Source organism: Streptomyces sp. NBC_00483 (assembly GCF_036013745.1).
Taxonomy (GTDB): domain Bacteria; phylum Actinomycetota; class Actinomycetes; order Streptomycetales; family Streptomycetaceae; genus Streptomyces.
The window spans coordinates 1,882,161-1,939,831 of the sequence record NZ_CP107880.1; the positions used below are offsets into that span (position 1 = coordinate 1,882,161).

Consider the following 57,671-nt stretch of genomic DNA (forward strand, 5'->3'; position numbering starts at 1 on the left):
AGGTGGCCCGGGAGGGCAGATAGCGTTCGGGCACGGCGTAGCCGCCCTGACGGGCCGCGTCCAGCGCCATCCGTCGGCGGCGTTGCGTGCCAGGGGTCATGACGCGGCGCAGGGCGTTGGAACGTCCCGTCCAGAGTCGGTGCACGGCGAGGCTCAACTCCCGTACGAGGAGCGCCGTTACGACGACTCCGCCGATGAACAGGCAGCCGATCACCGCCCCCTTGGTGCTCGTGGCGGTGTCGCCGAGCGCGTCCAGGCGTCGTACGAGGATGTCGACGTCGAGTGCGTGGGCCGCGCCGGAGGGTGTCATCGCCCAGGCGACGAGCACGGCCGCCGCGAACGGCACGCCGGGCAGGATCAGGAAGGCGAACCAGCGATCGGCGATGCGTTTGCCCAGCTCCGTGAGGATGCCGTCCATCAGCCACCGTCCTGCGGAGGCATGAGCGCCCCGTCGATGTGGCAACGCGGCTCGGAGGCGTCCGCGTTGCGCCCCCGGGCGGGGCAGCGGCCGCTCGGGCAGCGGAACCACTCGACGACGGGCCGCTCCTGCCAGGAGTCCGCGGCCGGGAGCCCCGAGGAACGGTGGCCGTCGCGCCGGAGGTCGAGCGCGCGGAGCGCTTCGGCGGCGGACTTGCCCGCGCGGACCTCGGCGACCTCCCGGTCCAGCGCGGCCCGCCACGCGAACCGGTCGGCCTTCTCCCGCAGTTCGGGCAGGTGGGCGCAGAGCCATGCGAGGGCGGCCTGGTCCGTGTCGACGGCGCCTGTCGCCTCGGCGGAGCCTGTCGCGTCGACGGCGCCTGTCCCGTCGGCGGCGCCTGTCCCGTCGGCGGCGGCGCGGGCGGCCGTGTTGTCCGGCCTGCGGTGCCAGGGCCAGCGGTCGCGGATGGGCATGGGTGGCGCTCCTCTAGGGTCCGATGTGCAGCAGGGAGGACCAGACGTCCACGTTGCGTGGGGCGGCCTGGCGCAGGGTCTGTGCCGCGTTGTGCACGGCCTGGGCGGCGAGCCTGCTGTCGGGCGGGCCGTGCTCGGCGAGCGTCCGGTACACCTCGCGCGCGGCGTCGAGCGCCCTGTCGCTGTCGACCTCCCACAGGGTGCCCACCACGTGCGTGTACGACTGCAGGTGGAGGAGGGCTGCGAGGTGGATCGCCTCGTCGTACGCGCGCGGGTCAGGGGCGGCGGTGCTGCACGCCGACAGATAGCAGAACTCGGCGCTGGGAAGACCGAGGTCGGCCAGTTGGTCGAGGGAGACCACGCCGTCGGCCACGGCCAGTCCCGCGGCGTCGGCGTGGCAGGCGAAGTGCGCCCAGCGGGCGTCGCACAGCCGCGTGAGGACGTCGTCGACGTGTGCGGGGTCGAGCGGCACCGCGTCGGGGAAGTGGCGCAGGAACTCGGCGGATTCCTGGGCCACTTGCGGCAGATCGGGCCGGTCGGGGGTCTGCGGTGCGGCGACGACGAGCCGGCCGCGGGCCGTCACGGTGCGCTCGGCGGACCGCAGCAGCGCGCCGATGGTGGGGGTGTAGGAGGAGACGACCTCGTCGAGCAGGGCGGGGCCATCGGGATCGCCGGGACCGCCGGGACCGCCGGGACCGCCGGGACCGCCGGGACCGCCGGGGCCACCGTGCTGTCCGGCCGCGTGGATCGGCAGGGCGGTGAAGGGGCCGGTGGGGCACCACCAGATCCGCCGGTCGGCCTTGAGGTGGGGCGTCAGGGCCGCCAGTACGGGCACGGCGAGGTCGTCCCACAGTCGCGGCGCGATGACGTTGAGCATGGCCTGGTGGCGGCCGTCCGGATCGGCGGACTGCCGGGCCCACTCGACGAGTTCGTCGTGGTCGAGCCGGTCGAGCGGCACGAGGAGGGGTTCGTCCCGGTCGGCCAGTAGGATGATGGCGTCGCAGCGCAGCGGGCCGGCGTTGAGCACCACGACGGGGCCGCGCTCTGCGGCTCTCGCCAGCTCCCGATAGCCGGCCCGCTCCGACTCCCTTAGTTGAGCGGCGAGTTGCTCCCATTCTCTGCCCAGACGGATACGCCGCTCCACGTCGGCGCCCGTCCGGTCGTCGGGGCGCCCGCCCGCCTCGTCGCCGGGCATGTCGAGCTCGGCACGGATCTCGGCGAGGCGGCGCGCCAGGTCGGGATCCGCGGCGCGGGCCGCCTCAACTCCCGTACGCAGCCGGGCCAGTTGGCCCCACATGACGGCTCGGCCGTGCTCCAGGACCTCGACCGCGTACGCCACCCGGCCCTCGGCGATCGCGGCCGCGGCGGCGGCCGTCGACACCCCCTGCCAGCGGCTGAGCAGCCACCGCTGGTCGTCGCGGCGCAGCCCGATCCAGGCCATCTGCGGCAGGAGTTCGGCCGCCGCCCCGTATCCCTCGACCGACAGCGGTCCTCCGGAGCCGAGTTCACCGAGGCCGACGGCGGCGGCCAGCCGGGTCTGCAACGGCGACGAGGAGTCGCCGACCGCCTCGCGCAGGCACTGCGCGGCCGCGTCGCGCTCGCCCGATACGTCCAGCGCGCGGGCCCTGACCGTCAGGCACACGGCGTGCAGCGGGTGGCCGGGGCCACGCTCCGCCACCAGACGGTCCGCCAACTCCCGCGCCTCGTCGAGGTCTTGGCGGTCGCCGTCCCGGTCGAACCGTTCGAGCAGCGCCTCGACCGTGCCCGGGTCGGGGTCCCCGCTCCGCCCCTCCCCCACGGCCGCCGCCAGCGCCGCCGGGTCGGCCGTGGCGCGATATCTGATCAGCTCCAGCTCGACGAGGCGGGCCCGCGCCCTGGCCGGATCCCGGTCGGACACCTGCCTGACCAGGGCGAGGGCCCGTTCGAGGTCGGCCCGGTCCGCACGCAGCTCGTAGCGGTCCTTGAGTGCCCAGGCCAGTGTCAGGAAGACGACGGGCCAGTCGGTCAACGTGAGCCAGAACCAGCGGTGCGGCTTTGCGGCGAGAGGGTCGAGGACGTCGATCGCCCGGTCCAGGTTGACCGCGGCCCCGGTCCACTCGTAGCGGAGGATGAAGGCCCGAGCCACGTTCACCTCCGCCGCGGGCCGCCCCACCATGAACAGGACCCGGTCCATCACGTGCCGCGGCGAAGCCTCCAGAGCCGCCGGGCCGTCGCGCAGCAGATCGTCCAGCACGGTGTCGCTGCCCTGGTCCGCCAGCAGGTCGATGAACGCCTCCGCGCGCACAAGACCTGCCAGGGAATCGAAGTCGCGCACGGTGTCCGTCCGGAACACCTCGGCCCGCCGCGCCACGTCGCGCAGGGCGTCCTGCCGCCCGGCACCGGGCCCCGAGGACGCGTTCTTGGCCCGGAACAGGCGGAGTAGCAGCACCATCGTCCCGATGCCCCGAACAACGAGCCACGGCACGTACACCAGCATGGCGACCGCCAGCACGGACCCCATGGTGGCACCGAGGAAGACCGCGGTCGGCGGATCCCGGAGGACAGCGGCGATGACATCGCCCTGAGCGAGATAGGGCACGCCGAGCAGTACCGCCCACAGCCCCAGGACGGCCAGCACGTTCAGCGGCCGCCGCACGGCCTCGCGCCATGCGTACCCCACCAACTGCCGTTGCTCGAAAGCCCAGTTGACCGCGAGCACGAGGACCGCCAGGCAGCCCACTCCCAGGAGCAGGAACACGTAGGGCATCAGCGGTGAGTCGGGCGCGTACCGATGCAGCTGCCCCGTGTCCAGGTAGAGCCAGCCGCCTCGGGCCGGATCGAAGAGGGCGTTGCGCTCGGCGTCGTAGACGGACGTGTCGTGCGGCCCGGACCGGAACAGCCGGTGCCGCGCCACGCGCTGTCCCCACACCCCACCCAGCACTGCGGCACCCGCAGCCAAAACCCCCACGGCGATCAGCCGCTTCCCCCTTGCCACGGGAGGGATGATACGGCGCGGGCAAGGGATCCGTTGGCACAGTTGAAACAACAGGTCAGGGACAAATGAAACAACCGGTCGGGAACAAATCGGTCACCCCGGGAACAGCCGACCCGTCCCGCGCGGTTGCATCTGCCGAGGGCGCGGCACGACTGCCGCCGCGCCCTCCTACCAGACGTGTTTTCGCAGGAGGCCCCTTTCATGTCCGACCGACCCTTGACGCTCATGGCCGTGCACGCCCACCCCGACGACGAGGCCACCAGCACCGGAGGGGTCCTCGCGCGATATGCGGCGGAAGGCATCCGCACGGTGCTCGTGACCTGTACCGACGGCGGTTGCGGTGACGGGCCGGGGGGCGTCAAGCCCGGCGAACCCGGGCACGATCCGGTGGCCGTCGCCAAGATGCGCCGCCAGGAGCTCGAGACGAGCTGCGAGGTCCTGAAGATCAGCGACCTGGAGACGCTGGACTACGCCGACTCCGGGATGATCGGCTGGCCGAGCAATGACGCGCCCGGATCCTTCTGGCAGACCCCCGTGGAGGAGGGCGCCGCCCGTCTCGCGGAGCTCATGCGCCACTACCGCCCCGATGTGGTCGTCACCTACGACGAGAACGGTTTCTACGGCCACCCCGACCACATTCAGGCCCACCGCATCACGATGGCGGCGGTGGAGATGACCGACCTGACACCGAAGGTGTACTGGACGACGATGCCCCACTCGGGCATGCAGCGGTTCGGCGAGATCATGCGCGAGTTCAATGAGGACATGCCGGAGCCGGACCCGGCCGAGGCCGCCGCACTGGCCGACATCGGCCTTCCCGACGACGAGATCACGACGTGGGTCGACACCACCGCGTTCAGCGACCAGAAGTTCGACTCCCTGGCCGCGCACGCCAGCCAGGGCGAGAACATCTTCTTCCTCAAGATGGGCAAGGAGCGGTTCGGCGAGCTGATGGGCCTGGAGACCTTCGTCCGCGTCAAGGACACGACCGGGGCGGCCCTGCCCGAGAAGGACCTCTTCGCCGGACTGCGCTGATCCACCCGTCCGGGCGGAGCCCGAAGGCGCCGCCCGGACCGTTGTCCTCAGCTCCCGGACGGCTCCGCCACCTGCGAGCCCCCGGGCACCTCCGCCCCGTCGCGGGTCCCCGCCGCGTACAGATCGCGGCGGAAGGACTCCCGGATCGTATAGACCGCGATGAAGGTCAGGACGGAGAGCAGGAGGATGTACGCGGAGACCGACCAGGAGGAGCCCGTCGCGGCCAGCATCGCGGTCATCAGGAAAGGGGCGAGGCCGCCGGCGAGCACCGAGGCGGTCTGGTAGCCGAGGGACGCGCCGGAGTAGCGCACCTCCGCGGGGAACATCTCGGCGTACAGCGCGGCCTGCGGCCCGTACATGGTGGCGTGGATCGTGAAGCCGATCAGCAGGGACAGGAAGGTCAGCGGCGCCGATCCCGTGTCGATCAGCCAGAACAGGGGGAAGGCGAAGAGGCCCATGAGCGCCGCGCCCGTGAGGTAGAGCTTGCGGCGGGACCAGCGGTCCGAGAGCGCCCCGAAGAGCGGGATCGTGACGATCTGCGTGGCGCCGGCGCCGAGGACGCAGAGCAACGTGGTGGTGCGGGAGAGCCCGGCGTGGGTGGTGCCGTAGTCGAGCATGCCGCTGATCAGGATGTAGAACGTGGCGTTCACGACGAAGAAGGCGCCGGACGCCTGGAGGATGGCCCGCCAGTGGTGCCGTACGGCCTGGCGCAGTGGGGACTTTTGGGCCCCGGCGGTGTGCTCGGCCTGCGCCGACCGGTCGCGCATGGCCCGGAAGACCGGCGAGTCCTCGATCTTCAGCTGAACGTAGAGGCCGACGGCGACCAGGGCGAGGCCGGTGACGAAGGGGATCCGCCAGCCCCAGCTGGTGAACGCCGAGTCGGACAGGGTCGCGGTGAGCAGCAGGAAGACGGCGTTGCCCGCGACCGCGCCGATGATGGCGCCGGTCTGGACGAGGCTGCCGTAGAAGCCGCGCCGTTCCACGGGTGCGTGCTCGGTGAGGAGCAGCGCGGCGCCGCCCCACTGGGCGCCGACGCCGAGTCCCTGGATCAGGCGGAGGAACACGAGCAGGACGGGTGCCCAGGTGCCGACGGTGGCGTACGTGGGGAGCACACCGACGCCGAACGTCGCGACGCCCATCACCACGAGCGCCCCCACCAGCGGCGGTTTGCGCCCGAACCGGTCGCCGAGGTGGCCTGCGACGATCCCGCCGAGCGGCCGCGCGACGAAGCCCACGGCGAAGGTCGCGAAGGAGGCCAGGGTTCCGGCGATGTCGCTGAAGGAGGGGAAGAAGAGATCGCCGAGGACGAGCGCCGCGGCGGTGGCGTAGATGAGGAAGTCGAACCACTCCAGCGCCGTGGAGAGCACGGCCGCCCCCGCGAGTCGGCGCATTCCGTTGCTGGTCACCGCTGTTCGCCTCCTGTCAGGAGCTGCTGAGCCTGTTCGCGGAGCGCGGCGGCCCGGATCTTGGTGCCGTTCGTGCCCGAGGTGGTGGGCATGCGGTCCAGTACGTGCACGGCCGCCGGGACCTTGAAGCGGGCCAGGCCCTGCGCACACCATTCCCGGAGCCCCTCGGGCCCGGTGGGTGTGTCGAGGACGACGAAGGCGACTGCCTGCGGGGCGCCGTCCTCGCCGCGCGCGCCGACGACCTTCGCGGTCCGTACGGCGGTGTGTGCGGCAAGACGCTGCTCGATCTCCGCCGGGTCGACGAGGAAGCCGCGCAGCCGCAGCACGTCGCCCATCCGGCACACGTACTCGACGGCCCCGTCCTCCGCGAGCGTCGCCAGGTCCCCGGTGCGGAACCATCCGTCGGCGGTGAAGGCGCGCTCGGCGGCCTCCGGGTCACCCAGGTAGGCATCGACCACGTTGGGGCCGCGCAGCTGCAACTCGCCCTGGGCGCCGGGCCGTACGGGGTCGTCCGTCTCCGGGTCGACGACCCGTACGGCGATGTCCGGTGACACCGGACGGCCGCCGCCGAGCCAGCGGCGCGGCGCGGGTTCGCCGGGCGGCCAGCACAGGGCGAGGGCGAACACCTCCGAGGAGCCGTACACACCGGAGGTGTGAGTCCCGAACTCCTTCTGCGCCCAGGCCGCGATGTCACGGGTGCGGCCGAGGAAGTCGGCCATGCCGAGCCAGCGCAGGGTGGAGAGGTCCCGCGGTGCGCGCCGCCAGGCGTCGACGAGCCGGGAGACCATGTCGTCGCCGCCCACGAGATGGGTCACCCCGTGCCGGGCGAGACCAGCGAGGGCCGTGTCCTCCTGGAAGACCGGTTCGAGCAGGCAGGCGGCGCCTCCTGCGATCGCGGCCATGGCGGTGGTGAAGCCGAAGGTGCCGGAGAGCGGGAGGATGCAGCCGACGACGTCGCCGTCGTCGATGCCGAGGGCTCGGGCGTCGGCCTCCGCGTGGGCGACGACGGCGGACTCGCGGTGCGCGGCGAGTTTGGGTCGGCCCGTGGAGCCGGAGGTGGTGAAGGCGACGGTGAGTTCGTCTCCGGTGGGCGGGGGCACGGCAGTGGTGTGTCCGGTGTGCGCGGGGGTGCCTTCGGTGTGCGCGGGCGCCGCAGTGGTGTCTTCGGCGGTACGGGGTGTCCAGGCGCCGGCGCCCATGTCGTACGCGGAGGGGTCGGCCGGCGGGTCGGTGTCAGGGCCCGGGACGACGGCGACCACGGGGGTGGGCGCGGTGGTGCGGGGCAGGGCGCGGCGGAGGATGCCGGCCAGGTCGAGGCCGTGGAAGTCGTGTGCGAGGGCGAGGACCTTGGGCCGGGCCCGGTCGAGTACGTGCACCAACTCGTCGACGTTGTAACGGGTGTTGACCCCGATGACGTGCGCTCCGAGGCCGGCGGCGGCGAACTGCCAGGCCAGTGCGGACGACCAGTTCGGCAGCCAGACCGCCACGCAGTCGCCCCGGCCGACACCGACGTCGGCGAGTTCCGTACGGAGCCGGGCGGCGCGCACCTGGAACTCCCGGCGGGTGACGGCCGCCCGCTCGCCGCCGGCCCCCGCGTCGATGGCGAATACGGCGTCGGGGTCGCGGTCCACGAGTCCGGACAGGAGGTCGGTGAGGGTGGTCATCGGAGTCCTTTCACCGTGCGGGTGGGCAAGACGGTGTTCCCGTGGTCGAAGAGTCCGGCAGGGCGCGGCGCGGCCGGGGCGCAGTGCGGGGCGGGGCTCAGCCGGCCGCGGCGCGGTCCCGGGACAGCTGCCGCAGCCAGCCGTCGAGGAGGCCGGCGAAGCCGTCGACCTCCTCCATCGGGTAGTGGCCGACGCCCGGCAGCAGCGCGTACTGTCCGTGCGGAAGCGCCTCGGCCGTCCGCCGCACCTGTTCGAGGTCGAGCCACAAGTCATCCTGGCCCGCGACCAGTTGGACCGGGCAGGTCGCGGATTCCAGTGCGTCCCGTACGTCGTGCGTGCCCCAGCCGATCAGGTCGGCACTGGAGACGGCGGGATCCTCGCGACGGTGCATGGTGGCGATGAGTTCGGCCGTGGCGGGCGGCACGGCGGAGCCGACGACGGCGAGGGTGCCGAGGTAGGTCCGGTCGGAGCGGCTGGGCGCGGCCAGATCCTGCAGTTCGCGGCGGAGCCCTGCCACGTTGACGCGTCCGGGACCGGCCTCGGCGGCCAGGGCGACGGCCCCCGCCAGCTCGTCCCCCGCCCGTACCGCCAGCTCGAGGGCGATCTTGCCGCCGATGGAACAGCCGACGACGTACGGGCGCTCCAACTCGAGGGCGCTGATGAGCCATTGACACCATTGCGCGTACTGGGTCAGGTCCTCGACCGGGCCGCTCCGGGCGGGCTCGGAGCGGCCGTGGCCGGGCAGATCCGGGACGATCACGCGGTAGCCGAGTGCGGCGAGCTCCTCGGTGGTGCGGCGCCACTGCACACCACTCTGCCCGGCGGTGTGCAGGCAGAGCACCGGGGCGCCCTCCCGAGGCAGCTCGGTGCCTGACGGGTCGACGCCTGACTGCTCGCCACCTGCCTTTTCGAGGTACGCCTGCTCGACGTAGCCGAACGCTCCGTCGATCTCCAGGTAGCGGGCTTCGTGCCGGATGCGGGTCATGCGCGCGCCTCCTCGGCCAGCGTCCGTGCCGCGTCCGTGATGAGGTGCAGGACCTTGGTCAGGCGCAGGTACTCATAGGCGTCGCCGGTGGCGTGGAACTGCCCGCGCATCATGCGCGCGACGAGGTCGTTGCGTTCCCCGGTGAGCAGTTCGGCCCAGGTCAGCTCGTCGGCGGCGAGGGTGAAGGTCGGCCCGTGCGGGGTGCGGCGGGCGACGTCGATGATGCGGCCGAGGTAGACGCGCAGCTGCACCTCGTTGTCTCCCGCCCTGAGACCGATGGCGCCGTCCCATGTGGCGGTCGCGGCGGCGAACTGGTCGTCCTGGGACAGGAGTTCCGCGACAGCGCTCCCCCACTCAACGGTTCCGGGTGCGAGGGATGCCGGGTCGGGACCGGTTCCGCGGGCGTGCACCAGGACGGCGCTGGTGCCCTCCTGGACGCGTTCGCCCCGCTGATTCTCGAGGACCACGTGCCGGTGGACCACGCCCTGGTGAGGGTCGGACGTGCGGCGACAGCGCGTGATGGTGAGGGTGCACTGGAGGGTGTCGCCGACGTACGAGGGCTTCAGGTAGCGCCAGTTGGTGTCGAGCAGGGCGATGACGGACTCCCCTGCGAGGCCCATGTCGTGGAGGAATCCCAGGAAGGCCGCGATACCGAACGGCCCGTGCAGTATCGGCCGTTCGAAGCGTGTCCGTGCCGCCCACTCGGGGTCGGTGTGCAACGGGTGTCTGTCGCCGCTGAGTTCGGTGAACGCCGCGAGGTCGTCGGCGGTGATCCGGCGTGCGGTACTGGTCCAGCGCTGCCCGGGGCGGAAGTCCTCGAAGTACAGGGACTGCGTTCGGACCGCCGATTGCGATGCCGCCATGCGACTCCTTAAGAACGAACGTTCATGCGTAGACAAGCAGCGCACAAGTCCGGCCGTCAATAGGCGTGTTGAGATACGCATTGCGATGCGTGTTGCGATGTATCGAGCCGCGTTGACCATGACCCGAGAGCCCCGTAGCCTCCCCGCATGAACGATCGTTCTCCCGTACTGGACCTGATCAGCGACTCCGGACGGGGCAATGAGGCGGCCATCCTCCGCGCCGCCCTGCAGCTGTACGCGGAGCGCGGCTTCAACGGCGCCTCGATGCGGGACATCGCCCGCGCCGCGGGCACCAGCCTGTCCAACCTCTACAACTACTTCCCCTCCAAGGCCCGCCTTCTCACGGAGCTCCTGAACCGCGCCAACGCGGTGCTGTCCGCGCAGGTGACATCGGCGGTGGACACCGCGGGCAAGGATGTGGCCGGCCAACTGGGCGCGGCCGTACGCGCCTACGTGAGTTTCGTGGCGGACTACCAGACCGCCATGCTCATCGCGCTGAGCGAGGTGCGCCACCTGGAGGGCGAGGAGCGCGCCCAGGTGGTCGCCGAACGCGACCGCAACCAGGAGATCTTCGAGGAGCTGGTCGCCGCGGGCGCCGCGTCGGGCGTCTTCACCACCCCGTACCCGCAGGACGCGGCGCGCAGCATCCTCGCGATGTGCTCCACCATCGCCACGTGGTACCGCCCGGAGGGACGGCTGACCAAGCAGGACCTGTGCGACCAGCACGCCCGCTACGCCTTGGCGCTCCTGGAGAGCGGGGCCGACGGCCGCTGAATCGCCGTACGGAGCTGAACCGCGGTACGAAGCTGAACCGAGTCACGGAGCTGAACCGCGGTACGAGTCAGAGCCAGTCGCCGTCGGTCACGGAGCCGAGGCCGACTCCGGACAGGCGGCGGTGCAGGGCGACGGCCTGGCCCTCGGTCAGTGACGCGACGTGGTCGGCGGCGGCGCGCAGCGGGTCGCCGTGGAGGGCGAGTTCTTCGGCGCGGTCGGTGGGCAGCAGGTGCGGGGATTCGTGGGTCCAGCGCAGGAGTTGGGAGACGATGCGGCGTTTGCCGTGCTGCTGGGTGGCCAGGGCCGGGCGGTCGATGACGTAGCACCAGACCAGTTCCTTGAGCAGCTCGCAGGCTGTCCGGCGCTCGGTGGGGACGACGAGGCGGGCGCCGTACCGGATCGCTGCCGCGCCGCCGACCTGCAGGTCGATGTCGCGGGTGAAGTGGTCGATCAGCTTGGCGGTACGGGCGTTGAGGGCGACGTCGTCCTCGTGGCGGCCCCCGTACGGCTTCGCGATCGACAGCGCCTTTGCGATGTCGGCCAGGATGTGGACCGCCTCGTCGCGGTCGAAGCCGGCGCCCTCGCGGTGGCGCTTGGCCGCCACGTAATCCAGGAAGCGCTGCGTCTCGCGCTCGGTGTCACCGCCTGCGGCCCCGGGCGCCGGGAACAGCGAGGCCAGCGGGATCAGCCCCGCGCGGTAGAAGTCCTCCACGTCGTGGCAGGCGTAGGTGACATCGTCGGCCCAGTCCATCACCTGCTCCTCGACCGGCACCGCGTCGTCGTCACGGCCCGCCCGCACCCACCGGAACGCCTCCCGGTCGATCGCGTAGACGCCCCATTTGCCGTGCCGCGCGGGGTCGACGTCGCGCGCGGCACGCTCCCACGGGTACTTCGTGGCCGCGTCCAGGCAGGCCCGGGACAGGTGCAGGCCGCGATGGCCCGCGTACTTGTGCGCGGCGAGGAAGGTGAGGATGTGGAGGGTCTGGGCGTTGCCCTCGAAGCTGTCGAGGACGCCGTGCCCGGCGTGCAGCTCGTCCATCGTCGCGCGCAACGCGGTCTCTCCGGCGTGACCGAACGGCGGGTGCCCGATGTCGTGCGCCATGCAGGCCGCCTCGACCAGGGCCGGGTTCGGACCGCCGTAGCGCCGCTCCAGACGTTCGGCCATGCGCCGCCCCAGCTGCGCGACCTTCATCGAGTGGGTGAGCCGCGTGTGGTACGCCCCGAGTTCGCTGCTGGCGACGACCTGGCTCTTGCCCGCGAGCGCCCGCCACTGCGTCGAGTACAGGATGCGGTCCACATCGTGCTCGAACCCCGACCGCTGTCCGTCGTCCGCGACGCGTCGACGGAGGGAGTGCTGCTCCAGGTCATCATCGGTGTAGTGGGCAGGTCGCATGGCGCGATGGTACTGGCCGACCGGGAACGCGTCCTGGCGTTCGGTCGACGCCAGGACGCGTTCCCGGCCGACACCAGGACGCGTTCCGACCCGTTCAGGCCTGGGTCTCGGTGGCCCGGCCGCCACCGAAGACCGCGGGGAGCGGGCCTGCGGCGCAGGGTGTAGTTGGTGTTGGCGTAGCTCCAGTCCGCCCCCGGCTCGAACCGGGCGGGCTTGGACAGCTGAGCCTGGACGAGTCCGTCAGGACCGCATACGACGCGACGTGTTGCGCAACCGCGTGCTGCTACTGGAGGGCGAACGCGACACGGCCGTCGCCGGGTTGCGGGAGCTGGCCGCGAAAGCCCAACACAGCGGCGACATGGGCCTGGCCGCTGAGATCTGACGCCCGGTCGCGGAGACGCCCGCGGGCTAGGCCCTTCTGACGGTTCGACAGGCGTGAGCCCCACGCGGCGTTCGGCGCGGCGAGCACGGTGCCGCTGCCGGACACGGACCGGACCTGGCCGCCGCCCCTTTCCGCGACGGCGGACAATGAGCCCTCCAGGACACTTCGAAAATCGAGGCCGCACCTCAGGAGGGGAAGCGTGACCGAGACCAGCAACACCCGATCCGCCGACAGTGAATCGCCAAAGGCGCCACGGAGCCGGCTGCAGCGCCTGATGCGTTACATCCCCATGATCGCCCCCGTCCTGCTGTGGGCCGTGCCGTGCTGGGTTCTCCTGCACGCCGGTCAGCACTGGCCGCTCCCCGTCGCCCTGATCGGCACCGCGCTGTTCGCCGTCGGCCTGATCGGGATGCCGCTCGCGATGGTGCGCGGCCACGGCCGGCGCCAGCAGGACCGGGCGGCGATCGTCGGTGACACGCTGCTGGGCAGCGTCTGGGTCCTGTTCACGTGGTCCGTTCTGCTCGGCGTTCTGCTGCGGCTCGCCCTGACCGTGGCCGGCGTCGGTGACGGAGAGGGCCGGGCGCGCATCGTCACCTGGGCCGTCCTCGGCGTATCCGCCGTACTGCTCGTCTGGGGGTACGCCGAGGCCCGACGCGTGCCACGTGTGCGCACGCTCGACGTGCAACTCCCGCGCCTGGGAGCCGGGTTGGACGGCACCCGGGTCGTCCTCATCACCGACACCCACTACGGTCCGCTCGACCGTGCCCGCTGGTCGACCCGGCTCTGCGAGACGGTGAACACCCTGGAGGCCGACCTGGTCTGCCACACCGGCGACATCGCGGACGGCACGGCCGAACGCCGTCGCGCCCAGGCGACACCCTTGGGCACCGTTGAGGCGACTCGCGCCCGCGTCTACGTCACCGGCAACCACGAGTACTACAGCGAGGCCCAGGGCTGGGTCGACCTCATGGACGAGCTGGGCTGGGAGCCGCTGCGCAACCGCCATCTGCTCCTCGAACGCGGCGGTGACACCCTCGTGGTCGCCGGCGTCGACGACGTCACGGCCGAGTCCTCCGGACTGGCGGGTCACCGCGCCCACCTCGCGGGAGCCCTCGACGGGGCCGACCCCGACCTTCCGGTGCTACTCCTCGCCCATCAGCCCAAGTTCGTCGACCGCGCGGCGGCCCAGGGCATCGACCTCCAGCTCTCCGGCCACACCCACGGCGGCCAGATCTGGCCCTTCCACCACCTGGTCCGGCTCGACCAACCGGCCCTCGCCGGCCTCAGCCACCACGGCACCCGCACCCTCCTCTACACCAGCCGCGGCGCGGGCTTCTGGGGCCCACCCTTCCGCGTCTTCGCCCCCAGCGAGATCACCCTGCTCGTACTCCGCTCGCCGGAGCGGTCCGCTTCGGCGTAGGCGTGAACGGGTCGAGATGTCCACTCGGAGCGGCACAGGAGACGAAGAGGCACGAGTCCGGAGTCGCCGCGGCGACGGCCTGATCCGAGGGTACGAACGGGAGCAGGCTCATCGCCCCTCCAGGTACGCCGCCAGGTGATGCAGGCGAGTGTGGTAATCGGGATGCGATGACAGAAGCTTCCCTGAGACGCTCGGCCTGCAACGGCGTGCCGTGGGCCCGGTGCCAATCGCTGCCGCGCTGCCACACCCGGACAACGCGGAAGCCGTCACACGTCCGCTTTCCCGTTCTGCCGCCTGCATCATGTGCAACACCTCGGCGAGCATCGGCCCGAACCCGGCCGCTGCCGCATGACGATCCGCTCGCAGCTCGACTCGGCGCGCCACGGCGGCTAGCAGATACGGAGAAGCGACCAGCGGCAGGACGACAAACCAGTAGGACAGTGCGGCGACCAGCACGATGCCGCCCGTTGCTATGAGCAGCACTGCCGCCCAAAAGCCCATCCGCCCACGGCCAATGACGGCGACGAGGCGGACAAGCCCCCATACGGCGGACCACGCGAGCCGAGCCGGAACCGCGTACCACTGCCCCAGTAACGACGTCCATGCGTGACCACGAACGTGGTGACCCAGTTCATGGGCGAGGATCGCGGCCAATTGGCCACCGGACAGTCTCTCCAGAGCAAACCGAGTGACGCCCACGATGTGGCCCGCCGCGGCAAGCGCGTTGAGACGATCGCTGTCCTCGATCCACAACTCGTAGACGCGGCCCTCGACGCCCGTCCGGGCTGTAGCCTCCCGCCACAGCGGTTTCAGCCGGGCCAGTTCCTGCCGGGTGGGGTGACGGAGGTTCAGCAGATGCCGAGCCAGCACTCTCTCGGTGGGCCGGTGAAACGCCATGGCGCCCGAAACGAGCCACAGCAGAGTCCCCAGCCAATCCACGGCAGGGAGCAGGGCATGGGAGAGCACCCCTACGATGACCAGGCTTACGAGGAACGAGGGCAGATGCAAAAGCAGTTGCCCCCAGGCCGTGGCATCAATGCCCCGCTGTCGCTTCGCGAGGTGCACCCGCCCACGCCGACCGAGTTCCTCGTGCGGCGGGCGCCTCCCGGCGCTCGGATCGGACCAGTATTCCGATTCGCCGATGAGGTGGCCCTCGTCAGGCCCTGTCGCGCTACCCGGGTATTGCGACAGGGGTGGAACGGCCTCGCCCCGACAGTGCGGAAGCGGAATCGCCACAGCATCCGGGGAAGCCGAGGGCTCAGCACTGGGAGCGTGGCCGGGGCGGGCGGGATCTGGAGGAGTGATCATGGGATCTTCCTGTGTAAACGTACGGCCGGAACGTGACGGCGCCGTGAGAAATCGGTCGGCGAAGGACCTTCAGCCAACGAGCCGCACGATGGGCAACAGCAGCATTCCCACGCAATAGGCACCCAGGCCGACGCGGATCCACCGGTGTTTGGCGCCGACGATGCGGCTGTTCTGAGCCAGTGCCTCGAGCACTCCCTCGGTCGGATGCGCCTCGGTGACATCGAGTGCCTCCGCGAGCCGACAGTCGTCCGTGGCCCGGCGGATGTCTCCGAAGTACGTCAACGGCCGTCCAGGAGCCCACTGGACGTTGCCGTAACGGGGCACAACGGCGAGGAGCAGACACACCAGTGCGCCGGCCAAGGCCGCCAAGGCCACCCACAACAACGCGCTCCCCGCGACGGAGAGCCGTAATGGAAACCGTCCTCGGGCCGCGAGCAGACCAACGAGCAAGCTCACCGTCATGCTCATGACTCCCAGAAGTAGGGACGCCTTGCTGTCCGCACGGGCCGCCTCGGACCGCAGCTCCGTGAGTAGACGGGCCCCCGCAATCGGAGCTTCCGTCCCACCGCAGGTCATCGCTCCTCCTCGGAGCTGTCGGCGGCCGCCCTGTCCTTCTCCTTGTGGAAACGCACCAGGGTGTCATCGGCCCCGACCCAGGACAGGGCATCCGCTGCGGCAGGAGCAGGAGCTGCAACAGTGACGTTGCGGGCGAGGAATCCCTCCATGATCTCCACGGCCTGCTTGCTGAGACCCGCCCGCTGGTAGTCCTCCAGGTTCCCTTCCTTCAACACCTGCAGGGCGACCTCGGACTGGCTCCGGATCAGGTCCGCCTGGTCCTTGCGCAGGTTCTCCAGGACCAGCCGCGAATCCTCTGGGTGCTCCGCCAGGTGCAGGGCCCACATCGCCACGCCACCGCGCTGGAGGTACTGCTCGTAATAGCGGATCTTCGCTGCCTCCAGCTCCCTCACCTTCTCCTGCTGGCGGCCGTGCAGCATGACCAATTCATGGTCGTGCCGCGCCTGCTCGGTATTTCGCTCCGCCCTGGTCCGGTCCTCCTGCAATGCCAAGTCGTGTGACAGACCCAGCTGTTCGTCGGCGTACCGGAGTCGGCGAACCTCCTGCTGATGGATGATCGCGGCGTCGTCCAGCCTCAGCCGAAGGGCCCACGACGTGCGCAACCCGACTTCGCTTCCCAGCTCGCCCGCGTCGGCGATCACCTGGCACGCGGCGTGCTCGGCACCCGCACTCTCCTCGATGGGGAAGCGCCTGCTCACCGGACGTATCAGCCGCTCTATGCTGCGCTTCAAAAGAGCAGGCACATTCCGCTCGCCGCTGGCCACGAACTGTTCCGGCTGGGAGACCTGCCAGGTCAGGTCCACCTCTGCGGTGAAATCGAAGGCATCATTGTCGCTGGGCATCGGCAGCGAAGCGATGCAAGTGTGCACCCCCATATCTACTTCGTAGACCGCGGTGTACCGCCTGACGGCGAACAGCGAGCGCGCTGGCCGGCGGGGCGGCAGGTAGACCTTAAAGTCCCCCTTGTCCGTGGTGAAGACCAGCGCATTGTCGATCCGGCTGTAACCCCTGCGGTGGTCAAAACGGGACAGCTGACGCACGGTCAGTACGGGGTCGGCCAGGTCACTGTGCCGGTCTGCGCCCTGGTCCCAGTCGGTCTCGCGGCGGAGGTCTGCCATGGCTCGATTCTCCTCACTCAGTGGTGATACGGAACTTCACGGCCCTCAGCCGCAGGTGCGGCGGCAGCGCCACGCAGCACGGCCATCAGACGGCCGGCTACCGCAGGCGGGCCGTCTCCGCGTCGCGCGCACAATGTCCCGAGCATGTAGTCGAGACGCTTACCGTCCTCGGGTGACACGGCGAGCCTGGGAAGTAGCAACGTCAGTTGTCGCTCTACCTGCGGATCGCCGTCCGCCTCGAGAACCCAGCCGGCGAGGCCCTTCAACGCATCGGTGGTGTAACGCAGATCGGCCAGAGCGGTCTGCCACAGCAGGATCAGCTTCTCTGCATCTTCCACGCCCGACGTGGCAGCCTCCGCGTACCACCGCAACAGCAGCCGGCTGTCAGCGCGCGTGCCTGCAAGGACGAACGCATGCAGTGCCAGCCTCCGGCCGGAAGGCTCGTCCTGGAGCAACTCGAGCAGCCGCCCCAATACCCGGCGGCGGACCGGCACCGATTCGTCGCTCAGCAACAGCGCGGTGGACTCGGCGATGTGCTGCGCCTCTTTTTCATCGCCCCCGGTGCGGGCCGCTTCCGCCAACGCTTCCAGCGCTTCGTCGGGCATGTGGGGGCCCACGAGGGCATACGCGCGGATAGCCGTCCAGCGAGTCCGTGGTTCGGCCTCGCCATCGCACCAGGAGCGCAGGATCTGCGGGATGTTCGGGGCACCGACGGCGTACGCCGTGGCCAGAGCATTGGCGGCGACGAGGCAGTCTCGGTAGAGCTTCGACTTTGCCCAGCCTTCGATGAGCAGGGCCATCGCCGACGGCAGGTCGGTCTCGGCCAGCACGGCAGCGGTGACTGCCGCACGGGTGCGCACCAGCGGGCGTCCGTCCTTTGCGAGCTTGCGGAGCCACGCGAGCAGAGCCGGCCGCGCGGAGGGGTGGCTCGTCCACACTTCACGGAGGACCTCTCCGGCGGCTCTGCGTTCCTCGAAGCGTGCCATGCGCTGGAGCACAGGGCCCCACTCGGTGTGTTCCTCCTGCCAGTACTCGACGGCTCGGGCCAGACGAAGCCGCTTGGTTATGGACGTCCCGAAGATGCCGACACGGGGCTCCTTCCCGGCATCTTCGGTCCTCTGGAATTGCCCCCACAGGGAATCGCTGAGCTCCGCGGTCAGGGCGTAGGCGGCTTCGTCGAACGCCGCGAGGGAGATGAGGAACGCCTTGTCCCGAAGTGTGGTCTCGTCGGTTCCGAACCATTCTTGGACCTGATCTCGGACCAATATCGGGCCGACGTCCACCAACTCCTCGTAGGTGATCCTGCCATCCGCGTGCGCGGCCAATGCCTCCGCGAACGACGCCGCCTCCCGCAGTTGATGGTCGTCCCTGCCAAGGAACTCCCGGGAGATCGGCAGGCTCAGCAGGCCGTTCTCCTTCCGCGGGTCCTGTACTCGGGCGTGCAGGTGTGACCGGAGCACGGCCTGGGGCGATGACGGCTGCCATTCGACGACGGCTACACCCCGCAGGGTTGCGAACAGGTCGACAGTGATGACCATGTAGGCATCCTTCTTGCGCAGGGTGTCCTGCACCGCCCATAGGTCGATGTCGCGCAGCGGGTTGTCCCTGTCCGTCACCAGATCGCTGATGAGGTAGCCGAGCGAATCGCCATTCATCTCGTCCGTCAGCGCCGTCGGCCGGGTGTTGGGGTCGATGGCGCGTACACGCGAGGCGTCAATGGACCGCAGCAGCATCAAAGCGGCGCTGCGACGACCCGTGAAGGGCGCGCCGGACAGTACGAGAACCCGCTCCTCGCGCAGCCGGTCACGAAGGGGGTGAACGAGCGTCTCGTATCCGGCGAACACCTCGGCCAGGTGGTCGAGTTCGGCAGCCGGGATGTTGCCGGAGGCATGGGTGGCGGCACCGAAGCGGTAGTGGTGCTCCACCTTGGTTCCGAGGACGACGTCGCCCACGACGCTGCCACCGGTGACACCGGTCTGAGCACCGCCGACCAGGCTGCCGCCGACGGAGGCCGGTACGTGTTCGTACAACTCTCGACGGGCGGCCCAAGGGTCTTGGGGGCGATCTTCCTCCGCGTCGGCGTGCTCGCCGTTCCCCGGTTCCTGCCTGTCGGCTGCCGGGTCGGTGTCGTCCTGGGACGATTCCGCAGACTTGTCGCCGGGCTGCTCGCTCATGGCTGCTCGCTCCCGTTCTCGCACTGGACACTGCCCAAGATCACGTCACCGATGACCCGACCGCCACTGACTCCGGTCTGATCACCCATGACCTGGCTGCCGCCGAACGACACGGTCCCGCCGTTGAATGTGACGTCCGCCCCACTCTTCGCGGGCGCGACACCAGGCGCCTCTCCGACTGCGACGTCCTGCGCATCCGAGCCCTCGCTCCCAGCGGAGGGAGACTCCGGGGCGGGGGTGGTCGTGCCGTACGGGAGCGGACCATGCAGCCACAGCTCGAGTCGGTCCTTCTTCACGGCCACGGGAGCGTGATGGAACTCCTCCGGGCGCAGTCCGCGATGTCCGTGACGGACCACGCCTTCGTAGACCGAGGGCGACACCCCCAGCACACAGTCCGCGTCCCGCTGTGCGAGGGCCTTACGCAGGACCTCGGAGTCGAGCAGACGGCAGGACTGATTGAGGTCGTGCCCGACGAGCCCACCGACAGTGCCACGCTTCGGGTCCAAGGCGACTTCTCCCGAGGCCAGGACCATCCGTAGCCGCATCTGCGCACTGCTCGATGCCAGGCGGTTGTACAGGTGCAACGCATCTGGAGTGGTCGTCAGCAGGACCCGAAGCAGCGCAGTTTTCGGGATGTCGGAACTGATCAGAACGATTAGGCCGTCCCCGCGGTCCTCGCGGTACTGCATGTTCCGCTCGACCCCCGCCTCGGCGAGGGTGTCCTCAACTGCGTTGTGCAGTTCCCGGCGCAGGTAAGCCTGCGCCACATTGTCCCGTCGGCTGAAGTCCTCTATGTCGAACAGCAGAATGGTGCGGTTGACGGGTTCTCTCAGGGCCAGGCTCATACGTGCCTCTCGGACGGTCGGGCTCGGTCCGAAGCACTATCCCGCGAGGGTCTGACATTGAAGAAGGAACACCTGCACACAGCCTCTGTAACCGATGGCACACAACTCGGTCCGGCTGCATGTTTTTTGACTACCCGCCACCCGCGATCCGGCGCAGCAGGTCCGGCCGGATGATCACCATCCCCCTTCGGCTGGTGCGGACGATGTCGCGCTCTCGCAACTCCTTCAGAAGCCTCGCCACCGCCTCTCGCGAAGAGCCGACCGCACCTGCCAGCTCATGTTGGCTGAGGCCGGTGGTCAAGCGCACACCCTCCGCATCCTCCACCCCGTGTGTGCGCGACAGCTCCAAGAGCAGGAGTGACAACCGCTCACGAATCCCAAGGGCTCCTTGATCCACACGCCGCCGGTCACTGGCGCGTGTTCTGTCCCCGATGAGGCTGAGCAGTTGGAGAGCAGTTTCCGGGTACTCCGCAAGATGGCCCAGGAACCTGTCGCGCTCGATCGCGACGGCCTCGACCTTGCCGATCGCAGTGACCATCGCTGAGCGTGGGCGGCCACTGACTGCGGATGCCTCACCGCCGACGTCGCCCGGCCCTCTCAGGGCGAGTAGGGCTTCGTAGCCGTTGGCCGCGGAGCGGGTGACCTTGGTCCAGCCGGCAAGGATGATCATCACGTGGGTGGACGGTTCGTTCTGATGCACCAGAACGGACCGTGGGCCGTACTCGATGGGTTGACCCAGTTCCAGCAGCGCGACGCGTACCGGGTGTTCCAGCCGGGCCAGGAACGGAACTTGGTCGTCGAGCCTGTTGGATCGCAGCGGCGCCGGCGGTTGGGACGGCGCGGGAGCGTCCGCCGATCCATGCTGCCCGGGCCTGGCCGTACCGTTAGTCTCCACCCGTACTCCCCCAGGCCAGGCAGCTCCGCCATGCTTCAGCGGATCCCTACCCTCGCTCCGCGCATCCACCCTATGACACGAGAATCAGAACAACCCGGCTGCGTGCTTCCCTCTGGCACCGACTCGCGCCTCGGATCGCTCAACCTGGCCTCACGGTTGGCATGGTCCACGCCCGTGTCCGCGAAGCGCTATCTGAACGACCGCCAGCGCCTCCAGTGCCCCTCCCCTCCCCTCCCCGGAGACCGCCCCGTGGCCGCGGTCCGCGAGAGGCGGCAAATACCGAGGGATACAGAGGTCAAATCCTGGAAGAACAAAGGAAAAGAAGGAGTCAAGCGTGCGGATGCGCCCCAACCCGAGGCGCGTGTGGATGGAGCGGGGAGTTAGCCTGGGTGTTGGTTGTCCGGGGCAACCAACGCTCCCGGGCGGGTGCCACTTGTGCCGGGCGCGGCGTCATGCGCCGACGGCTCCGGACTGCCTCCCCCACGACCAACAAAGCACTACCACCGGCGCGTACGGAGACAAGCGGGTCGGTGGCCCCAGGAGGACAATCCATGCCTGCAGAGGCATCCGCACCCACCCCCACCCCCGCAACACCCCTGGATTCCGAGGGCACTTCGAACGACTCGGTCATATCTGACGCGGCGTCCGGCACCTCGGAACCCTTCCGCACCTTCATCGAGGACAATCTCGCCGCACTGGCGGCCCACCCGGACCGCGAGGTCCTGGTCTACGAGGACCGGCGGCTGACCGCGAGTCAGTTCCACTCGCTGGTGCACCGCATGGCCCATGCCATCGCCGCTCAAGGTGTCACGCGCGAGTCGACCGTCACCCTGCTCAGTGGCAATCTGCCCGAGATCATCGCGGCCCGTTACGCCGCCAATCTCGTGGGCTGCCAGGTCAACCACCTCTACAACAAGCTGTCGGCCGATGTGCAGGCGGCGATCGTTCAGGACGTAGAGACCCAGGTACTGATCGTCGACCCGTACTACGCGGACCGCGCCGTGGAGGTCATCGAGAGCGCGCCCGTGCGGCACGTTCTCGTGCTCGGCGAGGACAAGCGGGAGATCGGGCAGGACCTGCTGGCGCTCGCCGCCGAGCAGCCCGACGAGGCGTTCGTGTCGCGCGCCCGCCCCGATGACATCTGCACCATCCGGCACACCGGCGGTACGACGGGCCACCCCAAGGGCATCGTCACCACCTTCGAGCAGGTCAACCGGATGCGCCGGATGGTGGATCAGGCGCGCCCCGCTGAGCGGGAGTTGCCCCGGCAGCTCGCGTGCACCACCCTCGCGCACGCCGCGGGCATGCTGGCGGACAACGTCATCCATTCCGGCGGCTGCATCGTGCTGCTCGACGACTTCGACGCGGGCGACGTGCTCGCCACCATCGAGCGCGAGCGCATCACGCACCTGTTCCTGCTGCCGCCGCTGGTCTACCAGCTCCTCGACCACCCGGACTCCGAGCGCCGCGACCTGAGCAGCCTGCGCGGCCTGACGTACGGCGGTTGCCAGGCGTCGCCCGCCCGGATCGCGGACGCCGTACGCCGCTTCGGGCCCGTACTCCTGCAGTTCTACGGGCAGAACGAGGCCGGCGGCATCAGCGTGCTCACCCCGGACGACCACGACCTGGACCGGCCCGAGCGGATGCGCTCCGCGGGCAAGGTGCTGCCGGGCGTGGAGGTCGCCATCCGCGACACCGACGGCAAGGACCTGCCGGTCGGCGAGCTGGGCGAGATCTGCATCCGGTCCGAGGGCACCATGACCGGCTACTGGAAGCAACCCGAGCTGACCGCCGAGGTGCTGCGGGACGGCTGGCTGCACACCGGTGACATCGGCTTCCTCGACGACGAGAACTACATCACCGTCGTGGACCGGCTCAAGGACATGATCGTGGTCGTCGGCGGCCACGTGTACACCACCGAGCTGGAGGACCTGCTCAACTCGCACCCGAAGGTGCTGCAGAGCGCGGTCTTCGGCGTCCGGGACGCCGACCGCATGGAACAGGTGCACGCCGCGGTCGTGGCCGCGCCGGGCGTCGCGGTGGAGGCGGAGGAACTGCGGGCGGCGGTGCGCGGGCAGCGCGGCCCGATGTACGAGCCGGCCCACATCGACTTCGTGGACGCGCTGCCCCTGACGGACGCGGGCAAGCCGGACAAGAAGCTGCTGCGGCAGCGTGCGGAGGAGCGGGTCTAGCACCCACCGGGTGTCGAACGCGGCCCTGTCCTCTGCCGGAGCAGAGGGCGGGGCCGCGTTCCACGCCCGCCGAGTGGCCCACGCCGACACCGAGACATCATGAGCGTGATGGCAGCGAGGGAGCAGCGCGGCCCGGCGCCCGCGGGGTCTCCCGTTCCGCGGGCTGTGCGGGTCGGCGGAGCACCACCAGCGCGACCACGAATGCCGCTCCGATCAGACCGGCCCCGACGGCGAACGCGAGCCGGTACCCGCCGGTGAGCGCGGCGGCCTGTGAACTGCCGCCGTCCATAAGGGCGTTCGCGCGGGACGCGGACAGCGTCGACAGGACCGCCACGCCGAGCGCCATGCCGATCTGCTGCGTCGTGTTGAACAGGCCAGAGGCCAGCCCGGCGTCCTCTTCGCGCGCCGCCGACATGCCGAGCCCCGCGAGTGCCGGGAGCACGAGCCCGCCGCCGGAGATGAGCAGCATCACGGGCAGCAGATCGGGAACGTACTCCCCCTGCACGGGCACCCGGGCGAGATATCCGAGCGCCCCGGCCAGGAGCACGAGCCCGGCGAGCAGCACCCGCCGCGGTCCGAAGCGCGCGGAGAGCCGGGCCGAGGCGCCCAGCGAGACCGCGCCGATCATGACGGCGGCCGGCAGCATCGCGAGGCCGGTCGCCAGGGCCCCGTACCCGAGCACCTCCTGCATATAGAGGGCGGCGAGCACCTGGAAGGCGAACATCGCGGCGAGCGTGAGGATCTGGGTGACGTTGGCGCCGACGACGGTGCGCGAGCGCAGGATGCGCAGCGGCATGAGCGGCGTACGGGCCCGGGCCTGGCGCACGACGAACGCGGCGACGAGGACGATCCCGGTCCCGATCAGTCCGGCGGCGCGCCATGAACTCAGCCCGTACGCCTCGATGTTGACGACGCCGTAGATGCCGAGCATCAGCCCGGACGTGATCAGCAGCGCACCCCAGGCATCGGCCCCCGCGCGCAATCCGAGGCCGCGGTCGGCGGGGAGCGCGGGCACCGCGAGGGCGAGCACGGCGGCACCGATGGGCAGGTTGATGTAGAAGATCCAGTGCCAGTCGAGGGCGTCGGTGAGAACGCCCCCCAGCACCTGCCCGATCGAGGCTCCGGCGGCGCCGGTGAAGCTGAACACGCCGATGGCGCGGGCCCGTTCACGGGGTTCGGTGAAGAGCGTGACAAGAATGCCGAGGCCGACGGCGGCGGCCATCGCGCTGCCGACGCCCTGCAGGAAGCGGGCGGCAAGCAGGATGCCGGGGCCCGTGGCGAGCCCGGCGAGCAGTGAGGCCGCGGTGAAGACGGCGGTGCCCGCGAGGAACATCCGCTTGCGGCCGATGAGATCGCCGAGCCGTCCGGCGAGCAGGAGCAGGCTCCCGAAGGCGATGAGGTAGGCGTTGACCACCCAACTCAGTGCTGTGGGCGTGAAGTTGAGGTCGTCCTGGATGGCCGGTAGTGCCACGGTGACGATGGAGCCGTCGAGGATGATCATCAGGGTTCCCGTGGCGATGACGCCGAGGGCGACCCAGCGGGACGAGCTCTGCAGCGGGACAGGTGGGGCTGGCGATGCGGACATGACGATGCCCTTCGGTCGAGTCGCCCCCCTCCCGGGCGGCGACGACAACACGACCGTAACAGATAGTTCCGTTGCAGACTATTTTTATCGGAACCACTCGTGGACTACCCTGGACACCATGACCGCCATGACGCCCGCGCCCACCCGGACCAGGCCGGACCTCTCGTACCTCCTGGACCACACCAGCCATGTGCTGCGCACGCAGATGGCGGCGGCGCTCGCGGAGATCGGCCTCACGGCCCGTATGCACTGCGTGCTCGTCCACGCCCTCGAAGAGGAGCGCACACAGAATCAGCTCGCCGAGATCGGCGACATGGACAAGACGACGATGGTCGTGACCGTCGACGCCCTGGAGAAGGCGGGCCTCGCGGAGCGCCGACCGTCGAGCGCGGACCGGCGGGCGCGGATCATCGCGGTGACCGAGGAGGGCGCGCGGGTCGCCGCACGCAGCCAGGAGATCGTGGACGGGGTGCACGAAGAAGCACTGGCGGCGTTTCCGACGAAGGACCGGGAGACGTTCCTGCGCCTGATGAACCACCTGGTGGACGGCCACCTGAACACCCCGTCCCCGAGCCCGTCCCCGGCGCGGCGGCCGCGGCAGCGCGGTTAGGCTCCGCCATCAACCTCCCCTCCCCTGTAGGGCCTGCCGGGCCTGCCGGGCCTGCCCGTGAAGCATGAAGCCGACATGTCAGATCTGTCGGTTCCGCGTAACAGCTCACGTTTGCGTCGGTCAGGACCTGCGGCAGCGGTCTAGGCTGGGGGGGGCAGTCCTCCACCGCCTTCCTGATGCGGCAGCGAGGGCATCTCCCCGCAGCAGAGTGAGCCTGCGGCGCATCCCACAAGCGCCGGGCTTGCCTTCCCCTCCCGCGGAAGTCGCCGACAGTCCGGCCAGTCCCTCGGGGCAACTTGGAGGCCGGGTAAGAACCACGCCCCCGGCCGCCTGGAGGGAGTGCTCCAGTGGCCGGGGAGCGGCTACCAGGAGGGAGCACGCGGCCGCCGTTCACAACGGCGGCCGCCGCCCGTTCGCCCCCTTGATGCGATCGGACCGGTACGGCGACGCATCGGGTTTTTGGGCGGACATGCGGTCGCCGCGGTGGGAGGCTGGAAGGAGCCCGGTCGCCGTCGCAGCTGTGGCGGCGACCTGGACAGCGCTGGACCACGGCTCCCCCTTGGTCCTCGCGCGAGTTGCCCTCCTGGCGTGAGGGCGGGGCGAGGGCTGCGGGAGTTGCCCCGTCGGCAAGTCACGTGTGGAGAGCAGGGGTTGGAGCCGTGTTGTCGGCGATGCGGCTCCAGCTAGGGCCGGCCCAAGGAGCTCGGAACGACCAGCGCGTTCGCCCCTCTGACCCAGCTCACGAGCACCGCTTCCGCGAAAGCGCCGGGTCAGCACGTCACACGTCAGGCGTCACACGTCACACGCCACACATCAGGCGAGATACCGACCGAAGATCTCCCGACTGTCAGGAGTGAAGGTCCACTGCTGCAGATTCCGCCGCAGCTCGGACTCGGTCAGCCACCCGTGCCAGGCCACTTCTCCCGGATCGGGGACGCCGACCTCCGGAAGCACGGCATCGCACACCCCGAGCCAGTAAGGGCTGAGCCCACTCCGGTTGAGGGACGTGAACCGAAGACACACCGCCGCCCGCACCCCCAACTCCTCACCGAGCTCGCGGGCAGCCGCCTGCTCATAGGACTCACCGACTCCCGCAGCGCCCCCGACACCGAGTTCGTAGTGCCCCGGGAAACGGGACAGCTGCGCGGCACGCCGATGGACGAGAAAGCGACCTCGCCCATCGCGGCACACCACCACGCCGACCCGGTGCAGCCAGCCCTCCCGAACAGCGTCCCGCCGACCGACCACCCCCAGCACACGGTCCCGCGCATCCACACGTTCCACGAGTTCATCCACGACGCACACGGTCGCAGAACCCACTGACACCGGACCTGACCATGTCCGTCTCAGCGGTGGAGACGGCGCGCCCGACCCCGGGCCGCCGCCGCGCACCGGTCGTCGCCGACGTTCACCGCACCTTACGTACGGGCAGGATGGCCGGCGCGCCGGCGAGACACACCAAGGTCAGTACCGAAAATCTTTCGACCAGCGACTCAAGAAGCCGGCGGCGCCGTGCTCTTGCGGACGACGAGGCTCGTCGCCAGTTCGAGGCGTGTGGTCACCGGCTCCTGGACGCGCAACCGCATGATCATCTGCACCGCCTCCTCGGCCATCTCCCGGAGCGGCTGGTGCACCGTCGTCAGGGCCGGGCTCGACCAGCGCGCCACCGGGACGTCGTCGTAACCGACCACCGAGAGGTCCTGCGGCACCCGCAGGCCGCGGACCCGGGCCGCCTCCAGGACGCCGAGCGCCTGCAGGTCGCTGCCCGCGAAGATCGCCGTGGGCGGCTCGGGCAGGTCGAGGAGTTCGAGGGCGTGCTCGAAACCGCCCTCGACATGGAAGTCGCCGTAGCGGACGAGGGCGCGATCGCCTTCGATGCCCGCCATGCTGAGCGCGGAGCGGTAGCCGTCGAGGCGGGCGTGCGAGCAGAGCACGTCGTCGGGCCCCGTGATGATCCCGATGCGGCGATGCCCGAGGTCCACCAGGTGCCGCGTGGCGACCCGCCCCCCGTTCCAGTTCGCCGAGCCGACGGAGGGCACGTCCGGGTCGGGATCGCCCGCCGGGTCGACGATGACGAACGGGATGGAGCGCGACCGCAGCCGCTCCTTCACCTCGGCGGGCAGCGCCGAGAAGACGAGCACGACGCCGCGCGGCCTGCGCTGCATCACGCCCTCGATCCAGTCCGGGGCGGGCGCGTGCCGCGTCCCACTCTCGGTCAGCACGACGCTGGTCTGGTGCGCCTTGGCGACGTTCTCCACGCCGCGGATCAGCTCCATCGCCCAGATGCTGTCCAGCTCGTGGAAGACCAGCTCGACGAGCGGCGCCTCGCGGGCGGCCCGCGTCGTGCGCCGGTAGGAGTGCGCCTCCAGGACCCGCTCCACCTTGACCCGCGTCGGGGCGGCAACATCCTGCCTCCCGTTGAGCACTTTCGAAACTGTCGAAATGGAGACGCCTGCCTTTTGGGCCACCTCGGCGAGGGTGATGCGACCCAAGTCCTCGTCATCACGCATGCCTTGGAGCATAAGGCACGGTCAGACCCCTGTGCGTCATAACGCTTTGATAACCCGCCGAAGCGGGGTTGACCGCCCACGGGTCGAGATCTAGCGTCCCGACTCGTGAACTTTCGGTAATTGCGACGAAACAGTTTCGAGAGGCGAGGCGATGACTCTACGCGCACGGTTGCCCAAATCGGTCGCAGCGGGCGGTGCGGCCCTGGCCCTGCTGCTCTCCCTGTCCGGCTGCGGCGGCGGGTCCTCCGCGGCGGGCGACGACGACGGGAAGATCCATGTCCTGGTCTACGGAGACTCCGCGAACAAGGTCGAGAAGCAACTGATCGCCACCTTCAACAAGAAGTCGAAGGTGAAGGCGGTCCTGGACACCATCCCCGGCGCGGACTACCAGGCGAAGCTCCAGACGATCATCAACAGCAAGCAGGCGCCCGACGTGTTCTTCAACTGGGGCGGCGGCAGCATCAAGCCGTTCGTGGACGCGAACCTGCTCATGCCCCTGGACGACTTCATCGCCGACGACCCCACCCTGAGGTCGAAGTTCCTGCCGTCGGTGTTCAACAGCGCGATGCTGGAAGGCAAGTCGTACGGCGTGCCCATGCGCGGCACGCAGCCGGTGCTGCTCTTCCACAACAAGAAGGCACTCGACGAGGCGGGCGTGAAGGCGCCCAAGACCTGGGCCGAACTCCTGGACGCCGTCAAGGCGTTGAAGGCGAAGGGCATCACGCCCATCGCGCTCGGCGGCGGCGACCAGTGGCCGACGCTGATGTGGTTCGAGTACCTCTACGACCGGGTCGCGGGACCAGGCCTGTTCCCGAAGGCCCTCGACGGGAACACGACCGTCTGGGAGAGCGCCGAGAGCAAGAAGGCGCTCGGCATGATCCGGCAACTGGCGAAGGCCGGGGCGTTCGGCACGAACTTCGACTCCGTGAAGTTCACCGACAAGGGCTCCCCCACGCTGCTCGCCACCGGAAAAGCCGGGTTCGAGCTGATGGGTTCGTGGGAGTACTCGACCCAGCAGGACGCCCACCCCGAGTTCGCGAAGAAGGACCTCGGCTACACCACCTTCCCTGCGGTCAAGGGCGGCAAGGGCAACGCGGACAACCTCGTCGGCAACACCAACAACTTCTACTCGGTCCTGAAGAAGACCGAGCACCCCGAGGCCGTCGCGGACTTCCTGAAGCTCCAGTACTCCGACGAGTTCGTGAAGGAGCAGCTCGGCATCGGCAATCTGCCCACCACGACCAACACGCCGGACTACTTCGACAAGGCCGCGAGCCCTGAGTACGCGAAGTTCCAGTTCGACCTGGTGAAGAAGGCGCCCTCGTTCCAGCTGTCGTGGGACCAGGCCTATCCGCAGTCCGCGGCGACCGCGATGCACCAGGCGGTCCAGCAGTTCCTGAACGGGCAGCTGGATGAAGGCGGCTTCATCAAGGCGATGCAGGCCCTGCCGATCTCATGAGCACCGAGACCCTCCTGAAGCGCGAAAGGGCCGCCCCGCCTCCGGCGTCCGCCGCACGCCGCGGCGGTCGCGGTGGCCCCGATGGTCGCGGGAACCGCGGCGGTGGCATCGGAGTGGACCGTCCCGGCGTCGGCTGGGCGGTCCCCGCCGCGATCTTCTTCGGCCTGTTCGCCCTCGTCCCCCTCGTCCTGGTCGCCGTTCTGTCGTTCGCGACGTGGAACGGCCTGAGTGCCCCTGAGTTCACCGGGCTCGACAACTGGAAGAAGCTCTTCGACGACCCGGTCCTGCTCAAGAGCCTGTGGCTCAGCGTCCTGCTGACCGTACTCGGTGTCGCCGTGCAGACGCCGCTGAGCATCCTCCTCGGCGTCTGGGCGGCCGGCCACCAGCGCAACCGCGCCGTCCTGTCCGCCATCTACTTCGTACCGCTGCTGCTGTCGGTCGCCGCCGTCTCGGTACTGTGGCGTGCGGTCCTCGACCCGAACTTCGGCGTCCCGGCGCAGGCCAAGTGGCTGTTCGGCGACGGCAACCTGTTCGGCCACCAGGCGAGCGCGGTCGGCGTCCTGGTGTTCGTCAGCACCTGGCAGTTCACACCGCTGCACACGCTGCTCTACCAGGGCGCCGCCCGCGCCGTGCCCCAGGTCCTGTACCAGGCCGCGCAGATCGACGGAGCGGGCACGGTCCGGCAGTTCTTCCACATCACCCTGCCGCAGCTGCGCAACAGCATCATCACCTCGATGATCCTGATGGTGGTCGGCGGCCTGACCACGTTCGACACCGTCCTGATCCTCACCCAGGGCGGCCCCGGCACGGACACCACGATCAGCGCGTACTACATGTACCAAAAGGCCTTCAAGAGCTTCGACTACGGAACGGCGTCCGCGATCGGCCTGCTCCTGGTCCTGGTCGCCACGGTCATCTCGCTGGTGATGGTGCGCCTGTCGGGCTACGACAAGATGCGCAGCACGATGGAGGGCCTGTGACACACGTCGAGACCCGGACGGTGCGCCGCCGTCGCGAGCGGCCCAACTACCTCGCCGGATTCGGGTCGTTGATCTGGTTGTTCCTGGTCGGTCTGCCGCTGTACGTGATGCTGGTCGCCACGTTCCAGTCGAGCTCCGACTACGCGGCGAACGGCCCGCTGGCCTTCCCCGAGCACTTCACGCTCGACAACTACATCGACGACTTCAACAACGGCTTCGGCCAGTACTTCGTCAACACCGTCGTCGTCACCGTGTGCGTCGTCGGCATCATCCTGCTCCTGGTGCCGCCTCTCGCGTACGCGATCGTGCGCGGCCGCGGCCGGCTCACGAGTGGTGTGTTCCGGCTGTTCCTGCTCGGCCTCGCGATCCCCGCGCAGGCCGTCATCGTCCCGATGTTCTACGTGATCAGCGAGGCGGGCCTCTACGACAACCTCATCGGCATCATCCTGCCGACGGCGGCCTTCGCCATGCCGGTGTGCACCCTCATCCTGACCGGGTCGATGCGTGACATCACCCCGGAGCTGTACGAGGCGATGACGGTGGACGGCGCCTCACCGCGGCGGATCTTCTTCCGCCTGGTGCTGCCGCTGTCCCGCAGCGGACTGTCGACGATCATCGTGTTCTCCGCGCTTCAGGCGTGGAACGGCTTCCTCTTCCCGCTGGTCCTCACCCAGTCCGCGAGCACCAAGGTCATCACCATGGGTCTCTACGACTTCCAGACGGAACACGGCGTCGACATCCCGGGCCTTCTCGCCGCGGTGGTGCTGTCCATGCTGCCCATCCTGATCGTCTACCTGTTCGCCCGTCGTGCCCTGGTCCAGGGGCTGATGGGAGTCGGAGGAAAGTGACCGAGCACCTGGCCGTACCGGCCGAAGAGACCGACGCGACACATGTGCCCGCGTGGCGCGACGCGAGTCGTACCGCTCAGGCCCGTGCGGACGCGCTGCTCGCCGAGATGACCCTCGAGGAGAAGATCTCCCAGCTCTTCGGTGTGTGGGTGGGCGCCTCCGCCGAGGGCGGTGACGTCGCCCCGCACCAGCACGACATGGAGGAGACGGTCCACCTCGACGAGCTTCTCCCTTACGGGCTTGGGCAGTTGACGCGGCCGTTCGGCACGGCGCCCGTCGATCCCGCGCTCGGCGCGCTGTCCCTCGCCCGCACGCAGCGCCGCATCGCGGCCGCGAACCGGTTCGGCATTCCGGCGCTTGCCCACGAGGAGTGTCTGGCCGGGTTCGCCGCGTGGGGCGCCACCGCGTACCCCGTTCCGCTCGCGTGGGGCGCCTCGTTCGACCCGGACCTGGTCCGGCGGATGGCCGCGGCGATCGGCCGTGACCTGCGCTCGGTCGGCGTGCACCAGGGCCTCGCCCCGGTCCTGGACGTCGTACGTGACGCCCGCTGGGGCCGCGTCGAGGAGACCATCGGCGAGGACCCGTACCTCGTCGGCACGGTCGCCACCGCGTACGTCCAGGGCCTGGAGTCGGCCGGGATCGTCGCCACGCTCAAGCACTTCGCCGGGTACGCGGCCTCCCGCGCGGGCCGCAATCTCGCGCCGGTGTCCATGGGCGGACGGGAGTTCGCCGACGTGGTGCTCCCGCCGTTCGAGATGGCCGTGCGCGAGAGCGGCGTACGGTCCGTCATGCACGCCTACACCGACATCGACGGCATCCCGTCGGCCGCCGACGAGCGCCTGTTGACCGGGCTGCTCCGTGACACGTGGGGCTTCGAAGGGACCGTCGTCGCCGACTACTTCGGCATCGCGTTCCTCAAGACCCTGCATGCGGTGGCCGGTTCGTTCGGCGAGGCCGCGGGCGCCGCGCTCGCGGCGGGTGTCGATGTCGAGCTGCCCACGGTGAAGACGTTCGGCGACCCCCTGCGCAAGGCCATCGCCGACGGGTCCGTACCGGAGTCCCTCGTGGACCGCGCGGCCCGCCGAGTCCTCGCCCAGAAAGCCGAGTTGGGCCTGCTCGACGAGGACTGGGACCCGACTCCTCCCGCCCTCGCGGGAGTCACCGCCGACCGCGCTCGGGCGACCGTCGACCTGGACCGCGAGTCCAACCGTGAACTGGCCCGCCAGGTGGCCGAGGAGTCGGTCGTCCTGCTGTCGAACGACGGCACACTGCCGCTCGCACCGGACGCCCCGGCCCGCATCGCCGTGATCGGCCCCAACGCGGAGACACCGACGGCCGTCCTCGGCTGCTACTCGTTCCCGGTGCACGTCGGCAGCCGTACGCCAAGTGCCCCGCTCGGCATCGAACTGCCCACGCTGCGCGAGGCGTTGGCGGCGGAGTTCCCCGGCAGCGAGGTCGTCACGGCGCCCGGTCTCGCCGAGGCCGACGCCACCGACACCGGCTCCGAAAGTTTCGCGGCCGCCGTCGCCCTGGCCCGCGGGGCCGACCTGGTCGTCGCCGCGCTCGGCGACCGGGCGGGACTCTTCGGGCGCGGCACGAGCGGCGAGGGCTGCGACGCCGCGTCCCTCGCCCTGCCCGGCGCACAGGAACAGCTCCTCGACGCGCTCCTGGACACCGGCACACCGGTCGTCCTGACACTGCTCGCCGGCCGGCCGTACGCCTTGGGCCGCGCGGTCCGGGAGAGCCCGGCGATCGTGCAGACCTTCTTCCCCGGCGAGGAAGGCACGACCGCCCTGGCCGGCGTGCTCAGCGGCCGGGTACGCCCCTCCGGCCGGCTGCCGGTCAGCGTCCCCGGCGGTCCGGGCGCCCAGCCGTCCACGTACCTCGCTCCGCGCCTGGGCCAGGCCACCGAGGTCTCGAACCTGGATCCGGCCCCGGCGTTCGGCTTCGGCCACGGCCTGACGTACACCACGTTCGACTGGAGTGATCTGGAGGTCGGCAGCGAACTCGCCGCCACCGACGGCGAGTTCACGCTCGCCTGCACCGTGCGCAACACCGGCGCACTGCCCGGGACCGAGGTCGTCCAGCTGTATCTGCACGACCCGGTCGCGTCCGTGGTGCAGCCGGTGCAGCGACTCATCGGCTACGTACGCCTGCCGCGACTGGCGCCGGACGAAGCCGTACGGGTCCGGGTGCGCGTGCCCGCCGACCTCGCGTCGTTCACCGGGCGCGAGGGACGCCGCGTCGTCGAGCCCGGCGACCTGGAGCTGCGGCTGAGCGCGTCGAGCACCGAGCCCCGGCTCACGGCGCGGGTCACGCTCACCGGCCCCGTCCGACATGTCGACCACCGGCGCAGCCTGCACGCCCACTTCGCGTTCAGCACGCTCCATGCGGGAGATGGTGGGCGAGGCACGGCCACCGAACAATAGGTACGCCGGACCGAAAATTTTTCAGTCATCAACCCTCCTTAGAAGCCCCAACTCGCCTCTATCTGCCGCCTGTTGATTGAAGAAGCCCAGCTCGACAGTCGTTTTCCAAGGTCAACGGGGCCGCTCCACCCACCCGAGGCACCAAAAGTCTTTCGCCGAAGCTTCCGAAACCATTGACTCGCTTCAGCCCCAGGGCCACGATGTGCCGCACCGATCCCGGCAACCGATGGCCCCGGGCGCTGCTGTGCTCGGCCATCGCCTTCACAAGGAGGACGCGTGCACGAGGACGACACCCCCACCCGGATCAGCCGCAGAGGCGTCATCGGCGGCGTCGGCGCATTGGCGCTCGGCGCCGCGTCCGGCCTGCTGCTCCCCACTTCCGCACATGCGGACACGACCATCACGACGAACCAGACCGGCACCAACAACGGGTTCTACTACTCGTTCTGGACCGACGGCGGCGGCTCCGTCTCCATGACCCTCGGTTCCGGCGGCAACTACCGTACGTCCTGGACGAATTGCGGCAACTTCGTCTGCGGCAAGGGCTGGAGCAACGGCAGCCGCAGGACCGTCCAGTACTCGGGCAGCTTCAACCCGTCCGGCAACGGCTATCTGACCCTCTACGGCTGGACGTCGAACCCGCTCGTCGAGTACTACATCGTCGACAACTGGGGCACCTATCGGCCCACCGGCACCTACAAGGGAACGGTGACCAGCGACGGCGGCACCTACGACATCTACCAGACGACGCGGTACAACGCGCCGTCCGTCGAAGGCACCAAGACCTTCAACCAGTACTGGAGCGTGCGGCAGTCGAAGCGCACCGGCGGTGCCATCACCACCGGGAACCACTTCGACGCGTGGTCCCGCGCCGGCATGCCTCTGGGTAACTTCAGCTACTACATGATGCTGGCGACCGAGGGCTACCAGAGCAGCGGCAGCTCCAACATCACCGTGTCCGGCTGACGCCGCCCCCAACCGTCACGTGCCATGGGCGAAGTACTCACTTCGCCCATGGCACGTGACGGTTCCGCGCCCCGCTCAGCCCGCGTGCCGGGCCATCCACGCCTCGACCTCGTCCGCCGAGCGCGGCAGGCCGGCCGACAGGTTCTCGTGGCCGTCGGCGGTGACCAGCAGGTCGTCCTCGATCCGGACGCCGATGCCGCGCCACTCCTCGGGCACGCTCAGGTCGTCGGCCTGGAAGTACAGGCCGGGCTCGACAGTGAGCACCATGCCCGGCTCGAGGACACCGTCGACGTACTCCTCGGTGTGTGCCTGCGCGCAGTCGTGGACGTCGAGGCCCAACATGTGGCCGGTGCCCGCCATGGTGAAGCGCCGCTGGAGCCCGAGCTCGTAGGCGCGCTCGGCCGGGCCCTCGATGAAGCCCCACTCGACGAGCCGGACCGCCAGGTGCCGCTGCGCCGCCTCGTGGAAGTCCCGGTACGCGGCGCCCGGCTTCACCGCCGCGAAGCCCGCCTCCTGGGCCTCGTACACCGCGTCGTAGACCCTGCGTTGGACGGACGTGAAGGTGCCGTTGATCGGCAGGGTGCGGGTGACGTCGGCGGTGTACAGGGTGCGCGACTCGACACCCGCGTCGAGCAGGAGCAGGTCGCCGGGGCGCACCGGGCCGTCGTTGTCGGTCCAGTGCATGATCGTGGCGTGCTCGCCGGCCGCGCAGATGCTGCCGTAGCCGACCGCGTTGCCCTCAAGTCGCGCGCGGCGGAAGAAGGTTCCCTCGATCCACCGCTCGGACGAGGCGACCGCCTTCGACAACTCCCCCACCACATCGGTGAATCCGCGCACGGTCGAGTCGACCGCGCCGCGGATCTCGCCGATCTCCCACTCGTCCTTGACCACGCGCAGGTCGTCGAGCGCAGTCACCAGTTCGGCGTCGCGGTCGGCGTCCGTGGTGACGGCGGCCTCCAGGGCCGGGTCCACACCGCGGACGATGCGGGTGGGTGCGCTGCCGGTGGCCAGGTCGGCCGCGGCCGTGCGCACGTCCCGGCACTCGAGGCCGAGCACGCGCTGCGCCTCCGCGAGGGAACGGCGGCGGCCCATCCAGAGCTCCGCGGTGGCACCGGTCCAGAAGCCGTCGTCGTCGCGGCTGTCGCGCGGAAGCTGGTAGCAGTACGCGTCGTGGCCGCCGTCCGCGCGGGGTTCGAGCACGAGCGCGCCGTCGCGGGCCTGGTCCCCGGTCAGGTGGACGTACGCCGAGTACGGGCGGAACGGGTAGGTGTCGTCGTTGGAGCGCACCTTGAGGTTCCCCGAGGGGATCACGAGCCGCTCGCCGGGGAAGCGCGCGGAGAGTGCGGCGCGCCGGGCGGCCGCGTACGGGGCCTGCTCGTCGGGGGTCAGGTCGCGCCGCTCGGTGTCCGCCCAGCGCGTGCGCATCAGGGCGGACAGTTCCTCGGAGATCCCGGAGTAGAGCCCGTTCCTGCGGCCTTCCGCCATGACGTACGCCTTCCAATCCTGTGGGTGCTGGGTGTGTGCCGCGGCTGGTCGGCTGCGGTGGTCCGCGGCTGGTCGGCCACGGTGTCCCGCCGCCGGTCGGCCGCGATCCTCGCGCACCGTAGTCGACTCGGCGGCCCTCTGGTGCCCAGCAGCGCCACTGGCACGGATCGGCCACGCGCGAGCCCGGGACGCAGCCGATAATGCGCTTCATGACCAACGCGAAACTCGGTGCGTCCCTCCGGCTGCTCGGCCTCGACGACGCGGCGGCCCGGCTCTATCCGGCGCTGCTCGACCTGGCTCCCGCTCCGCTGGACGAGATCGCCGCGGCGGCGGGCCTGGACCGGACCGACGACCCGGCCGCGGCGTACGGCGCGCTCGTCGACGCGGGTCTCGCCGTGGCCACCGGGCCGGACGGGGACCCGGTGGCGCCGGTGCCGCCGGCCGCCGCGCTGGAGGTGCTCGCCCGGCACCGGACGGCGGAGCTGGAGGAGTCGCGGGTCGCCGTCGGCGGTGCCTTCGAGTCGTTCCGCCGCCGACGGCTCGCCACCCACCGGGACACGCTCGTCGAGGTCGTCACCGGCGACGCCGTCGGACCCCGGACGCGGCAGGCCTGGGCGAGCGCGCGCGAGCAGATCCGCCAGCTGGAGTCCCCGCCGTACACGCCCATGCCCGAGTCCACGGACGACGCGCTGGCGACACTCGCCCGCGGCGTGACCCAGCGGGTCGTCTACTCGCGCGAGTCGCTGGAGCATCCGGGCCGCCTGCGGGAGTCCATCGAGCCGTGCATCAACGCCGGCGAGCAGGCCAGGGTGCTCCCCTCGGTACCGGTCAAGCTCGTGATCATCGACGACGCGTACGCCCTGGTGTCGCTGGCCATCGAGGAGGCCGACGTGAACCACACGACGCTGGTCGTGCAGCCGTGCGGGCTGCTGTCCGCGCTGGTGGCCCTGTTCGAGCAGTGCTGGCGCCAGGCCCTGCCGTTCCACGGCCGCACCACGGCCCCGGGCGGCCTGCCGCCCGCCGACCGCCGTCTGCTGTGGCTCCTCGCGGGCGGCGCGAGCGACGAGACCATCGCCCGCGAACTGGGCATGAGCCGACGCACCCTTTTCCGCCGCCTACAGGTCCTGATGGCCCGCCTCGGCGCCGCGAACCGCTTTCAACTCGCGCTGCACGCGCAGCGCAACGGGTGGCTGTGAGGGATCCCCGCACGTACGGGTCGCCGCGGGGTCCCCGCACGTGCAGGTCACGGCAGGAGGACTGCCCTACTCGTGGTCGGCGCAGAGGTCGGCGGTCAGGGCCGCGCAGGCCCATCCCTCCCAGGCGTCGGGAGACCAGCCGCGGTCGCGGACGAGGACCAGGTACAGCTCGGGGCTGAGCAGCCCGTACAGCAGATCGGCGGCGCGGGTGACATCGACGTCGGCGCGGGCGTCGGACTTGGTGACCAACGCTTCGGCCGCGGCGTACTGGACGGTGTAGCGCGGGTCCGGGCTCGCGGGCCACTGCGCGGCGATCTCCGGATCCGTGGCCGCGGCGGCCGCGATGAGCGGCATGATCGGGGCGACCCGGCCGAGGATCTCGCGCACCCCCCGCACATGGGCGCGGAGTTGGCCGGCCGCGGTGGGCTCGGCGCACGCGTCGCGGAACCAGTCCCGCGCCATCGTCGCGACCGGTTCGACGTCACCGGCGATGGACGTGTCGACGACGTCCTTGAACAGTGCGCGCTTGTTGCGGAACACGAAGTACACCGTCTGCACGGCCACGCCCGCGCGGTCCGCGACCTCCTGGAGACTCGTCGCCCCATACCCCTGCGCGACGAAGAGGTCCCGCGCGGCCGCGACGACCTTCTCACGGGTGCGCCGCGAACGCTCGGCCCTCTTGTCGGGCCGCTTGTCGATGCGCTTATCGATGTGTTTGCCGGTACCTGTGTCGGATCCCTTGACCGCCGCCATGCCCGGAGTCTATCTCTAGAGTCAGACACTAGAGTTCAACTCTAATTTCTTGGATGGGGGCAGCGATGCACGAGACACGAACGGCTGCGGAGCTCGACCAAGAGGCGGCGGTGCGCCGCGCGCTGGAGGACTACTACCGGGACGGCAAGCCGCCGTGGGACAGCGGCGTCACACCGCCCGAACTGGTGGACGTGGTGGAGGGACCCGGCGCGCTGCCACCCGGCCGCGCCCTCGAACTCGGCTGCGGCACCGGGACCAACTCCGTGTACCTGGCCCGGCACGGCTGGCGGGTGGCGGCCGTGGACCTGGTCGACCGTGCGGTCCTGCGGGCCCGGGAGAAGGCCGACGCGGCGGAAGTGGACGTCACGGTGCTGTGCGGGGACGCCACGCGCCTTGACGAGGCGGGCGTGCCCGGCCCGTACGACCTGTTCTTCGACCTGAGCTGCTACTGCGGCATTCCGACACATCGCCGCGACGCCTATGCGGCCGGTCTCACGGCGCGGGCCGCACCGGGAGCACGGTTGCTGATGTTCGGCTACGGCCCCGGGGTGCTCGACGACCGGTTCTCCGGGGTCACCGCGGACGAACTCCGTTCCAGGTTCACCGGGTGGCGCCTGACCGACGCGACCCCCGGCACGAACCCGTTCCCGACGTTCTGGTTCACCTTGCACCTGCTGCCCCAGGTGTTGGTCAGCGAGGCGGCGTCGCCGCATGGTCCTCGCTGACCGACACATCACCCCGTGCCGAACGAGGCGATGGCCGAAGCGTGAGTACATAGCGGGTGACCAGGGTCAGCAGGAGGTACACGCCGATGCCGCCGAGCAGCATGACGGTGCGTGGGGCCGTGCGTCGTTGCAGGTTCACACGGGATCCCGGCCGCACCCCGCAGGGCGGACGTCGTGGAACCGCGGCGCCCCGGGCTCGGAAGTGAGTCTGGTGGCCCGGGCGGTGTAGCTGACGGCGTGGTACCAACCGCACAGCATGAACAGATCCAGGAGCTGCTCGGGGGCGAACTCCGCGTCGAGGCGCGCCCAGAGCAGGTCGTCGATGTCGTGGTGGTCGTGGAGTGCGTCCGTGGCGTCGAGCAGCAGGCGGTCGCGCTCCGCCGTCCAGCACGGATCCGCGCTCGCGCCATGGGTCAAGGACGCGACCTGGTCATCGGTGAGTCCGGCGCGTGCCGCGAAGCGTGCGACGTGCACACCCCATTCGTACTCGCAGCCGCAGCGGGCGCAGGTGCGGTCGATGACGATTTCCCGGTCGCGCAGCCCCAGGCCGAGGCGGCGACTGAGCTGATAGGAACCCCAGCCGTGCAGTGCCTCGGCAAGCTGTTGGTGGTGCGCGTACAGACGGAACAGGGCGATGGGCTCCTCGTCGGTCGCCATCATCCGGCGTAGCAGCGCCGCGGTCTCCGGTTCGTAGGGCGCTTCCAGGGGCGTGATGCGTTCGGGCATGGAACCTCCCAGCGCTTCTCTTTTCAAAGCAATGCCGGGAGCGTAGTGTTTCTAAAACCGAAGCGCCAGGCTTCTCGGACTCCACAGACTGCACAGACTGCACAGAGAGGAGGCTCGGACGATGCCTTCGCCCCCGAAGCCGGGACACCCGGTGCGCGGCTCGACCACAGGCCGCCCCTTGATGGCGGCACTCGACCTGTTCGGCCGCCGCTGGACCCTGCGGGTGCTGTGGGAACTGCGCGACGACCCGCTGGGCTTCCGGGCACTGCAGCAGCAGTGCGACGGCATGTCCTCAAGTGTGTTGCGCCAGCGCCTGGTTGAGCTGCAGGACGCCCAACTGGTGGAGCGCGGCGGCCAGGAGAGCTACCGCCTCACAAAACTGGGGCGAGAGGCGTACGAGGAGCTGCTCGGCCTGCACTCGTGGGCGGAACGCTGGGCCGCCGAACTCGAAACAGGACGTTCCACGGACCAGGAGCGGTGACGTCCACCGCGCCGGCCTTACGTGACAAGTGAGGACCCTATGGACTACCCCGCCTCAGCGGTACGCCAAGCCGTCACCCGGGCACTGGCAGAGGATCACGCGAACGACGACATCACCACCCGCTGGGCCGTCCCCGCGAAACTTCACGACGAGGCCGAGATCATCGCCAAGCAGCCCGGCACCGTCTGCGGCCTGCAAACGGTCTCCGAGGTGTTCCGTCAGATCGACACCGACGTCTTCGTGAAGGAACTCGTACCGGAGGGGAGCTTCGCCCACCAGGGCCAGGCAGTGGTCCGACTCAGCGGCAGAACCCGCAGCCTCCTGACGGGCGAACGCACCGTCCTCAACTTTCTCCAACGCATGTGCGGCATCGCCACCCTCGCCAAGGCATACGTCGACATGGTCGCCGACCTGGGCGTGCAAGTGCTCGACACCCGCAAGACAGCCCCCGGCCTGCGTGCCATCGACAAGTACGCTGCCGCGTCAGGCGGTGTGAGCAGCCATCGGCTCGACCTCTCGGCCATGGTGCTGCTGAAGGAGAACCACATCGCGGCCGCCGGCGGGATCACCCCGGCGATCGACGCCGTCCGCGCGGGCATGGCCGATGAGGGCCGCGAGACACTCATCGACGTCGAGGTCGAGAACGTGTCTCAAGCAGTCGAAGCCCTCCACGCGGGCGCTTCCTGGATCATGCTCGACGACATGTCCGTCACCGAAATCGGAGAGGTCGTTCGGGCCCGGGACGCCATCGCCCCAGGCCGACGAGTCGTCCTGGAGGCATCCGGAGGGATCACCCTCGAACGCCTCAGGCCGATCGCCGAATCCGGAGTGGACAAGATCTCCGTAGGAACACTCACCCACAGCGCACCGGCGCTCGACCTCAGCATGCTGCTGACGAGGGCGACGGGCGCTTAACGGCTGCCTCGTCACCCGAGAAACGCCAGTCGAACCTGCCGGCGAGGATTGTCCCTGTTGGTGTCCGCCACCCCACTCGAAACCCGAGTCCGATGGCAACACGACTGCACCACCGCAGCGTAAGTACCCGCTGTCCACGGCCATGGGGGAGCTTCAGTGCGGTATTGCCGTTGTGCAGTCAAGGGCGCTCCGGTGGGCGCCGTCGCAGAAAGTGCCAGGCGAGTCCGAACAGGAAGGTGAAGACGACGGCGAAGACGAGCATCGTGGTCCGGTAGGCGGTGATGTAGGTGTCGGTGGAAGCGGCGATGACCTGTTTCATGAGGTCGGTGCCCTGGGCCCACTTGGGCACGTTGCCGTCCTGGAACCAGCCGGCGACCGTGGTCTGCTCCGACGGTGTCAGGCCGAGGTCGGCCAGCTTGTCCGGCAGGCCGCGGCCCAGGCCCCCGTAGAGCAGGGTCGAGCTGATCGCTGAGCCGAGGGCGAAGGATGCCTGGCCGACCGCGGGTTTGCTGGCCACCGTGACGCCCACGAGGTCGGGCGGTGGTACCTCGACGTAGAAGCCGCCCGCCGCGGTCTCCGTGAGCATCCGCGAGAAGCCGCCGACGACGAGAGCGAGGGCGAACACCCAGTACGGTGTCGAGGCGCCGGCCACCGCGAGCAGGAACATCGCGAGCGCCACCCCGGCGAGGCCGAGCAGCACCAGGCTCTCGGGCCGCCGCCCGCGCGCGGCGAGCCGGCCCGCCGCGAACGCGCCGATCACCATGGCGAGGGTCGCGGGGAGCTGGCCGAGTGTCACGCCGAGCGGGCTGTACGCGTAGACGTACTGCCACAGCAGTGCCAGTTGGAGTGCCATGACGGCCTGCCACATGTTGAAGGACACGTCGGCGACGAGGGCACCCGCGAGACCGCGGTTCTTGAACAGGTGGACGGGCAGGGCGGGTTCGTCGTAGCGGATCTCCCACCATACGAACGCGACGAGGGCCACCACGCCGAGCACCACCGGGACGAGGACCCGTGCGGTCAGCCAGCCGTGGGAGGCGTTGCTGACGCCCCAGATGAGGCCCGTCAGGCCGAGGGCGACGAGCACCAGGCCCACCGGGTCGGCCTTGCGGCGGTGCACGGCCTTGGAGCGGGGCACGTAGACCTTGTTGAGGATCAGGGCGAGCGCGGCGACGACGGGCACCACCAGGTAGCCGAGCCGCCAGTTCGCCCCGATGAGGCCGCCGCCGATCACCGTCAGCGGCAGCGCGATGCCCACCTGGCCGGTGAAGTACAGAGACATGGCCTTGGGGACGCGGTCGGGAGCGACCGTGCGGATCAGCGCCATGGACAGCGCAAGGGTGCCTGCCAGGCCGATGCCGGTGATCACGCGCCCGATCAGGTACACGGCGAGGTCGGGCGCCGCGGCGGTGACGAGGCCGCCGACGATCAGCGCGGCGGCGCACCACAGCAGGGTCAGACGGCGGCCGTAGCGGTCGCCGACGGTGCCGATCGCGAGGATGGACGCGGCGAGCGCCAGGGTGGCGGCGGATGCGGCGACGGACCGTTGAGTCGCGGACATCCCGAACTCGGCGGCCGCCGACGCGAGGGCCGTGTTGTGCAGCGACACGTCCGCCGCCTGCGCCACGCCCGCCACGGTGAGGGCGAGGATCGCCGCGCCGGGGCGCCGTGCGACGCCGTCGGCGACCGTCGTGTCGCCGGCCGAGGTGCTCACCGCCCCTCGTACACCGTGACGCCGCGCTTGATGGTGCGCAGGACCTCGATGTCGCGGATCGCGTCCACCTCGACTTCAAGTGGGTTGGCGTCGAGGACGACGAGGTCGGCGAGTTTGCCGGTCTCGATGGAGCCGCGGTCGTCCTCGGTGCGGTGTTCGTACGCAGCGTTGATGGTCAGCGCGCGCAGGCCCTCCAGTGGTGTGACGCGCTCGTTCTCGCCGAGCACGACACCGCCGGTGGAGGTCCGCGCGACCGAACTCCACAGCAACACAAGGGGGTTGATCGGGGTGACCGGGTAGTCCGAGTGGTTCGTGGGTTTCAGTCCCCGGTCGATCGCCGAGCGCATCGGGGAGATGCCGAAGGCACGCTCCTCGCCGAAGTTGCGGATGTGCGTGTCACCGAAGAGGAGGGTGTGGATGGTGAACATCGACGGCTCGAAGCCCTCGGCGACGTACTCGTCGAGCTGTTCGCGGCGCATGACCTGCGAGTGGATGGGGACGGTGCGTCCCGGCGGGGTGGCCCCCGCGGTTTTCGCCGCGCGGTGTGCGGCGAGCAGCCGGTCGATGGCGGCGTCGCCGTTGCAGTGCGCGAAGACCTGCACACCGTTCTCGTACGCCTTGGTGACGACGGCGTCGGTCTCCGCCTGGTCCATGTTGGCCAGGCCGTGCCAGCACTGCTCGCCGCCCGGTCCACCGGTCTTGTACTCCTCGGTGACGAACGCGGTGCGGCCCTGCGGGGAACCGTCGATGATGAGCTTGACGCCCTGCACGGTGTGCCCGTCGACGGTGGTGTCGACGAGCCCAGACTCCAGGGCCTTGGCGAGGTCCGAGTAGATGATCAGGGACCGTACGTCGATGTGGAGCGGCGCCTGTTCTGCGTAACCGCGCACCTTGGCGATCTGGGCCTGGGTGGCCGCGCCGTCCTGGGCGGTGGTCACGCCCCAGCGCGCGTACTCGGCGAGCATGGCGTCGAACTCTTCGCGACCGTAGTCCATCAGGCTGAACACCAGCGGGATCCAGGCCTGCTCCCACAGGATGCCGTTGGGTTCGTTCGTGCCCGGGCGGCGCACGATCGTGCCGCCCTCGGGGTCCGGGGTGTCGGCGGTGAAGCCGAGTTCGGCGAGGGCGCGGGAGTTGACGGTGCCGCCGTGCGCGGAGATGTGGACGACGGCGACCTTGTGGTCGGGGAACTCGCGGTCGAGGATCTCGGCGGTCAGCTCCCCGCCGTCGTCCATCGCGTCCGGGTAGTGGGCCCAGCCGACGATGTAGTCGTCGGGGCCCGGTTGGTTGCGTTCCTTGGCCTCGTGGAGCTTGCGGAGGATGTCGGCCACCGTGCGGGTGTCGCCGACGGGCGGCGTGTGCAGAGCGGCGTGCTTGATGTACGGGGCGCCCATCGACACATGGCTGTGCGCGTCGACGAAGCCCGGCACGACGGTGCGACCCTCCAGGTCGATCACCTCCGTGCCGGGCCCCGCGAGCGCGGTGACGTCGACGGTACTGCCGATCGCCGTGATCTTTCCGTCGGTGACGGCGACGGCCTCGGCGACCGTGTCGGACGCGTCGACGGTCAGGACGGTGGCGTGGGCGAGGATCAGGTCTGGCGTCCCCATCGGTGCTCCCGGTGTTCGAGCGCGGCGTCCGGGCTGTGCGGCGCCGCGCGGTGTGGCTCCTGGCAGGCGGATGTGTGGTGGGGGTCAGGCCCGGTCGGTGGTCTGGTCGGCGAGGGCGGCGGGGCGGCCGTCCAGGGGGAGCGGGCCGTCGACGAGGCGGCCGGCCTTGCGGTCGCGGTTCGCCTTGGCGAAGAACAGCGTGCTGATCACGGCGAAGAAGGCGAGGAAGCCCGCGATGATGAACATCGTGCCGCTGAGGGAGTCCACGAAGACCTTCGAGGCCTGGTCGACGGCCTTGTGCACGAGGGCCGGGTCGTAGTCGGACATGTCACCGCCGGACACGTACTGGTTGATCATTCCGGTGTAGTAGCCCTGCTGGGACGGTTCCACGTTGGCCTTCTCCAGGGCGTCGGCGATGCCGCGGCCGTACTGGCCGAACAGGAACGTCGAGGACAGCGCGGTACCGAGCGCGAAGCTGGTCTGCCCGATCGCGGTCTTGGACGAGGCCATCGCGCCAGTGAGCGCGGGCGGCGGTTTCGCCACGAAGAACTGGCCCATGGTGGTCTCGTTGAGCATGCGCGCGAAGCCACCGATGATCATCGGGATCGCGAAGAAGATGTACGGCGACGTGGTCGTGGAGAAGCCGAACACCAGCATCGTCCCGATCAGCAGGACGTGACCGACGATCAGGTTCACGGAGGCGGGCACGCCCTTGGACAGCAGCCGCCCCGCGACCATGGCCCCGACCACCATGGCGAGGTTCATGGGGAGTTGGCCGAGGCTGACCTGGACCGGTTCGTAGCGGTAGACGTACTGCCACAGCATGGACAGCTGAATCATCACCACGGCCTGCCACATGTTGAACGAGAACCCGGTGGCGACCGAGCCGGCCAACTCGGGGTCCTTGAACAGCTTGACCGGGAACGCGGGATGGCTGACCCGCGCCTCCCACCAGATGAACACCACCATGCACACGACGCCGATGATCAGCGGAACCAGCACCTGCGCCGCGCCCCAGCCGTAGGTCGACGAGTTCGACAGGCCGTAGATGAGGCCGATCAGTGAGATCGCGATCGAGCCGAGACCCACGTAATCGAAGCGCCCGACGTCGTCGGACTTGGCTTCCGGCAGCCCGCGCAGACACATGACGAAGGCAACGAGCGCGATGATCGGCATCGTCAGATAGCCGAGCCGCCAGCCGAACCCGGCCATCCACCCGGCGACAACACCGAGCACCAGCGCGGCGGCGGTCTGCCCGGCGAGCCAGAACGCCACGGCCTTCGGGATCGCGTCGGGCGCCACCTCGCGCAGCAGCGCGAAGCTCAGGCCGAACGAGGCGGCGATGCCGAGGCCGGTCACGGCGCGCCCCAGAATGAAGATGCCGGTGGTCGGCGCGATCGCCGTGATCACCCCGCCGACGATCGCGGTGAGCAGGCCGAGCCGCATGATCTTCCGGCGGCCCAGACGGTCGCCGAGCGAACCCGTCGTCAGAATGAACGCGGCCAGCGCCAGCGTTCCGACACTGGCGGCGAACGCGCGGCCCGAACTGGACATGTCCAGATCGCTGCCCGCCCCGACGATGGCGATGTTGTTGGCGGTGGGGTCCACGACCTGCAGGCAGGACGCGGCGGTCAGCGCGATGAGCGCCGCCGTCGTCCCCTTGCGTGTCGCGCTCGGCGTTGCCATCGCAGCCCTCTCTCACGAGCGGAGATCTTGATCCAGAGACGGGCACCAGTATGTGACAGTAAGTCGCTTTTCGCTCGATGCATGCCACTTACCCCATATACCGAGGAGTTCGTCACTGCGGGGTCCGGGAGACTGCGGCGGATCGTGCCGACTGTCGCGGGGTGCGCATGAGCGGCCGGTGGTGTTCGTCGCCGGGCAGCCTGAGATGGGCAGCCGGCGCCCGGCTGGCAGTCCCGAACGGCGTCTCATACGATCCGTTTCATCGCGAAACACGCATAAGGTGAAAAGTTGCCGGAGCCTGCCATCGACCTCGACGCCATCGCGGACGCTCGAACCGGCAAGCCGGGACGCCTCGCCCGGTACGCCAGGCGTGGCGTGGACCTGCTGCCGGTGCTGCTGATCCTGGCAGGCGCGCTCTTCATCCAGTGCGCCCCGGACGAGATCTCCTCGCAGGACTTTCTCGAGATCGCCGTACTGATGGCCGCTGCGCTGCAGTCACTGCGGGCCACGTTGGCGACGGCCGCGCTCAGCATGGTGGTGCAGTTCTGGCTCGAGTACGACACGGGGGACGTGGGTTCCGCAGCTTCGGTGGCGGAACTGGTCGGCCAGTTCACGGTCTGCGTGGCGGCCGTCGCCATCAACCGCCTCGCCGCCGGTCAGTCCCGGCGCCTTGCCTCGGCCAGGGCGATCGCGGCGGTCACCACGCAGGCCGCGCTGCCTACGCCGCCCGAGGAGGTGGGCGGGCTGCGACTGGCCGCGAGCTACCGGGCGGCGGACACAGAGGCACGCATCGGCGGCGACCTCTACGCCGCGCAGGAGACCCCGTACGGAGTCCGGTTCGTGGTCGGCGATGTACGGGGCAAAGGCCTCCAGATGGTGCAGACCGTATCCCTGGTGGTCGGCTCCTTCCGGGAGATCGCCACGCACGAGCCCGACCTGGCCGCCGTCGCCGACCGGTTGGACGGCACCGTGCGCCGCGGCGTCACCGCCCACCACGGGCTGATGTCCGAAGAAACGTTCGTCACCGCCGTCTTCGCCGAGGTCGCCACCGACACCGGTACCCTGCGGCTGGTCAGCCGCGGCCACCCGTCCGCGCTGCTGCTCACCCCCAACGGCGGGGTGGACGTACTGGAACCGACGACGTGGTCCCTCCCGCTCGGCCTGGGCGACCTCGCCCCCGAGGCGGACGAGGTGGTCGAGCACCCGTTCCCGCCCGGCTCCACCCTGCTGCTCGTCACCGACGGGGTGACCGAGGCCCGCGACCGCCGGGGAGTCTTCTACGATCCGGCCACCGCCCTCCGCGGCCGTACCTTCACCGGCCCCGCCGAGCTGCTCCGGGAGGTCCGCTCGGACGTCGTCCGGCACACCCGCGGCCACCAGGAGGACGACGCAGCGATGTTGGCCGTCACCCGGCCCAATCCCGATGATCGGAGGGCCCGATAGCAGAAGGGCGCCGACGCGCTGCTGTGCGAGAACGCCTATGCAGTGGCACCGTTCGATCTCAGGTGCACTTGGTACGGCCGAACTTCAGGCCTACGGTCGACGTCCTCGTCACCCGAGAAACGACAGGCGAACCTGCCGCCGCGGATTGTCCTTGTTGGTGTCCGCGAATCTCCGTTAAGACAACCGTCAGCGTAGCCGGTGAGTAGCAGTCTCCTCCGACTCGGGCCACCACCTCGTCGAACCGGTCAGTAGAACCGCTGAAGAGTTCCCTCACGCTGAAGTTCCCGTACGTGTTCGACCGTGCGGGAAGGAGTCGTCCCACCCCTGATCAGAGTTCCGGCCTCGATATTGCGGTCCACTCCGGACTGAGTGAAGTTGGCGCTGGTGACCAGCAGGGTCCGCCGGTCCGCAACGGCCAGCTTCGCGTGCGTCTTGGCTCCGCTCTCCACTCGTTTGTCCAGTGGCCAATGCCAAACGCGGACCCCAGGGATCCCTTCGAACGCCGAGGCGGGCTCCGCTCCCGCGAGTGCGCTTCCCGCGCCCTGCAGGGTCTCGACCACCACATCGATGGTCACACCCCGCTCTGCGGCTGCGGTCAGCGCCGTGACGAGCGGCGGGTAAGGCTTCGCCGAATACGTCATGAGCAGGAGCTCCCGCCGGGACTCCTCGATCAGTTCCACCAAAGTTAGGCTGGTCGAACGGACCGGGACCCGGTGAGAGGAGGGGCCGCTCCAGACGAGGGAGACCCGTTGCTCGGCGGCGCGCAGGGCATGCCCCTCCGCTAGGCCTTCCAGGTAGGCCGCCGCCTCACCGGCAGGTATCCGGTCCGAGGCGGCGGCGTCCATGACGGCGGCCGCCTCCTCGGCGAAGCCCGGGACGGAGCGCAGGGACAGAACCGCGGCCCGGGGCCGCCCGTCGGCGATGCCATCGGCGAGAGCCCTGAGCGCTTGCGTCCCGACGACCGTGCGGGCCTGTGCCGCTGCCTTCCGGAACGCCGCATGTCTCACTTGATGTCCTGAGTGAGGACGAGTCCGGGGTCGCCGATGGGCACGACGAACCGGCGGTCCAGGAAGCGGTTGCCACGTTCACAGGTCGTCTCTGAGACGAAGAGACACACATGGCAGGCGGCGCCGTGCAAGAAGTCCTCGTGCGGCGGGTGGGGCAGACGTTCGGCGCACAGCGGGTCTGATGAGCAGCGCCGGGCGTCGGCGAGGGCCCGGCGCACGATGCGGGTGAGCTCTTCGGGTTCGGCGAGGGAGGCGAGACCCCCGAGGGTTCCTTCCGCGTCCGGTACCGCCGTGTAGATCAGGATGCCGGTCCGCGGGTCGCCCTCCTGCCCTGCGTAGATCCGTTCAGAGAGGCTGGCGGAGGAGTAGCCACAGTTCAGGGAGATGGCTCGGATGAGGAGGTGGGACAGGGTGTGCAGGGCGATGTACCGGGCGCCGGGCCAGCCGCGCAGCGGGTCGTCGTTTCCCTGGATCCGTCCGGAGTAGCGATTGCGGCGGAACTCGACGTAGGCGTCACGATGCGCGGCAAGCTCCTCAGTTCCGGCGACCCTCTGCTCCCAGTCGGCGACCAGGGGTTCCGGAAGGCGCAGGAAGATTCCCTCGCCGCGCACCTCGCTGGCCGGTACCCATGCGGGGGTCCGGTTCCGGGAGAGCGGGGCGCGGGTGACCAGGGTCGGGTCCTCGGGGTCCGGCGCGTCGAGTCGGGTGAAGCCGACCAGAGCACGGACCTCGCGGAGGCGCTCGGCCTGGACGATGTGCGAGAACAGGCCGCCGAGGGCGGGGGGAATCTCGATGTCCCGCAGCGCGAAGTCCTCGGTCGGTGCAGGGGTGTCGGGGCTGGTGAAGATCTCCCATTCCGGGGTGAGGAGATCGGGATACGTGACGGTCTGCGCGGCGGCAGGTCCCGCCTCCACGCTCGCACGATGTTCCTGCACCGCGTCCAGGACTTCGTCCTGCGTCCACTGGTGGAGCACCTTGAACTGCGGGAGGTCCCAGACCATCTGCAGCATGGCCGGCGCGGTGGCGTTCTGGAGGGTGTCCCAGAGCTTCTCCACCTCTCCCTGCAATGCGCTGCCCTGGGTCGGCGGGACGGCAAGGACACTCAGCGTCTGCGCGAACCACTGGTTGGAGGCACCGATCACCAGTGGTTTCGGACGATGCTCGCAGCCTGCCGGGTCGAAGGTGGACAGGTGCGGGTGACGGCCCCGGCAGGCAGGCAGATTGGCTTCGCCACGCGGCCCCATCGCGTCCCGGATGTTGCGTTCTTTGTTGCAGTTCACACATCTGAGCTTGACGTTGGCGGCCTGGTTGCCGCCATGGTCGAGCATCTGAAGGCGCGGATGGCTCACCGCGGTGCAACTGCCGCCGCGGTGCACGAAGGTGGTGTACGGGAAGTCGTCGAGGTGGCCGGCCTGGCAGGCGAGGACGAAGCGGGCGGCCACGGCGAGCGGGGGCTTGCCCTTGCGCTTGGCTGTGCAGCCCGCGTGGAAGAAGCGGGCCTTGTCGGGGCGGCGGGGTTTGTCGTTCTCAAAACGGAAGTTGCTGGAGTCCAGGGCCCCGAGCTCATTGCAGGCAGTACAGCGCAGCCATTGAGGGAAGGGCAGGACGGGCACACCGACCTTGGCCGCGGGGCCGTTGGGATCCCGGTCCGCTCCGTCCAGCCACGGGGCCGGACGCAACTGGGACACCTGGTAAGGGCTGTTGGGAACGGCAAGGAGGCTGTTGACGGCCCGCAGTAGGCGGGGTTCCTTGAGGTCGGACCACCCGGGGACGACGTCATAGTTCCAGTCGTCGATGCCTCGGACCAGGACGGCGAAATTGGGCAGGTCGACGAGGGAGCCGACGCCGCCGGTGAACATCAGATGGCTGGGGCGTACGGATCCGACGCGGCGGCGGTACTGGGGCGTGTCGGTCATGCGCGCGCCTCCTTTCCGTTCGGTCCGTCGGGACTCTGCTGCTTGTTGTCCAAGACGGCTCCGGTCTCGTCGCCGTCCGGGGTCTCCTCGGCTGGGTCGCCGTCGCCCGGTCCCTGACCACCGGAATAGTTCCATGGCGGAGCCCCGCCCACGACGTCGAAGAGTCCGCTGCCGGGGACCAGGAGGTTGATCTCGTTCTCCGTCTCGCGCATCGACTGAGAGACAGTGAGCTCGCCCCACTTCGCCCCGGTGGCCTTGTCGAGCAGACCCGTGAGCTGCTGCCGCTGCCATTTCCCTTCCTCGTAGCCGAGGCGCGAACTGCCTTGCTTGCGCCGGGTCCAGGCCTCCTTGAGGGTGTCGATGCGCTCAGCGAGGTAGTCGCGGGCCCGCTCGCCGCCCACGGTTTCGGCGCGCGCGAGGAACCGCTCGGTGACCTGGCGCGCGACCGGCCCTTCGAGGTCCACGTCGTAGGCGTCCGCATTACGCGAGTGACCGGTGTCCGCGTTGCGGATGGCGCCGATCCACGCGGCCGCTGTCGTGCGGTCCAGGGAACGGCGGGCGAAGGGTGTGACCGAGAGCGCTTCGACCTCACGATAGAAGGTGGCGTGGTAGTGGCCGAAGGTCTCGAAGTGGGCGAGGTCGCGTGGGCGCGTCCAGTTGTAGAGAGTGACGACGAGGCCGGGCCGTCGGGCGTCGCGGCCGACGCGGGAGGACGCCTGGATGTACTCGGCGGTGTTCTTCGGCTGTCCGACCACCAGCATCAGGCCGAACCGGGAGACGTCGACGCCGACTTGGAGCATGGAGGTGGCGATGACGGCGTCCACCGCGCCGTTGCTCTCGTTGCGCAGACTCAACTTTGCGGGGTCGAGACGCTGCTTGTGCTGTGCGGCGGCCTTGAGCTCGTCGAGGAGGGCCTGCCTGCGGACCGTTGTGTCCAGTTCCTCGTCGAAGCCGATCTCCAGGCGGGCAAGCACCTCAGTGATGTCGCCCGAGGAGATGCGGGAGGTCAGTTCCTGGACGGAGAGCATCTCGGTGCGGCGAAGGAGCCGGTTGGACAGGCCTTTGCGGGTGCCGTGGACGCGCACCCGGGTGGCGATGTCGTCGTCCAGGAAGCGGCGCATTCCCGCGAGTTCGCGGGTGGCGTTGAAGTAGCCGACCAGAGTCATGTACGGGTCGGCGGGTGCACCGTGCCGGTCGAAGAGCGTTTGGCCGGCCAGGGCGAGGATCTCGGCGACGCGGATCTCGGCCTGCTTCATCCGGACGCCGTGTGCGCAGATGCCCAGGTAGCGGCGGCCGGGGGCAGCGGGGGTGACGGCGACCTGCTGGGAGAAGAAGGTGTCCTCGACGTCGACCACCTGGGGCGGAAAGATCGCCGCCCGGCGGGCGAAGACGCCGCGGATCTGGTCGGCGGCGCGTTTGGTCGTCGCGGTGGAGGCCACGATCTTAGGGCCGACGGGGCGGCTAGCGCCGCGGGCGTCGAGGGCGGGCCAGGTGCAGAGTTCGTCGACGGCGGCTTCGAAGAGGCCGACGGTGGTACCCAGCGCGCCGGAGATCAGGTGCAGTTCGTCCTGGATGATGAGGTCCGGCGGGCGCAGCCGGGTGACGGGACGACTGGCGACCGCCTCGTACTTGCCCTTGGCGTTGTGAGTCTTCCCGCAGGAGGTGCGCACGTCGAGGTCGGCGTGACGGTACCCGTGGCGGGGGCAGAACTCGGAGACCCGGCCGAAGAGCATGCCCGCGTAGCCGCGCCAGGGCAGCTGGGCGAGTTTGTCCACGGTGGCGATCAACAGGCTGGGGGCGAGACGGTAGATCTCCTCGTCCACGGTAAGGATGGGCAGCCCCTCACCGGGCGAGCGCCGCTGGGAGAACGGGCAGGCGTTCTTGCCCTCTCCGTCGGCGCAGTAGAGCAGGACCCGGCGCAGCGTGTCGTCGGGGTGGAGGTCGCGCTGAGCGCTCAGTGCGGTACCACACCAGGGGCAGGCGAGGGTCTGGAGAACCTTCGCACCCCGGCCCGCACCGGCTTCCTTGGCCTCGGCGATCTGCTGGGCGGCTTCCTCATAGCGGTTGGGCGAGACGGCCCCGCCGACCCAGAGCCCGATCCGGAAAGGGGTGTCGCCCCACCGTGTGTCGCCTGCGTCGTACGCCTCGCGGCGGAGCATCTCAGCAGCGCAGACCAGAGCCGCGGCGCGCTGAAACTGCTGGGCTGTGAGCAGTCTCAGCGTGTACCGCATGAGGACGGCCACTCCGGCCTCGCCGCTGCGCGCGTCGGGGCCTTCTCCGAGCCTCCCCTGAAGCCTGCGGATGGCGAAGGTGAAAGCGGCCAGGCCCAGGTACGCCTCGGTCTTTCCGCCGCCGGTGGGGAAAAACAGCAGGTCGACGATGGCGTCCGGTCCTGCTTCCCGCTCCGTGAGGGTGGGGACGGCGAGTGCGCGAAGGTTGAGCAGCACGAAGGCCAGCTGGAACGGGCGCCAGGAGGCGGCTGCGGCTCCCTGCTCATCGATCCGCGCCTTCGCCTGCGCGAAGCCGAGGCCTTCGCGCTCGCGCAGTGCGGCGATGGCGGTGTGCCGGCGCTGGAGGGCCATGGCCCGGTTGGCGAACCGGAACGCCTCGAGCGCCTCGGGGCACGCGGGGTCGGAGAGCAGGTCCACGCCGAGCGTGATCCGCGCGGCCACGTCACCGGCCTGTTCCACGGCGTCCAGCGCGGTGGCACGCAGGCTGGGCGGCAACGCCCCGGCACTGGCCCGCTGTTCCTCGAGCCACGCGGTGTATCCCTCGGCGAGGGGGGCGAGGGCGGCGGTCAACCGGTCGGCGGGGAGCTCGGCGAGGGCGTCCATCGAGAGTTCCAGGCCGGCCAGGTGGGTGGCGTCCGCACCGGTGGGCGCGATGGTCGCCGGTACGTCATGGACGGGGAGCCAGTTGGTGGTGAGGCGGTGGGCCCGCCGTTGCCCCTGGTCCACCAGCGCGTCGACGGCGACGTTACGGCCTGCGGCGTGCTTGAGCTGGTTGCGGTAGAGCAGGGTGAGGCGCTGCTCCTCAAGGTCGGCCGGGACCTCGCCTGCTGCATCGGCACTCTCGTGGAGCGGGTCGGAGATGGGCGCGAAGACAGCGGCGGCTCCGTCGAGGGCGGTGACCCGCAGTTCGGTCTGGAAGAGCCAGGCGCTGTCCTTGGACTGGGCGGGCTCGTCCTGACCGTTAACCAAGGCGAGTTCGACCACCCGGACCGCTCCGGGCCGCTCCCGTACGTCGACTTCCAGGCGTACGCCCGGAGTTTCCGGGCCGGCCACATCGAGTGGCAGACTCTGCCGTTCCGGGCCGTCGAGCCGGACTTCCACCGGCACTTCGACCTGTCGGCGGCTCCAGGTCGTACGGGCGACACCGTCCTCGGCGAGGACCTGTGTCTTGCGGTACTGGCCCCAGCGGACACGCACACTGACGGCGTCGGCCCCCGCGTCGCCGGGCACGGCGAACATCATGCCCATCGAAGAGGCCCACATCCGGCCCGCGTTCTGCGTGGTGAGCTTTTCCGGGAGGCTGTGGTCGCTGCCGTCCCCTTCGCCGTCGGAATCGTCATCGAGCTGTTCGGACGCGGCGGCGAGCGAGTTCGTCAACGTCCGCTTGGGGCCCAGCATGCCGACCAGATACCGGTCGCGCGGTCCTGCCGCCCGCGGGTCGAACTCCTCGTCAGGGCCGTCCCACGGTCCGAGCAGGTCCCGGCTGATGATGGCGCCGAGCTCGTCCCGGACCTCGTAGGACGTGGCCGCCGCGAAGTCCTGCGAGACCTCACGAACCCGTTGGAGAAGGTCCTCCTCCGGCGTGGACGGCAGCGCTCCCGCCACTCCCCCGGCTGACGTGCTCGGCATCCACGCTTCCTCTCCTCGGGTCCGTCGTGTTGCGTCGTCCATGACTCGTACGCACCTTGCGGGGACAGTTCACCACCGCAGGAAGGAGCATGACGGTCCGTCAACATCATGATGCTAACGGGCGGCACCGACATTCACGCTGCGGCGGACTCCACCCCGTCTCCTGACTGCGCGAGCAGATCCACGATGTCCCGGTCGCCCCGTTCCCGGAGCCTGGCTGCGAGCTCCTCGGCATCCGTGACCGCCGCCATGCCGGTGCGCTGTGCGATGACATCGACCGCAGTTTCGGGGGTGACCGCCGCGGTCCAGCCCGTCAGCCGGACCGCACGCTGCTCAGGCGTGGTCCCAGGCTCGTCGGCCGGGAGCCGCAGCGCGGACAGCACGCCGTCCGTCACATTGAGGAAGACCTGCTCGCCCAGGGCGGCGCCCACACTGTCCACGACCGCCCGGACCGACCCGAGCATCGGCTGGGTGCGCCAGTGGAACCTGACGTCACCGGTCGCGTGCCGCAAGACCACCGGCTCGGCGTCCGCGGATGGCGAGGACCCCAGGTCCGCCGCCCAGCCTGCGGGCACCGGACTGCCGGAGCCTCGAAGGTGTTCGCCGGTGACCTCCATGCGGTACCACCAGCGGCCGTCGCCGCCCAGGAAACACCGGCGCGTGTCCGCAATGCTGTACCGGGGCGTGTAAGCGGCTTTCCCTGCCTGCTCGGAGGGAGCAAGGCCCAGCCAGCCGCGTCGGGTGCGGGCGAACCGGGGAGCAGCGAGGTTGGTGCGCACGGAGGCCGCAGACACGTCGAAGCGCGTGGTCAGGCCCTCGACCATCGTGGCGATCTCAACCTCGCCACCACCTCGCTCGATCTCCCGGACGATCATTTCCTTGATGCCCAGGTACTCCTCACCGCCCCACTGCCGCAGTCCGTACAGGTCGCGGTCGAGACGCACGAAGCGTTCGTCGGCCCAGATCTGGTTCCGCATGCTGTTGAGGGCGCTGCCGTCCGCGAGGCGCTGGTGGATCTCCTCCATCGACAGCGGCTCTCCGTGCAGCGCAAGGACAACCGCAGAACGGTCCCCGACCGAGCGCCCCCAATGCACCAGGTGTCCGTCCAGCACCCGGAACCGCCCGATGCGACCGGCCCACTCGCCCAGTACTTCGGTCCGCACGCCGTACCTGCCCGCGAGCGCCGTGGCCTCGTCCCATCGAAGGGGCGCCTCGGAGCATGCGGCGTGCAGCACGTCACGCACCTCGGCGGCCAGTGTGTCCGCGTCACCCCGGACGATCCACTCGTCCTCGACGCTCCGCTCGGGGAGCAGTCGTGCGACGACTCCGGCGAACGGGACACCGAGCCCGTCGACCTCACCCGCGTGATCCTCGTGCACGTCCCGGATCTCGTGGACGCGGCCCACTGCCCCGAGAAGTTCGGCGACGGCGGCCAGGTGTGCGGCGAAGGCCTGGCCCTCCGGCGCCGTCGCGAGCCATGCGCCGATCGACGCCCGAACCCCTTGCTCCACCTGGTATATCCGCGCACGGCCGACGCCGAACTGGTCGACCAGCACGCCGATGCGCTCCGGCTCGTCGGCGAAGATCCGGCTACGGGCGATCACGGCCTCCCGTTCGTCCCAGCCTGCGACCAGCTGCTCGAAAGCAGCGAGCGGTGCGTCCATGAGCTGGGCGGGCAGCGCGGCATCAGCACTGGCGGCCTCTTCACTCCCGACCGGAGCCTCCTCGACGGGCCCGGTCGGAACGACGGACAGGCCGTAGGCAGCAGTTGCGAACTCACTGCCTTCGGGCTGGTGCCTATCGGAGGAAGAGGCGTCCGGTTCTGTGCCCCGATCCCTCTCGCCGTGTTCACGCCGCAACACCGCCAGTGCCTCCCGCACTGCCGCGGGCGCGTCCGCCGGCATCCAGCGGCCGATCACCGCCACGGCTTCCCGCATACTCCGACCGACCGGTTCCACGGGTCCTGTCGGGCGCCCGTGCAACCGGTCGAGCAGCCCGCCGAACAGGGCGGCCAGTACCGCATCGCCCTCGGCCACGGTCACGCCCGCCTCCCCGGCGGCCCGTGCCACCGTCTTCACGGCCGCATCGGCAGCCGGCCCGTCGAGCAGGCGCAGTACCGGAAGAAGGTCGCCGAGCACCACCTGCGGCCAGAGCGCGCGCAGCGCCTGCGCCACCCTGTGCGTGAGCGCCTCGGCCCCGATGACGCGCTCGATCTCCGTCAGAGAAGTCGCATGCCACCAGCCGAGAGGCAGCCGTACGTCGTCGAGTCGGGACGCGAGGAGCTGAGGGTCCATGTACCGGACGGCGGGCAGCAGATCGGCGAGGCTGGTCGTCGGATACGACGGCGCACTGTTCATGATCAGAAGAGACTCCGGGACAGGGATCGGGCCAGGTCGCCATGGGCCGGACCGTGACAACGTCTGCCGGCGGGGGCATCCGTCCCGATCCTCCCGCCCCGCCCGTCACCCGGCCAGGGCCGAAGGTCATCACGGGCAGGGCCTCTGTTCCTGTGGCGCACACGCCGCTACCGTCGGTTGTGGTGGCTTCGTCATGCACCTGCCCGGATCACCGTTGTGCCACGGGGGTGTTCATGGCTCGCAGTGCGCCGACCGTACGAACCGGGGCCAGGCCACATGGCCTCAGGGGCACACCGCTGGACGACAGGCAGCAGCACAAGGAATGGCTGGCTCTCGTCTCAGTGGACGGCCCCTTCCTCCCGTTGGCGACGCTCACCGACGTTTGGCCCCACCTCGACGCACTGGACGAGGCAGCGCGGCGGCCGCTCCGCCAAGCCCACCGAGCCTGGCAGTCGGATCCACAGCGATTGCACGACGACTGGATCCGGCACCTCCTGAACTCCCTGCTCGGCTGGGGAGACGCGTTACACGAGGAATCGGAACTGCTTGCGCGTCTCAGCGCCCACATACCTGAGCATCCGGAGGGGCTCACCCCGTCCTTCGCTCTCGTCTCCCCGGACGCCCACGAGCCGGCCACCCCGGAGCCGTCGGAGATCGCACTGCTCGGACTGGTCTGCCCGCCGGGCACGGTGCCAACGGCACGGCAGCCCGGCGCCGCCTGGGCGGACTCACCCGCGGACCGGCTGGCAGGCCTGTGCCGGCACCACGGCACCGGCCTCGGCCTTGTCTCGGCCGGCCGCTGGTGGACCCTCGTATGGGCACCCCGCAACGCGCCGACCAGCTACGTCACCTTCGACACCGCGGACTGGGCGTCGGCCGCCGACCGCCCGGTGGTTCGCGCCTTCCTCTCGCTCCTCTGTCGACGTCGCTTCTTCAGCGTGCCCGACGACGAAACCCTCTCCCACCTGCTCTCCCACGCGAAGGACGAGACCGAGGACCTCACCGAATCCCTCGGACGACAGGTCAAGGAGGCCGTGGACCTGCTTGTCGCGGCCATCGGCCGTAAGGACCAGGAAGCACGCGGCAGCCACCGGCCGGACCTCGGACGCCAACCCGCCGCCGAGGTGTACAAGGCGGCGCTCTCCACCCAGCTGCGCATCCTGTTCGTCTTCTTCGCCGAGGAGCGCGGACTGCTCCCAGCGGACAACCCCCTTTACGCCGCGGCCTATTCGGCGAGCGCTCTCTGCGCCGACCTGGAAGCTCAGGCCAGGGCCACGAGCGAGGAGGATCTGGAGCAGAGCCACGCGGCATGGCACCGTCTGGTCGCTCTCTTCCGCGCCGTGTACCAGGGCGTGGATCACCCGGATCTCCAGGTGTGCGGATACGACGGCAGTCTCTTCGACCCCGGCCGCCACCCTTGGCTGGAGCCTGTCGACGGCGGCTCACCGTGGCCGGTCGACGACCGGACGGTGCTGCACATGCTGCGTGCGGTGCAGTTCGTCACGGTCGGTCGCG

At 69.9% G+C, this 57,671-nt stretch carries 43 protein-coding genes (2 of these 43 cut by a window edge); 16 read left to right on the forward strand and 27 right to left on the reverse strand.

Annotated features, from left to right (window positions below; all coding sequences use genetic code 11):
• The 3 genes in view from OHA73_RS08120 to OHA73_RS08130 are tightly spaced (at most 13 nt apart) and all read right to left on the reverse strand, a layout consistent with a single transcriptional unit that may run on beyond the window.
• Window positions 1–418, reverse strand: partial view of a hypothetical protein gene (locus OHA73_RS08120; protein ID WP_267071481.1) — the 5' portion only. 467 nt of this gene lie to the left of the window's left edge; only the first 418 of its 885 coding nucleotides appear in the window; it begins with the start codon at window positions 416–418; its stop codon lies beyond the left edge, outside the window.
• Window positions 418–891, reverse strand: a complete 474-nt coding sequence (locus OHA73_RS08125) for a hypothetical protein (RefSeq protein ID WP_267071480.1) — start codon at window positions 889–891, stop codon at window positions 418–420. Before OHA73_RS08125 ends, OHA73_RS08120 begins: the two co-directional genes overlap by 1 nt.
• Before the next feature lie 13 nt (window positions 892–904).
• Entirely contained in the window at window positions 905–3,865 is a 2,961-nt protein-coding gene (locus OHA73_RS08130) for a CHAT domain-containing protein (protein WP_327654680.1), read from the reverse strand.
• 201 nt (window positions 3,866–4,066) lie between these two features.
• On the opposite strand from OHA73_RS08130, the gene OHA73_RS08135 reads away from it, so the two are divergent.
• Window positions 4,067–4,900: a PIG-L family deacetylase gene (locus OHA73_RS08135; RefSeq protein ID WP_327654681.1), complete on the forward strand. Its 834-nt coding sequence runs from the start codon at window positions 4,067–4,069 to the stop codon at window positions 4,898–4,900.
• Window positions 4,901–4,947: 47 nt separating this feature from the next.
• Here the strand turns inward: OHA73_RS08135 and OHA73_RS08140 are convergent, their stop codons facing one another.
• The 4 genes from OHA73_RS08140 to OHA73_RS08155 form a co-directional block, all read right to left on the reverse strand.
• Window positions 4,948–6,306, reverse strand: a complete 1,359-nt coding sequence (locus OHA73_RS08140) for an MFS transporter (RefSeq protein ID WP_323179629.1) — start codon at window positions 6,304–6,306, stop codon at window positions 4,948–4,950.
• Window positions 6,303–7,970 carry an AMP-binding protein gene (locus OHA73_RS08145; RefSeq protein ID WP_327654682.1) on the reverse strand — a complete coding sequence of 556 codons (1,668 nt, stop codon included), beginning with the start codon at window positions 7,968–7,970 and terminating at the stop codon, window positions 6,303–6,305. Before OHA73_RS08145 ends, OHA73_RS08140 begins: the two co-directional genes overlap by 4 nt.
• Window positions 7,971–8,067: 97 nt before the next feature.
• A complete protein-coding gene (locus OHA73_RS08150; RefSeq protein WP_266715920.1) occupies window positions 8,068–8,955 on the reverse strand; it encodes an alpha/beta fold hydrolase in 888 nt (295 codons plus the stop codon).
• Window positions 8,952–9,818 (reverse strand): MaoC/PaaZ C-terminal domain-containing protein, encoded by an 867-nt coding sequence (locus OHA73_RS08155; protein WP_266715919.1) that lies wholly within the window; start codon window positions 9,816–9,818, stop codon window positions 8,952–8,954. Before OHA73_RS08155 ends, OHA73_RS08150 begins: the two co-directional genes overlap by 4 nt.
• A gap of 147 nt (window positions 9,819–9,965) precedes the next feature.
• Here OHA73_RS08155 and OHA73_RS08160 point away from each other — a divergent pair, with 147 nt between their 5' ends.
• Window positions 9,966–10,592: a TetR/AcrR family transcriptional regulator gene (locus tag OHA73_RS08160; RefSeq protein ID WP_266715918.1), complete on the forward strand. Its 627-nt coding sequence runs from the start codon at window positions 9,966–9,968 to the stop codon at window positions 10,590–10,592.
• Between the two features lie 67 nt (window positions 10,593–10,659).
• Here the strand turns inward: OHA73_RS08160 and OHA73_RS08165 are convergent, their stop codons facing one another.
• A complete protein-coding gene (locus OHA73_RS08165; protein WP_266715917.1) occupies window positions 10,660–11,985 on the reverse strand; it encodes a deoxyguanosinetriphosphate triphosphohydrolase family protein in 1,326 nt (441 codons plus the stop codon).
• 581 nt (window positions 11,986–12,566) lie between these two features.
• Between OHA73_RS08165 and OHA73_RS08170 the strand changes: the two genes are divergently transcribed.
• Window positions 12,567–13,787 (forward strand): metallophosphoesterase, encoded by a 1,221-nt coding sequence (locus tag OHA73_RS08170; RefSeq protein WP_266715915.1) that lies wholly within the window; start codon window positions 12,567–12,569, stop codon window positions 13,785–13,787.
• 108 nt (window positions 13,788–13,895) lie between these two features.
• On the opposite strand, the gene OHA73_RS08175 is transcribed toward OHA73_RS08170, so the two are convergent.
• The 6 genes from OHA73_RS08175 to OHA73_RS08200 all read right to left on the reverse strand — a co-directional run bounded on the left by OHA73_RS08175 (window position 13,896) and on the right by OHA73_RS08200 (window position 20,703).
• Window positions 13,896–14,852, reverse strand: coding sequence for a M48 family metalloprotease (locus OHA73_RS08175; RefSeq protein ID WP_266715913.1), 957 nt, complete (start codon window positions 14,850–14,852; stop codon window positions 13,896–13,898).
• Between the two features lie 312 nt (window positions 14,853–15,164).
• Window positions 15,165–15,563, reverse strand: a complete 399-nt coding sequence (locus OHA73_RS08180) for a Pycsar system effector family protein (RefSeq protein WP_266715911.1) — start codon at window positions 15,561–15,563, stop codon at window positions 15,165–15,167.
• A 104-nt stretch (window positions 15,564–15,667) separates the two neighbouring features.
• Window positions 15,668–16,789, reverse strand: a complete 1,122-nt coding sequence (locus OHA73_RS08185; RefSeq protein ID WP_266715909.1) for a PE-PGRS family protein — start codon at window positions 16,787–16,789, stop codon at window positions 15,668–15,670.
• Between the two features lie 17 nt (window positions 16,790–16,806).
• Window positions 16,807–18,963 (reverse strand): hypothetical protein, encoded by a 2,157-nt coding sequence (locus OHA73_RS08190; protein WP_266715907.1) that lies wholly within the window; start codon window positions 18,961–18,963, stop codon window positions 16,807–16,809.
• Window positions 18,960–19,808 (reverse strand): hypothetical protein, encoded by an 849-nt coding sequence (locus OHA73_RS08195; RefSeq protein WP_266715905.1) that lies wholly within the window; start codon window positions 19,806–19,808, stop codon window positions 18,960–18,962. The genes OHA73_RS08190 and OHA73_RS08195 overlap by 4 nt, the downstream gene beginning before the upstream one ends.
• Before the next feature lie 130 nt (window positions 19,809–19,938).
• Window positions 19,939–20,703, reverse strand: a complete 765-nt coding sequence (locus tag OHA73_RS08200; protein WP_443063047.1) for a Crp/Fnr family transcriptional regulator — start codon at window positions 20,701–20,703, stop codon at window positions 19,939–19,941.
• A gap of 551 nt (window positions 20,704–21,254) precedes the next feature.
• Between OHA73_RS08200 and OHA73_RS08205 the strand changes: the two genes are divergently transcribed.
• Window positions 21,255–22,895: an AMP-binding protein gene (locus tag OHA73_RS08205; RefSeq protein WP_327654683.1), complete on the forward strand. Its 1,641-nt coding sequence runs from the start codon at window positions 21,255–21,257 to the stop codon at window positions 22,893–22,895.
• A gap of 97 nt (window positions 22,896–22,992) precedes the next feature.
• Here OHA73_RS08205 and OHA73_RS08210 read toward each other — a convergent pair whose 3' ends face one another.
• Entirely contained in the window at window positions 22,993–24,480 is a 1,488-nt protein-coding gene (locus tag OHA73_RS08210) for an MFS transporter (protein WP_327654684.1), read from the reverse strand.
• Window positions 24,481–24,598: 118 nt separating this feature from the next.
• On the opposite strand from OHA73_RS08210, the gene OHA73_RS08215 reads away from it, so the two are divergent.
• Window positions 24,599–25,090 carry a MarR family winged helix-turn-helix transcriptional regulator gene (locus OHA73_RS08215; RefSeq protein WP_327654685.1) on the forward strand — a complete coding sequence of 164 codons (492 nt, stop codon included), beginning with the start codon at window positions 24,599–24,601 and terminating at the stop codon, window positions 25,088–25,090.
• 813 nt (window positions 25,091–25,903) lie between these two features.
• Here OHA73_RS08215 and OHA73_RS08220 read toward each other — a convergent pair.
• Entirely contained in the window at window positions 25,904–26,386 is a 483-nt protein-coding gene (locus OHA73_RS08220) for an NUDIX domain-containing protein (RefSeq protein WP_266715897.1), read from the reverse strand.
• A gap of 197 nt (window positions 26,387–26,583) precedes the next feature.
• Window positions 26,584–27,612: a LacI family DNA-binding transcriptional regulator gene (locus tag OHA73_RS08225; protein ID WP_266715895.1), complete on the reverse strand. Its 1,029-nt coding sequence runs from the start codon at window positions 27,610–27,612 to the stop codon at window positions 26,584–26,586.
• A 139-nt stretch (window positions 27,613–27,751) separates the two neighbouring features.
• Here OHA73_RS08225 and OHA73_RS08230 point away from each other — a divergent pair, with 139 nt between their 5' ends.
• The 5 genes from OHA73_RS08230 (at window position 27,752) to OHA73_RS08250 (ending at window position 34,282) form a co-directional block, all read left to right on the forward strand.
• Window positions 27,752–29,059, forward strand: a complete 1,308-nt coding sequence (locus OHA73_RS08230) for an ABC transporter substrate-binding protein (protein ID WP_327654686.1) — start codon at window positions 27,752–27,754, stop codon at window positions 29,057–29,059.
• Window positions 29,056–30,039 (forward strand): carbohydrate ABC transporter permease, encoded by a 984-nt coding sequence (locus OHA73_RS08235; protein ID WP_327654687.1) that lies wholly within the window; start codon window positions 29,056–29,058, stop codon window positions 30,037–30,039. The genes OHA73_RS08230 and OHA73_RS08235 overlap by 4 nt, the downstream gene beginning before the upstream one ends.
• Entirely contained in the window at window positions 30,036–30,887 is an 852-nt protein-coding gene (locus OHA73_RS08240; protein ID WP_266715889.1) for a carbohydrate ABC transporter permease, read from the forward strand. Before OHA73_RS08235 ends, OHA73_RS08240 begins: the two co-directional genes overlap by 4 nt.
• A gap of 44 nt (window positions 30,888–30,931) precedes the next feature.
• Entirely contained in the window at window positions 30,932–33,316 is a 2,385-nt protein-coding gene (locus OHA73_RS08245; protein WP_443063204.1) for a beta-glucosidase, read from the forward strand.
• A 276-nt stretch (window positions 33,317–33,592) separates the two neighbouring features.
• Entirely contained in the window at window positions 33,593–34,282 is a 690-nt protein-coding gene (locus OHA73_RS08250; RefSeq protein WP_443063048.1) for a glycoside hydrolase family 11 protein, read from the forward strand.
• A gap of 75 nt (window positions 34,283–34,357) precedes the next feature.
• On the opposite strand, the gene OHA73_RS08255 is transcribed toward OHA73_RS08250, so the two are convergent.
• Complete coding sequence (locus OHA73_RS08255; RefSeq protein WP_327654688.1) at window positions 34,358–35,767, reverse strand: aminopeptidase P family protein; 1,410 nt, start codon at window positions 35,765–35,767, stop codon at window positions 34,358–34,360.
• 209 nt (window positions 35,768–35,976) lie between these two features.
• Between OHA73_RS08255 and OHA73_RS08260 the strand changes: the two genes are divergently transcribed.
• Window positions 35,977–36,963 (forward strand): LuxR family transcriptional regulator, encoded by a 987-nt coding sequence (locus OHA73_RS08260; RefSeq protein WP_266715885.1) that lies wholly within the window; start codon window positions 35,977–35,979, stop codon window positions 36,961–36,963.
• A 66-nt stretch (window positions 36,964–37,029) separates the two neighbouring features.
• On the opposite strand, the gene OHA73_RS08265 is transcribed toward OHA73_RS08260, so the two are convergent.
• Window positions 37,030–37,716, reverse strand: a complete 687-nt coding sequence (locus OHA73_RS08265; RefSeq protein ID WP_327654689.1) for a TetR/AcrR family transcriptional regulator — start codon at window positions 37,714–37,716, stop codon at window positions 37,030–37,032.
• Window positions 37,717–37,781: 65 nt separating this feature from the next.
• On the opposite strand from OHA73_RS08265, the gene OHA73_RS08270 reads away from it, so the two are divergent.
• Window positions 37,782–38,441: a class I SAM-dependent methyltransferase gene (locus OHA73_RS08270; protein ID WP_327654690.1), complete on the forward strand. Its 660-nt coding sequence runs from the start codon at window positions 37,782–37,784 to the stop codon at window positions 38,439–38,441.
• Between the two features lie 135 nt (window positions 38,442–38,576).
• On the opposite strand, the gene OHA73_RS08275 is transcribed toward OHA73_RS08270, so the two are convergent.
• The gene (locus OHA73_RS08275; RefSeq protein ID WP_327654691.1) at window positions 38,577–39,167 is read right to left on the reverse strand and encodes a carboxymuconolactone decarboxylase family protein; all 591 of its coding nucleotides are present in this window, start codon (window positions 39,165–39,167) and stop codon (window positions 38,577–38,579) included.
• Between the two features lie 121 nt (window positions 39,168–39,288).
• On the opposite strand from OHA73_RS08275, the gene OHA73_RS08280 reads away from it, so the two are divergent.
• A complete protein-coding gene (locus OHA73_RS08280) occupies window positions 39,289–39,648 on the forward strand; it encodes a winged helix-turn-helix transcriptional regulator (RefSeq protein ID WP_266722423.1) in 360 nt (119 codons plus the stop codon).
• A 39-nt stretch (window positions 39,649–39,687) separates the two neighbouring features.
• Window positions 39,688–40,563: a carboxylating nicotinate-nucleotide diphosphorylase gene (nadC, locus tag OHA73_RS08285; RefSeq protein ID WP_327654692.1), complete on the forward strand. Its 876-nt coding sequence runs from the start codon at window positions 39,688–39,690 to the stop codon at window positions 40,561–40,563.
• Between the two features lie 178 nt (window positions 40,564–40,741).
• On the opposite strand, the gene OHA73_RS08290 is transcribed toward nadC, so the two are convergent.
• The 3 genes from OHA73_RS08290 to OHA73_RS08300 all read right to left on the reverse strand — a co-directional run bounded on the left by OHA73_RS08290 (window position 40,742) and on the right by OHA73_RS08300 (window position 45,573).
• Window positions 40,742–42,277 carry an MFS transporter gene (locus OHA73_RS08290; protein ID WP_327654693.1) on the reverse strand — a complete coding sequence of 512 codons (1,536 nt, stop codon included), beginning with the start codon at window positions 42,275–42,277 and terminating at the stop codon, window positions 40,742–40,744.
• Window positions 42,274–43,887 carry an amidohydrolase gene (locus tag OHA73_RS08295; protein ID WP_327654694.1) on the reverse strand — a complete coding sequence of 538 codons (1,614 nt, stop codon included), beginning with the start codon at window positions 43,885–43,887 and terminating at the stop codon, window positions 42,274–42,276. The genes OHA73_RS08290 and OHA73_RS08295 overlap by 4 nt, the downstream gene beginning before the upstream one ends.
• An 84-nt stretch (window positions 43,888–43,971) precedes the next feature.
• On the reverse strand, window positions 43,972–45,573 hold the full coding sequence (locus OHA73_RS08300; RefSeq protein ID WP_327654695.1) for an MFS transporter: 1,602 nt from the start codon (window positions 45,571–45,573) through the stop codon (window positions 43,972–43,974).
• A gap of 288 nt (window positions 45,574–45,861) precedes the next feature.
• Here OHA73_RS08300 and OHA73_RS08305 point away from each other — a divergent pair, with 288 nt between their 5' ends.
• On the forward strand, window positions 45,862–47,016 hold the full coding sequence (locus OHA73_RS08305; RefSeq protein ID WP_327654696.1) for a PP2C family protein-serine/threonine phosphatase: 1,155 nt from the start codon (window positions 45,862–45,864) through the stop codon (window positions 47,014–47,016).
• A 245-nt stretch (window positions 47,017–47,261) separates the two neighbouring features.
• On the opposite strand, the gene drmC is transcribed toward OHA73_RS08305, so the two are convergent.
• The 4 genes from drmC to OHA73_RS08325 form a co-directional block, all read right to left on the reverse strand.
• Window positions 47,262–48,023: a DISARM system phospholipase D-like protein DrmC gene (gene drmC, locus OHA73_RS08310; RefSeq protein WP_327654697.1), complete on the reverse strand. Its 762-nt coding sequence runs from the start codon at window positions 48,021–48,023 to the stop codon at window positions 47,262–47,264.
• Window positions 48,020–49,939 (reverse strand): DUF1998 domain-containing protein, encoded by a 1,920-nt coding sequence (locus tag OHA73_RS08315; RefSeq protein WP_327654698.1) that lies wholly within the window; start codon window positions 49,937–49,939, stop codon window positions 48,020–48,022. Before OHA73_RS08315 ends, drmC begins: the two co-directional genes overlap by 4 nt.
• Window positions 49,936–53,799 carry a DISARM system helicase DrmA gene (drmA, locus tag OHA73_RS08320; RefSeq protein ID WP_327654699.1) on the reverse strand — a complete coding sequence of 1,288 codons (3,864 nt, stop codon included), beginning with the start codon at window positions 53,797–53,799 and terminating at the stop codon, window positions 49,936–49,938. Before drmA ends, OHA73_RS08315 begins: the two co-directional genes overlap by 4 nt.
• 134 nt (window positions 53,800–53,933) lie before the next feature.
• Entirely contained in the window at window positions 53,934–56,156 is a 2,223-nt protein-coding gene (locus tag OHA73_RS08325) for a hypothetical protein (RefSeq protein ID WP_327654700.1), read from the reverse strand.
• A 467-nt stretch (window positions 56,157–56,623) separates the two neighbouring features.
• Between OHA73_RS08325 and OHA73_RS08330 the strand changes: the two genes are divergently transcribed.
• Window positions 56,624–57,671, forward strand: the start of a protein-coding gene (locus OHA73_RS08330; protein WP_327654701.1) for an Eco57I restriction-modification methylase domain-containing protein. The gene runs 2,981 nt beyond the window's last position; 1,048 of the gene's 4,029 nt are visible here — the first part of the coding sequence; it begins with the start codon at window positions 56,624–56,626; its stop codon lies off the right edge, out of view.

Bases quoted from the DNA above. Each gene is read 5' to 3' on its own strand.
- OHA73_RS08125 (WP_267071480.1), bottom strand. From the start codon at position 891: ATGCCCATCCGCGACCGCTGGCCCTGGCACCGCAGGCCGGACAACACG.
- OHA73_RS08135 (WP_327654681.1), top strand. From the start codon at position 4,067: ATGTCCGACCGACCCTTGACGCTCATGGCCGTGCACGCCCACCCCGAC.
- OHA73_RS08145 (WP_327654682.1), bottom strand. From the start codon at position 7,970: ATGACCACCCTCACCGACCTCCTGTCCGGACTCGTGGACCGCGACCCC.
- OHA73_RS08150 (WP_266715920.1), bottom strand. From the start codon at position 8,955: ATGACCCGCATCCGGCACGAAGCCCGCTACCTGGAGATCGACGGAGCG.
- OHA73_RS08155 (WP_266715919.1), bottom strand. From the start codon at position 9,818: ATGGCGGCATCGCAATCGGCGGTCCGAACGCAGTCCCTGTACTTCGAG.
- OHA73_RS08160 (WP_266715918.1), top strand. From the start codon at position 9,966: ATGAACGATCGTTCTCCCGTACTGGACCTGATCAGCGACTCCGGACGG.
- OHA73_RS08165 (WP_266715917.1), bottom strand. From the start codon at position 11,985: ATGCGACCTGCCCACTACACCGATGATGACCTGGAGCAGCACTCCCTC.
- OHA73_RS08180 (WP_266715911.1), bottom strand. From the start codon at position 15,563: ATGAGCATGACGGTGAGCTTGCTCGTTGGTCTGCTCGCGGCCCGAGGA.
- OHA73_RS08185 (WP_266715909.1), bottom strand. From the start codon at position 16,789: ATGGCAGACCTCCGCCGCGAGACCGACTGGGACCAGGGCGCAGACCGG.
- OHA73_RS08190 (WP_266715907.1), bottom strand. From the start codon at position 18,963: ATGAGCGAGCAGCCCGGCGACAAGTCTGCGGAATCGTCCCAGGACGAC.
- OHA73_RS08195 (WP_266715905.1), bottom strand. From the start codon at position 19,808: ATGAGCCTGGCCCTGAGAGAACCCGTCAACCGCACCATTCTGCTGTTC.
- OHA73_RS08205 (WP_327654683.1), top strand. From the start codon at position 21,255: ATGCCTGCAGAGGCATCCGCACCCACCCCCACCCCCGCAACACCCCTG.
- OHA73_RS08210 (WP_327654684.1), bottom strand. From the start codon at position 24,480: ATGTCCGCATCGCCAGCCCCACCTGTCCCGCTGCAGAGCTCGTCCCGC.
- OHA73_RS08215 (WP_327654685.1), top strand. From the start codon at position 24,599: ATGACCGCCATGACGCCCGCGCCCACCCGGACCAGGCCGGACCTCTCG.
- OHA73_RS08225 (WP_266715895.1), bottom strand. From the start codon at position 27,612: ATGCTCCAAGGCATGCGTGATGACGAGGACTTGGGTCGCATCACCCTC.
- OHA73_RS08230 (WP_327654686.1), top strand. From the start codon at position 27,752: ATGACTCTACGCGCACGGTTGCCCAAATCGGTCGCAGCGGGCGGTGCG.
- OHA73_RS08235 (WP_327654687.1), top strand. From the start codon at position 29,056: ATGAGCACCGAGACCCTCCTGAAGCGCGAAAGGGCCGCCCCGCCTCCG.
- OHA73_RS08255 (WP_327654688.1), bottom strand. From the start codon at position 35,767: ATGGCGGAAGGCCGCAGGAACGGGCTCTACTCCGGGATCTCCGAGGAA.
- OHA73_RS08260 (WP_266715885.1), top strand. From the start codon at position 35,977: ATGACCAACGCGAAACTCGGTGCGTCCCTCCGGCTGCTCGGCCTCGAC.
- OHA73_RS08265 (WP_327654689.1), bottom strand. From the start codon at position 37,716: ATGGCGGCGGTCAAGGGATCCGACACAGGTACCGGCAAACACATCGAT.
- OHA73_RS08270 (WP_327654690.1), top strand. From the start codon at position 37,782: ATGCACGAGACACGAACGGCTGCGGAGCTCGACCAAGAGGCGGCGGTG.
- OHA73_RS08275 (WP_327654691.1), bottom strand. From the start codon at position 39,167: ATGCCCGAACGCATCACGCCCCTGGAAGCGCCCTACGAACCGGAGACC.
- OHA73_RS08280 (WP_266722423.1), top strand. From the start codon at position 39,289: ATGCCTTCGCCCCCGAAGCCGGGACACCCGGTGCGCGGCTCGACCACA.
- nadC (WP_327654692.1), top strand. From the start codon at position 39,688: ATGGACTACCCCGCCTCAGCGGTACGCCAAGCCGTCACCCGGGCACTG.
- OHA73_RS08295 (WP_327654694.1), bottom strand. From the start codon at position 43,887: ATGGGGACGCCAGACCTGATCCTCGCCCACGCCACCGTCCTGACCGTC.
- OHA73_RS08300 (WP_327654695.1), bottom strand. From the start codon at position 45,573: ATGGCAACGCCGAGCGCGACACGCAAGGGGACGACGGCGGCGCTCATC.
- OHA73_RS08315 (WP_327654698.1), bottom strand. From the start codon at position 49,939: ATGACCGACACGCCCCAGTACCGCCGCCGCGTCGGATCCGTACGCCCC.
- drmA (WP_327654699.1), bottom strand. From the start codon at position 53,799: ATGCCGAGCACGTCAGCCGGGGGAGTGGCGGGAGCGCTGCCGTCCACG.
- OHA73_RS08325 (WP_327654700.1), bottom strand. From the start codon at position 56,156: ATGAACAGTGCGCCGTCGTATCCGACGACCAGCCTCGCCGATCTGCTG.